Here is a 57,294-nt window from a genome sequence, read left to right on the forward strand (position 1 = left end):
CGGCAGGAAACAAAGTGGCCAGCCCACCATGAAAATAAGAAGGCGAAAAAATAAGACCATAAAAGGCGCTGTCTAGGATATTGCCAATGGCACCCGCCAGAATAAACCCAAAACTGGCCAACACGCCAAAGCGAATGCGCTCGCGGATGAGTTGACGGATGAAATACACCAAAAAGAAAACAGCAGTAATGCGAAACAGGCTCAGGGCCAATTTGCCATATTCGCCGCCCAAATCCCAGCCAAAGGCCATGCCATTGTTTTCGACAAAGTGCAAAAGCGCCCAATTGAGGCCAAGGATCTGGGTTTCAGCCCCGTACTCCATATGGGTTTTTACCCCGATCTTGAGTGCCTGATCGATGAGTAAAACCAGAAAAACGAGAATACTAACTTTAATGGATGGTTTCAAGGCAACAGTTTTAGTTTTCATCCTCTTCCTCGTAGGATTGATCGCCTTCCAATTCTTCGATTTCATCCTCCAGGTCATCCTCCAGGTCATCGTCCTCTTCGATTTCTTCTCCGATTTCGTTTTCAGACTTGATCTTACTGCGGCGCACCAGGGCATTGGCCCGATCTGCAAAGTATTCCTTGCGGTTCTTGGCTATTTCAATGGCCATAAACAGTGCTTCCCGGAAAGAATCGGGGTCTGCTTCATTCTTTCCCGCGATATCGTAGGCCGTGCCGTGATCTGGAGAGGTGCGTACCGCGCTCAATCCTGCCGTGTAATTTATCCCATTCCCGAAGGCCAAAAGTTTGAAAGGAATCAACCCTTGATCGTGGTAGATGGCCAAAATGCCGTCAAATTTTTTGTAGTACCCAGAGCCAAAAAATCCATCAGCCGGATAAGGCCCCATGGCCAACATGCCGCTTTTTTTGGACTCAATGATGGCCGGACGAATGATGCGATCGTCTTCATCCCCCAAAACGCCCCCGTCGCCAGCGTGTGGATTCATGCCCAAAACGGCAATCGTAGGGCGGTCGATTCCGAAATCTACGCGCAGGGTTTCTTCAAAAGTGCGCAGTTTGCGGGCAATCAGTTCTTTGGTTACTTTACCAGCTACCTCGCGCAAGGGAAGGTGGTTGGTGGCTATGCCGATGCGCAAACCTTCACTCACCATCAGCATCAGGCTTTCTTTGCCATTGCCCAGTTCCTGAGTGAGGTATTCGGTGTGGCCTGGGAAAGGGAAATTTGCCATTTGCATGGCTTCCTTGTTGATCGGAGCGGTCACTAGCGCATCGATGTATCCTGCTTTCAATTCTTTTACGGCACAATCCAGGGCCATGTAAGCATATTTGCCGCTGACATCGGTGGGTTTGCCCAAAAGAATGTTGACGTTTTCTTGCCAGCAGTTTACGACGTTGACCCGATCGGGGAAAACGCGTTCTGCATTGCGAATCTGTTGAAACAGAAAATCAATTCCAACGATGTTTTTGTGGTAAGAAACGATCTTGGAAGACCCGTACAACACGGGTACGCAAAAGTTGATTATTTTGGGATTGGCCAGGGTTTTAATGATTACCTCCAAACCAATGCCATTGATATCACCGATGCTGATGCCGATTTTTAGTTTGTCCAGTTTTTCCTGGCCTACTGCTTGTTCATTCATCACAGTTAAATCCTATGGGTTGTAAGCACTGAAAATTCATCTCAATACTTATTGCTGTAAAATTTGATAGTTTTGCAAAGTAATGGTAAAAAAATCAGAAAATTGTTTTGAAAGCTAAAAAATCCTTCGGGCAACATTTTCTCAACCGGGAAGATATTGCTGAAAGCATCGCCAGCAGTTTAAAGATAAACGACAATGTCGAGCATCCTGTTTTGGAAGTAGGGCCTGGAAAAGGCATGTTGACCAAATATTTGCTGGAAAAGCACACTAAGCTGAAAGTAGTTGAAGCCGATGAGGACATGGTAAGCTACTTGCAGAAACACTATCCGCAATTGCAAAACCAGATCATCTCGGGAGATTTTCTAAAGGTAGATCTCGGAGCGGTGTTTGAGGGGCGGGAATTCAGCCTGATTGGCAATTTTCCCTACAACATTTCCTCCCAAATTGTTTTTCACATGATCAAATTCCGGGCTTGCGTACCGGAGATGGTTGGGATGTTTCAAAAAGAAATGGCCGATCGCATCATTGCCAAACCTGGGGGCAAGGATTACGGGATCATCAGCGTACTTGCTCAAGCGTATTATGAGGGCAAAATGTTGATCAACGTGGATAGAACTTGCTTCACTCCACCACCCAAAGTACAATCGGCAGTGATTCGTTTGGAACGCAAGGAAAATCAGGATTTGGGCTGCGACGAAGGGCTTTTTCGGCAAGTGGTGAAAACTTCGTTTAACCAAAGGCGCAAGATGTTGCGGAATACCTTGAAACCGTTGTTTCCAGAAGGCAGTACTGAATTGGAGGATGTGTTCTTTCAAAAAAGGCCGGAGCAGTTGGGGTTGGTGGAGTTTATTGAAATAGCCAACACCTTGCAAAGACTTAAGAGTTATTGATATGTAAAAATTTATACATGTTTTAAAAAAAAACTGGTCTATTCTTTGTTGTTCTAAAAAAAAATTATTTTTTACGTTTTTTGGTTTATTTTTATGGGGTATTACAAACCCTTAAATAATGAATTTCTCCGCAACCCTCCTAACTTGTGTCATTTCACTTTCCCAGCTGCCCCTACAGTTGGGGGCTTTTTCTCCATATAATAACCATCCAATTATTATTGCCGACAATCACAAATATTTGGGTGGGAAAAAAGTGGATATTGCCTTTAAGCCCAGGGTGTTGCAAATACTCTTCCGTCCGGAAGCATCAAATGATAAACCTATTTACGAAATTCAGTTGATCGGATTAGGTGAGCCCTACACAACCACCGACCCTGAAGCTCGCTTCACTTTTTTGCCTGGAGGGAACCATCAATTTAAGTATCGCATCTTTCAGAACGGCATTTTTTCTCCCTGGCACACTCAGGAAATCAATATAAGGCGTACCATCAACGAGATGCCCTGGTTTTATCCAGCATTGTTGATTTACCTCATCCTAGTTTTGGGTGCAATTACTTATTTCTGGATCATCTACAACCTGCGGCAAAGACTCAAATTTCAAACCCTGCGGTCCAAAATTTCTGCAAACCTGCACGACGAAACGGGTTCTACCCTTTCCAGTATATCTCTTGATTTGGGGACGCTGGAAAGTTTGTTGCCGGGCGGTAACGAAAAGCTGCTCCACTTGGTCTCCGAAACCCGCAATACTGCCGAAGAAGCCATTCTCAAACTTCGGGATACCCTTTGGAGTATTCAACCTGAACATGATGATATGCTAAACTTAGGTGGACGGATTGGGCAATCAGCGGCCAAAATGTTTGCTTTCAAAAAAGTGCAACTTGAATTCAGCAATGAATTGAGTGAAGCTGATAATTTTCAAATCGCCATGGAGCGCCGGGGCGATATTTTACACATTGCCAAAGAAGCACTCAACAATTGTCTCAAACATGCTGGTGCATCCAAAGTTCAACTCCGGCTTGCGCCTATCAAAAACGGTATACAAATGTCGATTGTCGACGACGGCATCGGATTTAACGCGATGGAACTGCAATTTGCTGGAAATGGTTTACGCTATTTTCAGCAACGCGCCAAAAATAGTTTTTTAGAGGTAGAAGTAAACAGCAAACTTGGGGAAGGTACAACGGTAAATGTTGATATACCAAAATTGTGACCCCCCCATTTAAGGGATTGTAACCATAATGTAAATTTAAGATTTTTGACGCAAATCATTTTATATGCAAACACCAATCCGTGTAGTACTTTTTGAGGATAGCGATAGCTTCCGACGGAGTTTGACCAAAGCCCTGGAGGTGCGGGGCATTGCCGAGGTAGTCGGCGCCTATTCGAATGGCAAGGATGCCGCCAAAATGGTCACCAAACATGAACCCGATTTGGTGTTGATGGATATTGAAATGCCTGAAGTAAACGGTATCGACGCACTCAAAGCAATCCGAAGTACCAATGCCCAAACCAAGGTGTTGATGTTGACCAATATCGATGAAGATTACGCGGTCTTTTCCTCTCTTCAAGCAGGGGCAGAAGGCTACGCCCTTAAAGAGTGGAGGGGAGAGCAGGGCCTGGAATTTGCATTGGAACAGGTAATGGGCGACTCTGGGGCTTATATTTCTCCGGGTTTGGCACACCTGATCATTGAGTACTTCCGCCGCAGAAGCAACATGGAGTATAAAGAAGGGTTTGTGATGCTTAGCCCCCAGGAGAAAAAAGTGCTTCTTGCACTAAGCCAAGGCTCAAGCCGCAAAATGATCGCTGAACAACTGGGGATCAGCACATTTACGGTAGGAGACCACGCTAAAAAAATATTTCGTAAACTAGAAGTGAATTCCGCTCTAGAGGCTGTAGAGGCTGGGAGAAAGAGGGGGATTTTGCGGTGAAAAATAAATAGAATATGAAACGACTTTGGTTTGTATTGATTATAGTTTCATTAAGTCTGGAAGCTATCGGGCAAATACAGGAAATTGACAGTTTTCCAATGGTGAAGCAACGCAGATCACAATGGTGTTGGGCTGCATGTGCAGAAATGGTTGATTCGTTTTTTCCAAGTCAAACTAAACTTAACCAATGTGATTTCGCATTGATGTATTTAAATTCTCTATATAAATTCCGCCATAATTTGAAATGTCCTTTTGATACGGCTCAATGTAGTGAAATGCAAAACAACAGTACTGGAAATGTCGGTTTTTCATTTTCATCAAAATACTTCGGAATAAGATTTGAACAATTGTTATCTCGTGTAGGTTTTTATTCCAGCTTCGAAAAAAGACCAAGTATTGATGAAATAAAAAATGAAATAGATCACGATCGACCCTTAATCGCTTTTGTTTCTACAGCAATGGATACGAGTACTGCTAATCATGTGGTTGTGGTTAAAGGATATAGAGTTTCTGGTACAGATACTTATTTAATCCTTAATGACCCTTGGTTTCATTCCTCAAATAATGCCTGTAGTTTTTCAAGTACATTAGAGTTTAACTATACAGGAACTAATCAAACGGGGTCCATTAAATCAATCATTGCTTTCCAAATGAATATCCACCCCAAATACATGTTGCTTTCTGAACCTCCTTCCTTTCGAAGGACAAGCAACATTTTATCTCCTCGCGAAATATATTCAGCAAAAATTGACCTAGAGGATGACACAATTAGGATACCTGTAAAAATATTGTCAATAGAAAAAATTAAGAGCATTATCCCTCGTGCATACGCCAATAAATTTTATCAAAATGAATCCTATGAGCTTTATTCCCCCTCAGCAAAGCGCAGTTATGTTTATGAGAATACCAATAAAGGTTGGACTTTAACCGAGATAAAAAGTGCCCATTATCCAGTTAATTGGTTTGTCAGTAAAGGTAAGGATACTTTGTTGATTAAAGGGTTTAAAGAAGCGAATGTCACCATTTGGCAATACCCCTTGGCTCCTTTTCACTATTTTTATGAATTTCAAATTAACGGAAAAACTAAAGTGGCACCCTTATCTGATGTGAATCAAAAAAATGGGACTAAGCTTGAATCGGGGGTTTACTATCGACCAAAAGTTGTTATGAACAGACTGCGTAAACACAATCGATTTTTCTTTGGCATAAAACACTTTCCCTTTTTTGGTAAAAAGAAAGTGGCTCAACAATAATCAACAATAATCTCAACAAAAAAAAAGCTATGTTACAAAAGGTTTTTGTTCTTGAAAACTTTGAGAGCTCAAATATTGCCCTGAATAGCCCTTTAATTGCAAATTATTGGGGCAGTAACTTTGGGTCTATAAAATTTTTGGGTCACACATCCTATTTAAATAGGCTTGCTGCGAAAACTGGGTATTTTGCCCTTAAAGTCACCAGAATATACGACCAAGATGGGGTGGATGGTCACTGGGTCTCATTTGATTTAGCTGATATTGAAAAAATCAATGCATCCAAATCCAAAACCAGATACTTTGTCATAAAAAAGACTGCACTCGATGCGATTATAGCATTGGACCCTAATGCCAATAGTATTGGGGCAGAGATTGGGATAGAACATATAGGTATCAAAAAGGTGTATACATTGATAATAGGCGCAGCAACCTTTGAATATATTAGTGGCGGCGGCACAGGCAGTCCTTCCGCAGGAGCAAAAATTCCACCGAATCAATGACACTCAACGATATTCTGATATTTTTTGGCCAATTAGTCAGTGCGGTTATGATCATTCCGATTGTAATGGCACTGACAAAATGGCAATATTTAGACAAAAGTCTAAAGATCTTTTTTTGCTTTTGCGTTGCAAGCTTTACTTTTGCCTTTTTAGAGCAACTACTTTTATGGCACACTGGGAAATATTGGAATGAATTATGGGAGCCAATTTTTACTTATTGGCAAATTGGCGATACCAATTTTTTGCAAATTCTTTTTTATCTTAGAGATTTCCTGTTTCTAGGGTGGTTTTACAGCGCCGTACTCTATCCGCGAACTATAGCAAAATGGATTAGATTCATTGCAATTTTTCTATCAATAGCCAATATAATCAATTACATATTCATTGAGGGGTATATCGAACCAGGCGTGTTTAACCCTACCTCAGACGCTATGTTTTCATTTCTAGTTCCAATGATAGGTTTGTGGTACATCTATCATGACTCAGCAAAAATCGACTTGTACAAGAACCCAGTATTCTGGATCAGTATTGGCCTTATTTTACCAAATCTCCTCGGATTGTTTATGTTCTTTACTGCGGATTATATTCAAAAAGCGGATTTCGCGCTTTACGTTAAACTTATGCTATTTACCAATTTTTTCCAGATCATCGGCATCATCCTCCTCACCATCGGCTTCGCCCACGCCTATTACATGCGCTTCTTTTATCCAGAGTCCAGCAAATAATAAACTTTGTACCTGTTAAAAAGTTAGCCCCATCCCCTGAATAAGGGATTGGGGCTAACTTTTTATCCCCCTATCTTTATGTTGTAATCAAAAAGCCAACAACACTGAAATACTTGTACACATTTAGTCAATTTTTGTGCCCTAAGTAAAACACCCATTGAACCCCCAGGGTATTCTTGACCCTATACAAAGCCAGTAAGCGTGCTTCCAAAGCCCCTTACTGGTATTTTTTTTTGTGGATTCGCTCCAAATTTGCAAGATTCAAATCCCCTTCCTATCTTGTTCAGCAGTCCTAAAACAATTCAACTCACACCTTAAAACCCTTTCTTCACATGACCACTTTTCCTTTCTTGGGCGAACTCATCGGCACCCTAGTACTTGTTTTACTCGGCAACGGCGTAGTTGCCAACGTGGTACTCAACAAAACCAAAGGCAATAACGGTGGTTTGATTGCCATCACCACTGGCTGGGCTTTTGCGGTTACCATCGGTATTTTTGTTGCCCAAAAATTTGGCAGTGCTGCTGCGCATCTCAACCCTGCTGTAACTATTGCAATGGCGGTAAAAGACAATGATTATTCCAACGTGCTTCCTTTTATCCTTGCTCAAATGCTGGGTGCAATAATCGGCGCAACCCTGGTTTGGTTGCATTACCTGCCACATTGGGGTGCAACGGAAGATCAAGGAACGAAATTGGCTGCCTTCAGTACCAGTCCTGCGATTGCCAATACCACGGCAAATCTAATTAGTGAAATCATTGGCACGCTCATCCTCCTGATTGGGGTCATTGCGCTTTATTCCGAATCCGGCTCGGGGATGTCTCCGATCTTGGTGGGCTTTTTGGTGTGGGGCATTGGTTTGAGCCTGGGGGGCCCAACCGGCTATGCCATCAATCCTGCCCGCGACCTGGGCCCACGCATTGCTCACGCTATTTTGCCCATTGGAGGCAAGGGAAGCAGTGATTGGGGCTATGCCTGGATCCCGGTAGTTGGCCCAATTGTGGCTGCTGTGATTGCCGGAGCAATCATGCAAGGGTTTGGATTCTGATTCAATGTCCAATATCCAATAATCAATGTCCAATTTCCAACGCGGAGCAAATTTTTGGTAAGCATAATTTTAATGATCGCGCAGGAATGTTGTACATACAGCCAGAACCATATGGTACAAGTGCTGAAAGCTTAGTTTACGCGAGCATCCTCCTTGATTTACCTTTTATTTTACCTCGCGTTGGATATTGGATATTGGATATTGATTATTGGATATTGAATTAAGCGTATTGATTCAGGATATTCTCGTACAATTCCTGTTTTCCGCTGGTCAATCCGGGTTCTGGATTGGCGTGTGCCAGGGTGTGCAAGTCTTGCAAGCTCAATTTTCCTTCTTCAAAATCTTTTCCTTTGCCGCTGTCGTAGCTGGCATAACGCTCTTGGCGCATGGCCAAAAACTTCGATTTGGTCAAAATGGCATCTGCTGCGATCAACGCGCGTGCAAACACATCCATTCCCCCAATGTGGGCATAGAAAATATCGGCCAGATCGGTAGAGTTGCGTCGCGTTTTAGCGTCAAAGTTAACGCCTCCTCCCTGGAAACCACCCGCTTGCAGGATCACCAGCATTGATTCGGTCAATTCCATGACGTTGTTGGGAAACTGGTCGGTATCCCAGCCATTTTGATAATCGCCCCGGTTGGCATCAATGCTGCCCAACATGCCTGCATCAGCAGCTACCTGAAGCTCGTGCTGGAAAGTATGGAGTGCCAAAGTAGCGTGGTTTACCTCGATGTTGATTTTGAAATCATCGGCCAAACCAAAACGATTGAGGAAACCTACCACAGTAGCGCAATCAAAATCATACTGGTGCTTGCTGGGCTCCATCGGTTTGGGTTCGATGAAAAATACGCCCTTAAAGCCCTGGCTGCGGGCATAATCGCGCGACATGCTGAGTACACGTGCCAGGTGTTCCTGTTCGCGTTTCATGTCGGTATTCAGCAAAGACATGTAGCCTTCCCGACCACCCCAGAACACATAATTTTCGCCATTGAGTGCAATGGTGGCATCGATGGCATTTTTGAGTTGTGCGCCAGCATAGGCCAAAACATTGAATTCAGGGTTGGTTGCCGCGCCATTCATGTAGCGTGGGTTGGAAAACAAGTTGGCCGTTCCCCACAGTACTTTCACCCCTGAAGCGGCGATTTTTTCTTTGGCATAATCGACAATGGCTTGCAGGCGACGCTCGCTTTCCGCCAGGGTTGGCCCTTCGTCTACCAGATCCACATCGTGGAAGCAGAAATAAGGCGTACCGATTTTGGTGAAAAACTCAAAAGCTGCGTCCATCTTGTCCTTGGCCGATTGAACCGCATCACTGGCTTCCAACCATGGAAATTTTTTGGTACCTGGACCAAATGGGTCTCCACCGGTACCGCAGAAGGTATGCCAATAAGCCGTAGCAAAACGGAAATGCTCCTTCATGGTTTTGCCAGCAACCATTCTGTTTTCATCATAATATTTAAAGGCCAGCGGATTATCAGATCCAGCGCCTTCGAATTGGATTTTCCCAATGCCAGGAAAATATTCGCGGTTTCCTAAAACAACAGAATTACTCATGATTTTTATTTGTTATACAGTTTATGCAATTGATTTAGCCAACGTTGGTAAGCCTCGGTATGTGCCTCCGCGTTGGGCAAGGGCTCATATCCGCCAACTTTTGGCGTATTTCCGAGGGCTTCGCGCAAAGAAGAATAAATGCCAGCCCCAAAGCCTGCACCTTTTGCTGCCCCAACTGCGCCTGTGGTATCCAGCATTTCGATGTGGCTGTTGCACAGGGTGGCAACGGTTTCGGCAAAGATACGCGATTGAAACAAGTTATCGTTTCCAACCCGCATCACCTTTAGATCGAGTCCCATCTCTTGCAGAATGCTCATGCCGTACACAAAGGCAAAGGCAATGCCCTCAAGCCCTGCACGGATCAAATGGCCCTGGCTATGGCGGTTGAAATTCAAACCTTGAATCTGGGCGCCCAAATCGACATTGCTCAAAATCCGCTCTGCGCCATTGCCAAAAGGCAGGATCGAAACCCCGTCGGCGCCGATGGGTATTTGGCTTGCCAATTGTTCCAACGCTGGATAACTTGTTTCCGACGCGCCAGTATTTTGGCGCAACCAACTGTAGGTGATACCTGCGCCATTGATGCACATCAGCACGCCGACATTGGGTTGATCCAGGGTATAATTGACGTGGGCAAATCCATTGACTCTGGAAAGTGGGTCGTACGCGGCCTGATTGGTCACCGCGTATACTACTCCAGAAGTCCCACCCGTAGCTGCAACTTCTCCAGGATCGAGCACATTGAGGGAAAGGGCATTGTTGGGTTGATCACCTGCACGGTAGGCAACGGGAATTCCTGCACTCAATCCCAATTCTGCCGCGGCTTCTGGCCGCAATGCACCTTGAATACCAAACGTAGGTTGGAGTGGTGGCATCAGCGCTGGGTCGATGTTATAGTCCTGAAAGACTAGATCGGCAGGTTTTTTCTCCAGAAAGTCCCAGAAAATGCCCTCGGAAAGGCCAGAAATGGTAGAACAGGCCTCCCCGGTCATCTTCAGGGCGATGTAGTCTCCAGGCAGCATAAAGTACTTGACCCTTTGGTAAAGCTCTGGTTCATTTTCCTGTACCCATCGGAGCTTGGATGCGGTAAAATTCCCTGGAGAATTCAAGAGGTGGGATAGTGCTTTTTGCTGACCAATGCGCTCGAAAGCTGCTGCTCCGATATCCACTGCGCGGCCGTCACACCATATAATAGAAGGCCGTAGTACTTGATGTGCTGCATCGACCAACACCAGTCCGTGCATTTGGTAAGAAATCCCGATGGCTTTCACTGAATCTGCAGGAATGGGGTGGGCTTTTAGCAAGCGCTGAGTAGCCTGTACGATGCCTTCCCACCATTGGTCAGGACGCTGTTCTGCCCAACCCGCTCGAACCGCTTGAATGTCCATCTCGCGATCAGGGTATTGGGTGCGTACCAGGGTGTTTCCATTTTCTGCATCCACCAAGGCCGCTTTTACAGAAGAGCTGCCAATGTCGTATCCGATGAGGTACATAAATTTCTTGTTTATTTGCTTGTTGCATAGTTGGAAACAAAGAAAGGGATTTTAAGTCTATTCAGAAACGATTTTGGGATAAAATGAGGTTTCTTTGAATGAAAATTGTAATTATTTTTACTTAGAAAAAATATTAACTATTTGAAAATTAAATTATTAAAAAGTATTTAATGATTTTTTTACTGATTCTGTGTAGTATTTTTTTTAAGTTAAACGCAACTTATTTTTTCTTATTTGTACCCTACATTTGTCTAAGAGATGGAGGAAGACTCTCGATTATAAACTCCCAAAGGGTTTCATAGGGAATGATTTCCAGTTCATAGTCCTGCTTGGCTTTGCTGAGCGGAACCTCGAGTAACTTTTTGTAAAAAGGCTCTGCTTTGCGCTTCACAGCGCTAGGGTGGAAATCACCTTTGACCAGTTGGAGCAACATTTTGATAAAGCAATTGCTGCGATAGGTTTCGTCTCGCCTCAAGTGGCGGTGGGTGTAAGCACTAAGAGCGTCAACCTTATCAACAATGGCCGAAAAGTCTTTGTCTAAAAGCAAGAAAAGGATTTGGATGGTGATCAGGTTGATGTTGTTGCCTGCTTTATCGTGATTGGACAACTGGAATTCATTGACAAATTTTTTGGGTTTAAACTTGATTTCAATGTCTTTGGGTTTCCGGACTTTGCCTGTTCGGATGAGGTAATAAATCAGGGCTTCATTGATGCGCCAACCTTCTTGAATGATAGAAGGCTGTTTTGACAATGCGGGATTGTTTTTTACTTCTACAAAAATGGCCAAAGCTTTTTCAAGGTTTTTGGAATGTAAATGCAATCGAAAAAGGCCTTCGCTGGTAACAAACCAGCTTAGGTTATTGGTTGGTAGCATACTACGTGACCTTTCGCCAGCTTCTTGACCTCTTTTGTATTCGCCAAGCATAGTCAAGCTTACCATCATCCGATTCAAAAAGATGGTCAATGCGGATCTGGAGGTTTCTTGTTTTTGGTTTTCGTAAAATCGAAGCGCGTCTTCACATGCCTCTACCGTTTTTGTATAATCGGCAAGCATTTCGTAACGAAAAACAAAAATATTGTGGGCAAATAAGTTCAAGCGGAGGGAAGAAAGTCGAGAAGTGTATTGTTTTAATTCATCGGCATAAGTGGCAATTTTTTTTGCGAGGATTACATCTGCTGATCGATTTTGCCCATAATGCCACAGAATTTCTGAGTAATACTTTTCCGCAAGAATTTCAGCCATTACCAACTCGCGCATCTCATCAACCAGATTCTTGAAGTAGGTGTATTTTTTTTTGTTTTTCTCAATGCTGCTGTAGTGTAAAGCCAAATGCCTGGCCAATGGAAGCGTAATATCAGAAAATTCATTTTTTAAAGAAATTTTGATCGTTTCTTCGGCTAGCCTGATGGCTGGTGCCCTCATGAATCTAACCAAGAGTGAGTTGACCGCCGCATAATTCCGATAACAAATCAAAGCTTCTTTTTGAATTTGATTCGAAGCTGTTTGGTGAAAATCTATTAAAAAGAGAAGATTGAGCAGTCGTTCTTCCAATTGATTCGATAACCTGTAGTAATATAGTTTGGCGTTTTTATTTTGCCCAAAAAAAAACTCCTGCGCTTCTTGTTCCGTCTTTAACGATCCGTCAGCGAGTTTTTCATAAAAAAATTTCAACTTGGAGTTGTGAGCAAAAACCTCCAAGTGCTTGAACTTATTTTTGGTGAGCAATTGAGCTAATTCGATCAAATGCGTCATTTGGTCAAATAATTTTATTTTTGTAAACTGTGATTATTTTTCTAAAAGTACCAAGATTAACTCATTATTTAATAAGATCTTAATTATTTTTTTTACCTAAAAATGATAAATCTCTCCTGTAGAGATCAACAGTGAAATGAAATTGAGCCTGATAGTCGGCCTCCCTAATTTTGTATCAACAAAATCAATGACTTATGGAGGCTTTTATCATCAGCTTGTTGCTGTTTCTCAGCAACGCAAACTTCTCTTTTGAGAACTTAAATCAAAACGGCTCACAGAGCCAAGACACTTCAGCAATTTACGAAGAGACACCTGCTGTCGACGAGAACGCACAGGTAGAATGCTCAGCTGGAGGAAAAACGATAATCATGGAATTTGATGGATTGTAGTTTCCTCGCGCATTCAAAAGATTATACGGTTTATTAGTACTGCTTACTTTTTTTCAGCGCTTACACTTGTTTATTTGCATTAAATGCATTAATCTTGTAATATTATTGGTTAGAACGCTGTAATTAAAGCGCTACGGGGTATCGAGCGATCCGGGCAATTTGAGCTTGATACCCCTTTTTCTTTTCCAGAAAAACAAGATGGTAAAGACCCAAATGGGCAACCACCCTTTCGTCATGAAAGGGTATTGTTGTTTGTAATGGCTTGTGGCGTATTTTGGTACTTTAGAAATGGAAAGAAAAAAAGACAACCTCGGACTGGTAAAAGATTTTGCTTGAATGCAACTAGTGAGTGTAAGCCGAGGTTGTCTAGCGAATTGTAACCTTAACTGATGCTTATACGCACAAGGTCATTCCTTCGCTGCCTGAAAAAATTATTTTTTTTCGTAGGATTCGACTAATTCTCGCAATTCTGTCAAATAAGCCACCTTTTTCAAGGTTCTACGCTCAATGCTGGTTGAGGTAAAGAAAGTATGCTTTTCCAAAAATGATACCTGCAGGCGGTTCCAAGCTTCTTCATTTTGGAGTACGTTGTAAGCCTTTAACTCTTCGTAGAGGGTTGCGCCAATGGAATAAAAATCATCTCGTCCTAAGTAATCCAAATCTGCATCACAAAGGATGGCTTCTAAATGATTTTGAGGATTTTGTGGAATTTTAGTAGCCATGATCATGCCACAAATTTGTTCGATGGCCTCGTCTGTATATCCAAATTTAGGAAGTTCCAAACGAGCAATCTGACAACCCAGCAATTCGTGCTCTTTGTTGTTTATGGTAAAACCTGAGTCATGAAATAGAGCTGCAGTTTCAAGCAAGATAGAATCTTTTGGAGTTACAGCTTCAATGTTGCAAAGCTCTTTGGTAATGTCATACACATCTAGGGTATGGTGCAAACCATGATAAGTCAAATTAGCGGAAAGTTCGCGTTTGAGTTTATCCAGGATAAAAACCTTAGCTGCAATATGGTCCATTCCAGTAATTGAGGGTGAGTATTTTACGGGGTTTTGTTACAAATATAATCAAGAAAATTAAAATCAATCCAAAAGTGCAAGTCTTGTAGTCATAATCTTTTGCTCGGGTGTTTTTTTTCCCAGATCGTAGACATAATAATGCGCTGGCAGTTCCGACGGTATAAAATTTCTTTAAACCATCACCAGGGAGCAATATGAATAACAGATAACCGGTTAATTAAATTATTACATCTACAAGAAAAAATTATACTGTCTGGGTGAAGCGCTACACTTTTTTTCTTTGAAAATCACTTTGTTTGTAACAATTAACTCAGTTTCAGGTATGAAAATGCTTTGCTGCCTGTGGAGCCTATGTTGGATTCCCCTGCTTTTAAATGCCCAAAATTCGACTTTAAACTGCCTTAAAGGCAACTGTCAAGACGGATTTGGAAAATGTATCCTCCCCAATGGCTCTGTCTATGAGGGTAGCTTCAAGTCTGGGAAAATTCAAGGATTGGGTACTATGGATTTTCCAAATCGAGACCGCTACAGCGGTGAATGGATCAGCCAGATCAGGCAAGGCAAAGGACGTTACAAGTTTGCAACAGGAGATGAATACCTGGGTGAATTTTATGCCAATGTTTTTCAGGGAACAGGTACCATGACCTACGTGGATGGCTCCAAATACGAAGGACAATGGTACAACAACCAACCTCAAGGCAAAGGTATGCTGATTCAGGCGAATAAAGACCGCTATGAAGGGGATTTTCAACAAGGCAAATTTGGGGGCAAAGGTAGCATGCTGTATGCCAACGGCGAAAAATATACGGGCGAATGGAAAGATGGAAAACCCCATGGCAATGGCACCTTGTTCAAAACCGGAGGGAATCAGGTAAGTGGTGTTTGGGATCAAGGGCGCTACCTGGCCGCTAGTCGTTTGGAAATCCTTCAAACAGAAGTTGCAATTCCCAACGATACACTGCAATACCGCAATTGCAACGTAGCCTATTGTGCCAGTGGACTGGGGCAATTTGTTTACCGGAATGGAACCCGCTACGTTGGGTATTTTGCCAATGGCAATCCAGAAGGTTTGGGGAAAACTTTTTACAACAATGGGGATCGTTATGAAGGCGGCTGGAAGAACAACAACCCCCAAGGGCGGGGCATCATGTATTACCGGGACGGACGGATTCTCACCGCAGTTTGGGAAAAAGGCCTTCCCATACAGAAATTATTTGAAGAGCAGGAAAAACCCAAACCCACACCCAAACCCAGTACGAACCCCGCTTCAGATGTGAAAATTTGGGCAGTTATTGTTGGTGCTGCACAATACAACCACTTGGTGTCTTTGCGTTTTACAGATGATGATGCGTATCTGGTTTATGCATTTTTGCGCAGCCCCGAAGGTGGAGCCGTTCCGGAAAATCAAATCCGACTATTAATCGATGAAGATGCCACCCGAAGTGGAATTTTGGCCGCTATGAATACACTTTTTCAAAAAGCTGATGATAATGATGAGATTTTTTTCTATTTTTCCGGCCACGGCATAGAGGGTTCGTTTTTACCCATCGATTACGATGGCTACAACAATAATCTTCAGCACGAAGAATTAAAGAACATCATTGAGAAAAGCCGCGCTAAGCACAAAATCATAATTGCAGATGCTTGCCATGCAGGCAGCATTGGGAACCCTCGGAATCCTATTCACCTCGAGCTCGAAAAATTCTATCGGGCATTTGTAAGCACCAAAGGAGGTACTGCGTTGTTTATGTCTTCAAAAAGTGAAGAATATTCACTGGAAGACAATGGACTTCGATCGGGGGTATTCAGTCATTTTTTAATTAAGGGATTAAAAGGCCCAGCCGATCAAGATCACAATAACATCGTCACCGTAAAAGAAGCATTCGACTATGTACAGCGCAATGTGCGTACCTACACTGCGAATGTTCAAACTCCTTTGTTGCTTGGAACCTTTGACCAAGCGATGCCCTTCGCATTGATTAGAGAGTAAAGGCTTGTTGCTGTTGGGGCAACGAGTAATTTTTAAATTAAGCAAATTTTGGCAACTGAACTTAGTCCCCACAAATTATTTCCACCATGAAAAAATTCATTTTTTGCTTATCAACAATCGTAACCTTAAGTGTTCAAATTTGCACGGCCCAATGCATTACTGGCAACTGTATTGAGGGTAGTGGCGTCATGTATTATCCCAGCAGTAGCTCCCGCTACGTAGGGGAATTCAAAGGCGGAAAACGCGAAGGTTTCGGCTACTTGTATTTGCCCGATGATGGCAATTACACTGGATACTGGAAGAACAACCGTTACGAGGGCGAAGGGATACGCCTGCTCGGAGACGGTAAAGTAGAACAGGGCATTTGGAAAGAAGGCCAATTGCTCAAACCCATGGCGAATCTCAACCTGCGTTTGGATGGAAATGCCACCAAATTCAAACCTGGCTGTATTTCAGGCAATTGTTTTGAAGGCAATGGGGTTAAGCTCTATCCTGATGGTATGATTTTTTTGGGCGACTTTAAAAATGGAGTCAGAAATGGGTATGGGAAGGTATACAACCCTGATAAAACCATTTATGAAGGCCGCTGGGTCAATGACAAAATGGATGGCTCGGGCGTTTTCGTCGATGAGCAAGGCCTGAAGAAATCTGGTGTTTGGAAGGAAAATGCCTATGTAACCACCGGAGGCAACCAAGGTACCGTTCCTCCCGGACAAACCACCAAAACGCCACAACGCCAGACCGGTTGTATTTCCGGCGATTGCATCAATGGATATGGCACCTATGTTTATTCTGATGGAAGCAGATACATGGGGCCATTTAAAGACAGCCTTTCACACGGCCAAGGTGTCGCCATTTATCAGGCCAAAGATGGCACCACCAGTCGCTATGAAGGCATGTTTGAGCGAGGCAGTGTACAAGGTAGAGGTACTTATACTTTTGCAGATGGACGCAAAAAAGTAGGCTTTTGGAAAGATGGGAAATTGATGCAAACGCTCGAATCCGAAATTGCCAACCCCACCAGCCAGCCCAACCAGCCATTGGGTTCGGGTATAAAAATCTGGTCGGTCATTATTGGTGTGGCTTCTTATAAAGACATGCCCACTTTGCGCTTTACCGATGACGATGCCTACCGCATTTACGCCTTTCTAAAAAGCCCTGAAGGCGGTGCTGTAGCCGACGAACAAATCAAACTCCTGATTGACGAGGCGGCTACCCGCAATAATATCTTGAATGCCATGCGGGAAGTTTTCTACAAAGCAGGACCAAATGATTTCGTATTGCTGTATTTTTCAGGACACGGTTTGCCTGGCGCCTTTTTGCCGATTGATTACAATGGCACAGACAACAAAATTTTCCACCAGGAAATCAACGACATGCTCAAAAAGAGTCCAGCTAAATACAAGCTTTGTATTGCCGATGCTTGTCATTCTGGCAGTATGTTGGCGACGCGCTCTGGAGTATCTACTCAAAACGCCATCGCTGGGTTTTACAACCAATTGGCACAAGCTCAGGCTGGTACCGCTTTGATCATGTCTTCCAAATCAGAAGAAACATCTCTGGAAGCAAGTGGTTTGCGTCAGGGCGTATTCAGCCATTTTTTGATCCGTGGCCTCAAAGGAGAAGCGGATGCCAATCGCGATAAAAAAGTAACTATTCAGGAACTTTTTGATTTCGTGTACAGCAACGTTCGGTCGTTTACCGGGAATTTGCAATCCCCGATTATTCGGGGAGATTATGACCATTCCATGATTATTTCGGCAATCGAACGCCCGTAGGGTCGCCCCTAAGTGGTCGACCCGATCGACAACGAAGTTGTCGAGATCGAAAAAAGCAAAGGGGGAGGGCGACCACGCAGGGTCGCCCCAACCGTCGCCCCAACAAATATTTTTTTCGCCCTCCTTGTTTTTCGAAAAACAATTTCTACCTTTGCAGCCCAAATTTTTGGTAAACAAATATGTCTGAATCCGATGAGAAATTACGAAGTAACATTCATCGTTGACCCCGTGCTGGCGTCTGAAGAAATCAAGGCGACTGCTCAGACATATGTCGATCTCCTCAAAAGCAAAGGCTGCGAGATCGTGCATATACATGAGATGGGCTTGCGTCAATTGGCTTTCGCCATTGGCAAGCGTCATTCCGGGGCCTACTATTGCGTTGAATTCCAAGCTGTCGATGGAGCTATGATCAACGATTTTGAACTTGCGTTCCGCCGCGATGAGCGCATCATCCGCTTCTTGACCGTATCACTTGACAAGTACGGCGTAAAGTACAATGAAGACAAGCGCAAAGGCTTGATCGGTACGATTAAGAAGAAGAAAGTAGAAGAAAAGCGTGACGAAAGACAGGAGCGTCAGGATCGTAGAGGAAACAACAACAATCAGGGCCCTCGCCGTCCGCCTGCTCCCGCTGCTGAACAGGATGTAGCTGCTGAAACACCTGTTGTAGAGTAATCATTGCTAATCTTTTAAAAGACAACAACCAATGGCAAATAAGGACGATATTAAGTTCCTAAGCAATCCAAAGATTGGTCAGAAGCGCAAAAAATATTGCCGCTTCCGCAAGTTTGGCATTAAGTACATCGATTACAAAGATGGTGACTTCCTGCTCCAATTCATCAACGAGCAAGGCAAAATTTTGCCACGCCGCATCACTGGAAACTCATTGAAGTACCAGCGTAAAGTGGCTACCGCTGTGAAGCGTGCTCGTCACCTGGCATTACTGCCTTATGTAGCCGATTTGCTGAAATAATTTTAGCTCGGTCTACGAACGATTTGATTTAAGAGCGCCTTCTGGCGTTCCACAACTCAAAATCATCAATCATGCAAGTTATTTTGCTTAAGGATATTGATAAACTGGGGGATCGTTTTGAGGTAGTTTCCGTAAAGAATGGATACGGCCGCAACTACTTGATTCCACAGGGATTGGCCCGTGTAGCCAACAAAACCAACGTAGCTTCTATCGAAGACATCAAGCGTGTTGAAGAAGAACAAGAAGCTGCCCGCCGCGCCGAGTTTGAAGCAATTGCAACTCAACTGGCCAGCCAAACCATCAAGATTGGCGCTAAAGCTGGTCAAAGTGGTAAAATTTTCGGTAGCGTTACCAACGTACAGATCATTGCGGCCATCAAGGAGCAATTGGATCTGGAAATTGAGCGCCGCAAAGTGACCATTCCTGAAGAAATTAAAGAACTGGGTACCTACAAGGCTCATGTTCAACTTTCTCGCGAAGTGGTTGGCTATGTAACCTTCGAAGTGGTTGCCGAATAGCGATTATCTCCTCTCAAAAAAGGACATAAAAAAAGAGCGGTATCGAATTGTTTCGGTATCGCTCTTTTCATTTTTTTCATCCGCTTGATCGTGAAACGGATGGTACCTGTCTGGATTCTTTTCAGTTTACCAAATTTATTGCTTGCTGATCTTTTTGGTGGTCAGAACTTTGTTCTTGTCACCCAAGATTCGCACCAGGTAAATCCCTCGTGGTAAGTCACCAACGTAAAACTTCTTGTCAGGGGCAATGTCGTCGAAAGATTTCATTTGGCGACCTGCCAAATTGAAAACCACCACTTTTTGCACGCCTTGAACCTCAGTTAAACTGATGTAAGAAGTAGTGGGGTTCGGAAAAACTTCAATTATCGTTCCTCTGTCTGCCTCTGCTACTGTATACCAGTTGCCAGTTTTAGCGCTTGTTTGTCCTATCGCTTTAGGGATTATGAAAAGCACCAAAGTCAAAAAAAGTAAAGTGTGCTTCATGCATTAGTATTTTAGGACAAAATTTTAACACTTTAAAAATACGTTCTCTTCAAGTCTTATGCAAACCTAAAGTTGATATTTGCATTTTTTTAACTTTTGTATGATAAAAGGGCTTCAAGTTTGGGTTCACACAATCTTCCTGAAACAGGCAAAATTGTGTGAACTTTAACCTTGAAATCTACTCATCATCTTTGGTCAGTTGGGCCTGAAACAGGGCTACAAAAGCTTCCAGGCTTACACTTCCAAGGTCTCCCTCACCTTGACGGCGCACGGCAACGCCGTTGGCTTCCATTTCTTTTTCCCCTACGATGAGCATATAAGGTATGCGCTTCAGTTCGGTATCACGGATTTTCCGACCAATGGTTTCATTTCGGTCATCCACAAAACCCCGGATGTCGTGAATGGCCAATTGCTCTTCCACTTTCTTGCAATAATCAACAAATTTTTCACTGATGGGCAAAAGTGCATACTGCTCTGGCATCAACCACAAAGGGAACTTGCCTGCCGTGTTTTCGATCAGGATGCTGATAAAGCGCTCCATCGAACCAAAAGGAGCACGGTGAATCATCACCGGGCGGTGGGTTTTGTTGTCGGCGCCTACGTATTCCAGCTCAAAACGTTCGGGCAGGTTGTAATCTACCTGAATGGTACCGAGCTGCCATTGGCGTCCGATGGCATCGCGCACCATAAAGTCGAGTTTGGGGCCATAAAAAGCCGCTTCACCCAATTCCATCGTGGTACTGAGGCCAACTTCACGGGTTGCCTCAATGATGGCATTTTCAGCATTGCGCCAGTTTTCATCGCTGCCGATGTATTTCTCTGGGGTGTTGGGATCGCGCAAGGAGATTTGTGCGGTGAATTCCTTGAACCCCATTTTGTACAAAACAGTACGGGTCAAATCAAGTACGTTCAAAAACTCGCCTTTCACCTGATCTTCGGTACAGAAAATGTGGGCATCATCTTGGGTAAAGCCTCGAACGCGGGATAAACCGTGCAACTCTCCGGTTTGCTCATAGCGGTATACCGTACCAAACTCGGCAATCCGCAGCGGAAGATCGCGGTAGGAGTGGGGCCGATGCGCATAAATCTCGCAGTGGTGCGGACAGTTCATCGGTTTCAACAAAAATTCTTCGCCATCCTTAGGTGTGTGGATGGGTTGAAAGCTGTCTTTGCCGTATTTGGCGTAGTGACCAGAGGTGACATACAGCTCTTTGCGGGCGATGTGTGGCGTAGTTACCAACTTATAGCCCCGCTTTTCTTGCTCTACTTTCAGAAAGTTCATCAAACGGTCGCGGAGGGCATTCCCTTTGGGCAACCAAATGGGCAAGCCAGCCCCCACGCGTTCTGAAAACATAAAAAGTTCTAGTTCCTGCCCCAGCTTGCGGTGATCCCGCTTGCGGGCTTCTTCCAACATAACCAGGTGCTCTTGTAAATCTTTTTGCTTGGGGAAAGTTACGCCATAGATGCGCTGCAATTGCTGGCGGGTATCGTCGCCTTGCCAGTAAGCACCAGCAACGTTGGTCAGTTTTACTGCCTTGATGAATCCAGTATCGGGAAGGTGCGGCCCGCGGCAAAGGTCAACAAAGTTACCTTGCTGATACAGCGTCAGCGCTTCGTCCGCACCGCGTTTTTCAATCAATTCTATTTTGTACTCGTCGCCTTTTTCCTGGAAAAACTTCAGTGCATCATCGCGGGAAATGTCTTTGCGGACATAAGCGTTTTTTTGACGTGCCAGTTCGAGCATTTTTTCCTCGATTTTGGGCAGGTCATCCAGCGAAATTTGCTTGCTACCAGGATCAACATCGTAATAGAAACCATTTTCGGTAGCGGGGCCTGTACCAAACTTGATGCCCGGAAACAATGCTTCCATTGCCTCAGCCATCAAGTGCGCAGAAGAGTGCCAAAAGGTAAATTTTCCATCTTTATCATCCCAGGTGAGCAGCATCAGGGTCGCGTCGGAATGGATCGGGCGCGTGGCATCCCACACTTCGCCATTGACTTTTGCAGAAAGAACCCTTTGGGCCAAGCCCTCGCTGATGGAACGGGCAACTTCCAGTGCCGTTGTTCCTGGTTCGTACTGCCGAACCTTACCATCTGGGAAAGTAATGTTGATCATAGTAGCATCGTTTTTGTGCAATTGCGGCTGCAAAAATAGACAGGATTAACAGGTTTTTCCATGATTTATTAAAAAAATCGCAACAAGTTTGGCCTTTATATAGGTGATCAAAATTAATCTGCGCTATTTTTGGGTTCAAATTAAGGTCTGAAACCATGGCTAAAGGTAAAAAAAGTACTCCGCGCAAACCCCAAACTCCTCAAGCACCGGTGCGACAGACACCCGTGGTCAAAAGCAAGAACCCCCAAGTGGGCACTAACGTTCCTGCTGATCGCAAGAATGAGCATTGGATTCCAGGATTGGTCATTGCATTGGTGGCTTTTTTCCTTTATGCTCCTTCCTTGCGCTATGGGTATGTGCTGGACGATCAGATGATGTACACCAACAACCAGTTTGTACAAGAGGGATTCAGTGGCATTGGCAAGATTTTGAGTAAAGAATCTTTTGCCGGATTTTTTGGCGAGCAACAAAACTTGTTGGTTGGTGGTCGTTACCGCCCTTTGTCTTTGGTGACATTTGCCATTGAGAAAGGCCTGTTTGGGCAAAATGCGCCACTCAGCCATTTTATAAACCTGATCTTGTACGCACTATTGGGTTGGCTTGGTTACCATACCTTGCGGCGTATTTTCCCCGCTTCGGGTACAGGTTCCTGGCTGTTTAGCCTGGCGGGATTAAGTGCCCTGCTTTATGTATTGCATCCCGTTCACAGTGAAGCAGTAGCCAACGTGAAAGGCCGTGATGAAATTATGGCCGCCCTGGGGGCAATTGGGGCTTTGTACGCCAGTTGGCGTTATGCACAAGAGGGCAACATGCGTTGGAACATTATCGCTGCCCTGGTTTTCTTTTTGGGCTTGCTGTCCAAAGAAAATACCTTGACTTTCGTGGCAGTAATCCCTTTGGCCTTGTTTTATTTTGGGAAAACCAGCCTGCAACGCATTGGCATCAATACCGGAACCTTATTGCTGACTGCGGTATTATATCTGATCCTGCGTTATGCGGTGGTTGGACAATTGCTGGGCGACATCGAAACAGACCCCAACCCGATGAACGATCCTTTTGTCAACCTTTCTGCCGCAAATAAGTACGCTACCATTTTTCTTACTTTGGGTTGGTACCTCAAGCTGTTGGTATTTCCACACCCTTTGACCCACGATTATTATCCTTACCATGTTCCGGTGGTGGGTTTTGACGATTGGCGGGCATTGCTTGGACTGGCTTTGCAGGTGGCTCTTGTAGGGATAGCAGCCTGGGGTTTGGTCAAAAAAAACGTACCTACTTTTGCAGCAGCATTTTACCTGATCACTTTGTCGATTGTATCCAACCTCCCGTTTACCGTAGGTGCTTTTATGAACGAGCGTTTTGTGTTTTTGCCTTCGCTGGGCTTTAGCCTGTTTTCTGCCTGGCTGATTGCAGATGTACTGCCCAAACGCATGGGACTGACTGCCGGACAAAGCTATCCACTGGGACTGGGATTGATCGCCGTTTTATCACTGGGATATGCGGTGAAAACCTGGACCAGACTGCCCGATTGGAAAGATGAAACCACGCTTAATGCAGCGGCTTACCGGGTTTCTACAGGAAGTGCCCGAGCAAAATTGTTCCACGCAGTAGCGATATTCGAAAAGGAATACAAAGCGCTGCCTACCAATCCGGAAAAATTGACCAAGCTGGCCGAAATCATGCCTTTTGTAGAAGAGGCGACCCAAATTTTGCCAGCGTACAAATCTGCCTGGGGCTTTCTGGCCGGGCTGGCCGGCGAGCGATACGTCATTGATCGGCAACTGAAACCCATGTTGGATGTCTTTGCCCGTGCCGCGGTGCATGATCCTAATGACAAGTACATCCACCAATTTTTGGCCTATGCCAAGCCAAGCGCAGGCCCTGTTCCCGCAGAAATGGTTGATTTCGCTTACCAGGTAGGGTATTTGTATTTTGCGCAGCAAAAAAGAGACCTCGAACACGCAAAAAAATACCTGGAATACGGTAAGGGTGGGCAGCCCATTGATCCAAAAATTGAGGAAGCATTGCAAAATTTGAGGTAAAATTCTAAGTTGTAGGCAAAAAAAATGCCGACCGCAATAGGCGGTCGGCATTGGCATTGGGTACTCTAACTCTTAAAATCTTATGCTTAAGCGTTTGGCCAGGGCCAGGATTCGCTGATGCTTTTTCCAATCGTGGGTTTCCATGTTTTCTTTGGATTGGCCTTGATTTGATTGGCCAGTCCGATTTGGCGTGGCGACAATACCTCTTCGGGTGATTTGCCATTGGCCATCAGGCTATTTGCCCGCGCTGCCTGCAATTCCGTCATCGGCACGAACCGATAATGACTTTGGTACAAGTAGTATTTACTTTCCGGATCGCGGCGGTAAGCTGCGGGTTGCTTGACTTTGCCTTTGCCCAATACTTTTTCTACTTTGGTTTGTTCTTGCTCATTATCGGTAAAAACACCATCCGCGCATTTGACTTTGCTGCTGGAGGCAACTAGGCTTTCGAAAGACAATAAGCGGGGATTGTATTCCACACTCACCACTTCATGCCCGGCCATGTAGCCTGCTTCCGTGGCGACTACTCCAGGAATCTTACCTAGCTCTTTCTCGCCAGTCCAAAAACAATACATGGAAAGTGTGGCAGTTTTGGTACCCAGGGCTTTGCTTTGCAATTCTTCGCGCAGCAGTGCCAGGTAGGAGGGAACTACGGTATTGCTTTTTTCCAGTGCGCTCAACATAGAATTCAAAACGCCCAGTGGGCTGTAGTTTCCAGCAACTCTTTCGGCCAGGTTTTGCTTATTGGCGTCCACGATGCGCACCACTGGATTGTTCCAGGCAGGTTCGTTGTAAAATTTCAGTACATCGGCGTCTTTGCCGCCTTTGTTGTTGAATATGGCAACGGGTATGAATAGGGATTCGATCGCTTCGGCAATTAGTGGATGGCTCAATACCTCAGCACCGTAACGTTGGCAAGTGCTGCATCCAGGAACTTCCTGAAAAAGCAAAAAGATCGGCTTTTGCTCTTTTTTGGCGCGGGCCAAGCCCTGTTCAAAATCACGCCCCCAATTGACTTTACCCAACTCTGGAAGGGTGGAAGTACCCTGCGCAAAAGCGCTAAAGGACAAGCCCAAAAGCAAAGTCAACATTTTGATGGCGTGTGATAGCATAGTTCTGTTCGATTTACGGTTGCAAAATGATGCATTTATCCCAATTGAAATGTAGCGGTGGAGACAGTTTGGAATAGTGTTTTGACACCGCGGTAATTATCTTTGTAACCATAGCGTATAAAAATGGAAATATACCAACCCAATATTTACACCAATCCAAAAGCATAAACTCATGCTTATTCCGACACTGCAACCCCCACAAAAGAATCCGCTGTGCCGTAGTACAAAAACCATTTCTTTTTGAAATAAACCAACCCTTCGGAAAAAGTGGTGCCCGCCTGGTATTGGCCAGTAACCTCATGGGGCAGGCTCGGTTTCAGGAAGGGTTGATCCAGGCGACGCAAGACTTTCTCCGGATTGTCGGCAGCAAAGGTTACGCGTCCTACCGAGTACATGCCTTTGGGCAGTTTGGGGTCCGCGTTATCTTCGGTGCTGTTGCGGCCATTGTAGAAGAGGTTGATTTCGTTGTTGATGATGATGGCTGGTGGCCCACATTCGGTAAGGCTGCTGTCGAACATTCCCGGGCGAGTACGGATCACCGCCTTCAGTTCCCCTTTTTCATCCAGGGTCGGATTCCAGTCGTAGAGGTTGTCTGACCAGGCCAGGTTCACGAAATGTTCGCCCCAGTACATCCAGTATTTGCCATTGATTTTGGCCAATACGGGTTTGCCGTGGACGATTTTGGTGATCATAGATCCGGATTTGCAGGCAATGTCCAAAAATTTCCCGTTGTAGGCTTTGGCAAAGGCGGGGCCTTTTTTCTCCCAGTGCTCCAGGTCTTTTGAAAACGCGATACACAAACGCGGCGTTTTGTAATTCCATGACGTGTAGGCCACTACAAAACGGCCATCTTCACTTTGCACGAGGCGGGGATCTTCACACCCACCAGGGAAATCGTATCCAACTTGATCGTCGTTGTCTGGGTACAACGCAGGCGTGGGGTGTTTCGTAAAATGGATGCCATCCGTGCTTTCGGCCAGACCAAGCCGTGAGGTACGACCTCCCAAGATTGCGGCGGGATTGTCTTCGCAGCGGTACAGCAAAAAGACCTTTCCATCTTTGACAATAGCTCCGGGATTGAATACATCCGCGCGTTGCCAGCGGACAGTTTGCTTTTTGACGGGACAAAAGAAGGTGAGACTCGAATCCGCTTTAAGGATAGGATTTTCAACTGGCTTGTAAAAAGACAACTTTTCGATGCTCGTTTGCATCTTTTGTACAGCACAAGTAGACAGCAAAAACGAGGCGACGAGTAAAAGAAATAGATTCCGCATGCAGAGTTGGTTTTATTTTGCTACGAATTTATCCTTAACCAAGTCAGTAACCTATTTTTATTTTCAAAATCAACCCATTAGACCATGACACTTGAACATGTAGCCATTTGGACCAACCAATTAGAAGCACTAAAGGAATACTACATCCAATATTTTGGTGCACAACCCAACGAGAAATACACCAACGTGCAAAAGCAATTCCAGAGCTATTTTCTGAGCTTTGAATCGGGGGCGCGGCTTGAATTGATGACTAGGCCCGATATTCCCGCCAATGCCAACGATCCCATCACGGCGCAGTATCTGGGCATCATTCACCTAGCTTTTGGGGTAGAAACCATGGCGGAAGTGGATCAAAAAGCAGAAGAATTGCGTGCAGCTGGCTTCCCCATTCTTAGCAGCCCCCGCAAAACCGGAGATGGGTATTACGAGTTTGAAACCCTTGATCCCGACAACAATCGGCTGGAGGTAACCGCATTGTATCAGGAAACGGAGTAAAACATTTTTCGTAACCGTGGTTACCGTAACCGTGGTTACGAAAAATGTTTTAAAATGTTTGAAGAACCTTGAAAAATAACCTACCGCACAAACTGATAAAACACTACCGCCTTACCCGCCGAACGCACCACCACCAGGTACCGACCGGGGTTCAATTGATTCAGAAAGAGTTTTTTCTGGTACTTGCCTGCGGGCATGGGGGGGAAGTCCTGTTTGACCATTTCTTTTTTGAGGGTATTGTATACGCAAATCTGTGTATCTCCGGCTAAAGTCAAACTAAAAGGAACAATGACTTCATTGCTGTTGGGATCAATGGCACAAGGGCCCAGCTTGGCCCACTCCTTATCGTTCAGGGCAGATTCGGCGGCTTCGGCAGGGGTAAGTACTGGGGCTGCTGGTCGGGTTGACGCTGTTGTTCCGGTGGAGGGCGCACCCTTTCTTTTGGGGATGATCACCACATTGCCATTGCTGGGTTCCCAAAGTTTGAGGCCAACGGGAAGTACAAAAGGGCTTTTGGATTCAATAACACCCTGAAATTGATCGGTAATCACGGTGCGTACTTCAACTTTTTCTGCATCGACATAAATGAGGTTAAAATGGTTGAAACTGCCGCTGTTGCGGGTCCATTTTTTGTTGTCGTCACTTGCCCTCAGTGGTGCACCCCAACAACCCTCGCCTACATAAACCGTGCCGCGTTCATCATCGCGGATGAAACCTTCATCGCTGCCCGATTCTTTGGAAACGCGGATGGGGTAAGTCCATTTGGCTACATGGGTATCTGATTCAAGCGCCAGTTGTACTTGGTGAATCAAAAACAAGGGCGCCCAGTTTTGTACCAAATCATCGCGCTCGGACTTGCTGGTGGTATGGGGGCGCATGGCGTGGTGGTATTGGGCAAAACGCCAGGTAAATCCTTTGGCCGCTAGCAATTCGCGTTCCAACCACGCCTTTTGGTCACCGCCTGTTGCAGCCAGGGTGTTGAGGGTAAGTAGACGAAGTAAATTACCGCCAAAACTGAAGGCGTAATAAGCCTCCGGACTAGGGATGTCAAAAATCTCCTGCAAGCTGCGGTTGTCCAGTTCGTGATTGCCGCGGGCAACCACCACCGGAAAAATACGCCCGTCGCTCCCGATAGTAGCTTGCCAATCATCAAGCCACAGCGCCCAATCGGGGCCAGTATCTGTAGCGGTCATGTCCCCGTTGAACAAAACAAAGGTAGGTCGGATTTTTGCCACCAAGGTGTTGGCACTGAAGCGCGCTTCGCGGTTGTTGCGCGAATCACCACCGGAAATGATGGCCAGGCGCTCGGTGGGTACATTGGGAGCTGTGCGAAACGAATACCTCCGGCTGATGCCTTCGCTGTCTTTGACCACAAAGAAATAAACCGTGTTGGGTTTGAGGCCGGTGAGGCGCACAAAATTATTGTTGAGTCCCCGCGAAACCACTACTTGATCGGGCTTGCGTTTGAGTTTGTATACGTCAGCTTTGGTGCCGTTGTCCACTTCATCGTAACAAAACAGTGGGGTCGTACCACTCACCTGATCCCAGCCAATCACCATGGTTGTAGCGGGATCTTCTCGCCACATGGCACGAAAACGTATGGATCTGGCCTCGAGGACAACAGCATTCAACAGCATCAAAAAACAAAAAACCAATCGGGTCATAGACAATTATTTAAACAGCACTACATTTGATCGCAATCAAAAGCGAAGATATTGTACTTTTGCGCCTGAATATTCAAAGCGACAATTTATTGTATTAGACCATGAAGGATACGATAATTTTTGATTTGATCCATGAGGAATTGGATCGTCAGCGGGAGGGAATTGAATTGATTGCCTCTGAGAACTTCACCAGCCAGGCAGTTCTGGATGCAATGGGCACTTGCCTCACCAACAAATATGCTGAAGGCTATCCCGGCAAGCGGTATTATGGCGGCTGTGAAGTAGTAGACAAAATTGAACAAATTGCCATTGACCGTCTTTGTCAATTGTTTGGTGCAGAATATGCCAACGTGCAGCCACACTCTGGCGCACAAGCCAATGCAGCGGTATTTTTAGCCTGCTTGATGCCAAAAGATCGCATACTAGGCTTCAACTTGGCGCATGGCGGTCACCTTTCGCATGGTTCTCCAGTCAACTATTCCGGTAAGGTTTACGAAGCTCATTTTTACGGAGTGGAGGAAGCAACTGGCCTGATTGACATGGACAAGGTAGAAGCTACTGCCTTGGATGTCAAGCCAAAATTGATTATTTGTGGTGCTTCGGCGTATGCCCGCGATTGGGATTATGCCCGTTTCCGCGCCATTGCAGACAAAGTTGGTGCGCTTTTGCTGGCCGACATCGCACACCCTTCTGGTTTGATTGCCGCCGGATTGCTCAACAATCCGATGTATCATTGCCACATTGTGACGTCTACAACCCACAAAACCTTGCGTGGGCCACGAGGAGGCATCATCATGATGGGTAAAAACTTTGACAACCCATGGGGTCGCGCCACCAAAAATGGCGAAAAAATCAAAATGTCGGCCATCCTTAACAGCGGGGTATTCCCAGGCATGCAGGGCGGTCCTCTGGAGCACGTGATTGCCGCCAAAGCGGTTGCTTTTCAGGAAGCGCTGCAACCGGAATTCAAGGATTACGCCGTACAGGTCATGAAAAATGCCAAAGTCATGGCCGATGCTTTTGTACAAAAAGGCTACAAAGTCATTTCTGGCGGTACCGACAACCACTTGATGTTGCTCGATCTTCGCTCAAAGAAAGTAACCGGTAAAGACGCTGAAAACGCGCTGGTTCGTGCCGACATCACCGTCAACAAAAACATGGTGCCTTTTGATACCCAATCACCGATGGTTACTTCCGGGATTCGGGTGGGTACTGCCGCCATCACCACGCGTGGGTTCAAAGAAGCTGATTGCTTGAAAGTGATCGACTGGATAGACACCATTCTGAGCGACGTCAAAAACGAAAAACTCATCGTTGACACCCGCTATGAAATCAATGCGTATATGGAAAACTTCCCATTGTACGCTGATCAGAGTGTAACTGTTTAAAGTTTTGGGTTTTAGGTGGCGGTCGTTGAGCACAGCGCCGGTCGCTGAGCGTAGCCGAAGTACCGGTCGCTGAGCGTAGCCGAAGCGCCGGCGCTTCGGCTACGCTCAGCGACCTAAAACCCCCAAAGCCTAAAATAACATGCTAAAAATAGCCATCCTCACTGGCGGAAACGTAGCCGAGCGCAGTGTGTCCCTCAAGAGTGCTGAAACAGTGCGCAAGCACCTCGATGATCAAAAGTACGAGAAGTACGTGATCGAACTGAATGGTACGCAGTTTACCGATCAGGCGACTGGCGCTGTGGTCAACCTCAATGATTTCAGTTTGCCTACACCTGAGGGCGTCATCAAGTTCGATCTGGTGTACCAAATGCTGCATGGCCACCCGGCGGAAGATGGTTGCTTGCAAGGCTATTTTGAAGTATTAGGTATTGCGTATACGGGTTGCGATGTCATGTCCAGCGCCATTACCTTCAACAAGCAGGCGTGTAAAGATTTTTTGCGCAGCCACAACGTACCCATGGCGCCATCGTTAGTATTGCGCAAAGGGGAAACCATCAACTGGGCTACCCTGGAAAACATGGGCGTTCCGGTATTCGTCAAACCCAACAAGAATGGCAGCAGCTACGGCGCTTCCAAAGTAAACGAATCCCAGCAATTGGCGGGTGCCATTGAGCACGCGTTTGTATACGATGACGAAGTAGTGGTAGAAGGTTTTTTGAAAGGAACCGAATTCTCCAACGGCGTATTGCGCCGCGACGGCGAGGTGGTGGTTCTACCCATTACCGAAATCGTGCCCCACAACGAGTTTTTTGACTTCAAAGCCAAATACGAAAACCAAAGCCAGGAAATCACCCCTGCACGTCTTTCTGATGCACAAACCGCAGAAGTGCAGGCGCAAACCAAATTGATCTACGAAGTACTAGGCTGTAAAGGCATCTGCCGCTTTGATTACATCCTGGTTGGTGAGACTTTCTTTTTTCTGGAAGCGAATACCATTCCTGGCATGTCCGAGCAAAGCATCGTACCACAGCAAGCCCGCGCGCATGGTTGGTCGATTACGGAGTTGTTGGATGCTGCGGTGAATGAGGCATTGAAAATGCAAGGAGCAAATTAAAATAATGTATATTGCAAGTTAAACATCTGAAGAAATGCATATTTCTGAATTCCATATTGTCAACTTTAAGCTCTTTAAAGATGTAAGAGTGACTTTCGATTCACAGTTATGCATTTTTACAGGCGTAAATAATTCAGGTAAAACAACAATGCTTGAGGCTCTTGCGCTCTGGCATGAATGTTTCTCTAAATTAATTAGACAAGCCCAAGGAAGTACGCCAAATTATCAAAAAGGACAATTTGTTTTAGGTAATACGCAAATAAAATATTTCCCATTTGAACAAATCAAGAGTGTTAGATGCCCAAATTTTGAAGATATTTTTTATCAAAAAAATAGAAGAAATCGAATAGAGCTAGCTGCAACCTTTAAAAAAGGAAAAGAAGAGTCAATTGAGATTCGCTTCACAATTAGCGAGTCGGGGATGAATTACAAAATCGAATTAGCTGAATTCACAAAGTATGATTTTAATCGGTTTAATGACTTTTTTGAGCGCCTTCCTAGCGCCATTGGTTTTTTTTACGCTTCTCCAATTGCAGTAATTCAGCAAATTGAATCCTTTTCAACTCCGCCACAAGTGAGTGAAGCAATCATCAATCGATCTTCGGCAAGTGTTCTTCGGAATCGGCTATATTCCTTGTATCGAAGCCCAGATAGTGATATTTTTCAAAGATTCTTAGTGGATCTTTCTTTTATCTTATACAATAGTACTCAAAAAATAGAAATATTTACTTTAAGCGACATACAGAGAGATACCAGAGTCATTATTGATGTTAAAACAAATTCGAGAGATACAGAAAAAGATATTGCTCTACTTGGAAGTGGAACAATACAAGTTTTAGAAATATTACTTAATTTATATCATTCTGACGGTGTCTCTCGTGACATGAATATGGTTTTACTTGACGAACCAGACAGCCATATTCACAGGGATATTCAATCCAGATTGATGCAGGTGTTTCTGAAATTTTCAAAAGATAATCAAATATTCATTACGACACATAGCGAAGCTCTTATTAGAAGTGCGAACATTTCAAATCTATTTCATTTAGAGTCAAAATCTATCGGAAAATATGAAAGCCTGGCAAAAATTCATCTCCAAAAAATTCAACCCAGGTTCAAAGGAATTTATCCAACCTCTTTGAAACCCATCATTAGTGAGCTGGGGGCCACGAATGGATTGGATTTTATCAATGCCATAGAAGCCGATGTTTTGATTTTTGTGGAAGGAGAAGATGATGCACGAGTATATGATGCGCTACTGCGGATACAAATACGCCCCAAGAAATACGCGTATTGGATTCTGGGGGGCATTGACCAAGCATTCAAAAATTTGTCGCACTACAAAACCGTTTTTACCGAAATAAAAAACCAAAAAACGCTTTGGGAAAAATCAGTTTTAATCATTGATCGGGATTATTTGACTGATGCGCATGCAGCAGCCTTACCTGCTTTTCTGCAATCAGAACTTGACATTACTACATTCATGACCGACGCGTACACCCTGGAATCAACATTGTTGACCAATTTGTATCTACTTGCGCGTTTGTTGTCAAAATGGTTAGACTTTAATGGCGTCGAGATAAGTCCTGAAGATTTATTATCCAAACTCGAAAAAGGGTACACTGAATATTCGAAAAATAAATCTCTGGATTGGAATCAAGATGAGTTCATCGAAAATACGGCTCATGCCTACAAGGCGACCAGAGAAAAACTGAATGAGTTGGGCAAGAAAAAAAATAGCCCCGGTCTTATTCGAGAAAACGACATTCAGATTCAAACCCTGGTTCGCAACCACATCAAAAAAGTTCAGTTGGAAGGTACTTATTACAAACTTTTGCGCAAAGACGACGTTGAGGCTATCATTGGCATGGCAATTGAATCAACTGGTGTGGAATTCAGTATCGAGACCAATTTCATAGAGTTGATCCATTTAGTCGATAAATCAACATGGTTCGATGCCTGGGACTATTTATTGACCATCTAATCAATTACTACTCAAACGTCGATCATATTTTTTGTACTTTTGCCCTCCGAAAAATCGTTGTGCATGAGTTTTATCGAAGAGTTAAAGAGACGCCGTACGTTTGGCATTGTCAGTCACCCGGATGCTGGTAAAACTACGCTGACCGAAAAATTGCTGCTGTTTGGAGGCGCCATTCAGGTGGCCGGAGCAGTGAAATCCAATAAAATCAAGAAGGCCGCAACTTCCGACTTTATGGAAATTGAGCGGCAGCGGGGTATCTCGGTAGCCACCTCCGTGATGGCCTTCGATTACCGCGACCTCAAAATCAACATCCTCGATACACCTGGTCACGAAGATTTTGCGGAAGACACTTATCGCACTCTCACCGCGGTCGACAGCGTAATTGTGGTAATCGACGTTGCCAAAGGCGTCGAGCCACAAACCGAAAAACTCGTGAAGGTTTGCCGCATGCGCAACACCCCCATCATCGTTTTTATCAACAAACTCGACCGCGAGGGCAAGGATGCCTTCGACCTCCTGGACGAGGTAGAATCCAAGCTCGGCCTGAGCGTGACCCCCCTCAGTTGGCCCATCGGGATGGGTAGCCGCTTCAAAGGGGTATACAGCATTTACGAAAAAAACCTGCTCCTCTTTCAGCCCCACGGCAAACAGGAAGAAGAGGAAGTGATCAGCATCCGCGACATTCAGGACGAGCGCCTGGACAAGGAAGTGGGTGCAGACATGGCCAAAACCTTGCGAGACGAATTGGACTTAATCAAAGACCTTTACCCCGAGTTTGATCAGGAATATTACCTGGCGGGCGAGCTTTCACCCGTGTTTTTTGGCTCAGCCGTCAACAACTTTGGGGTACGTGAACTCCTGGACTGCTTTGTGGAAATTGCTCCCGAGCCGCTGCCCCGCGAAACCGAAGAACGCCACGTCACCCCCAGCGAAGACCAATTCAGTGGATTTATTTTCAAAATCCACGCCAATATGGACCCCAACCACCGCGACCGCATTGCGTTTTTGCGCATTTGCTCCGGTAAGTTTGAACGCAACACGAATTACCTGCACGTACGCCAGGGCAAGAAAATGAAATTTGCCAACCCGACTTCCTTCATGGCCGCTAAAAAAACCGTGATTGACGAGGCTTATCCCGGCGACGTAATCGGTTTGTACGATTCCGGCAACTTCAAAATCGGCGATGCCCTCACCGGCGGCGAATCCCTGCACTTCAAAGGCATTCCCAGTTTTTCTCCCGAACAATTTCGCTATGTCAACAACGCCGATCCGCTCAAAACCAAACAATTGGCCAAAGGCCTGGATCAGTTGATGGACGAGGGGGTAGCCCAAATGTTTACTCGCGAAATGGATGGCCGGCGCATCATCGGTACGGTAGGTGCACTACAGTTTGAGGTGATTCAATACCGCCTCGAACACGAATACGGTGCCAAAGTAACCTACGAACCGGCCTCGCTGCGCAAAGCCTGCTGGGTATCGTGTACGGACGATGCGGCACTGAAAGAATTCACGGCACGCCGCAAAAAAGACCTCTCCCGCGATACCGAAGGCAAACTGGTCTTCATGGCCGAATCGGAATGGTCATTAAAAATGGTACAGGAAAACCACCCAAAGGTGCAGTTTCACTTTACGAGTGAGTTTTAGTGTGGGGCAAAATGAACACTTATTTACTTATCGACCCTTAAAAAATTTATTGCTCGCGAAATGTGGTCAAAAAAGATAGATTTCGCGAGCAATAAATTGTGATTGCTCGCGAAATGTGGCTGAGGTCGAGTAGGAAAAGCTTTTTTCGCCAAATCCGTTTATCAAAAAAACGCTGGACTTCGAAATCACAGGCATAACTTTATTGTGAAATCATCAATTTTGTACTCAATACATGTGCATCTTTCCTCAAGGTAATGAAGTACATTCCTACTGGGAGTTCAAATCCTTGAGGAAAGTTGAATACCCCTTTTGCTTGTAACAAGTGATTTTGTCGCGCCAGTACCTTTCCACTGAAATCTGAAATTTGCGCCTCCCATTGTCCTGGTTGTACATTTTCATAATGAATACTGATTTTTTGGCCTTTATTTTGGGGGTTGGGCACGCAATAAACACGTTCACGCACTTTATCCAGTTCGTTGATGGAGGTAGTAAATGGTACTGTGTACGTGTAAATTTTAAAACAGCCCATTTTATCGGTAATGGTGAGGGTATATTGCCCGGCAGACAATGCGCTTCGAACGCGAAGGGAATCTCCATTTTCCCAACGCAATCGGTAGGGTGGAAATCCGCCACTGATCTGTTGGATACCAATCTCACCCAATTTCATGTTGATGGGCGTACTCCGAATTTGCGTTTTGATGTACAGCGTATCATCAGAGGATAGTACGCTGGGGCTTTCATAAGCGCCAAGGTCAACTTTACAGTCTTGTACTCGAGGCTGACCAAGTAAATCCCGTTGGGTTAGATCGGGATGCCAACGCCCGGCATTGATGGCCACTGAGCCTGGAGCAAGTTTTAATCCTGCCACGGATGTGCTGTCCACAAATTTGGGATACTGCCCAAAGATGTTGCCGATACCACAGCCTGTAGTATCTCCGGTAGAGGTACAAGTTGGGGTGCTAAATACGCAGTGATTGAAAGAGAAATTTTGAAGATTTGCCGCTGTGGTATTTTGAAGTATAGCTGAAAGAGATGTTTGATTGCTCTGGAAAATAGTATTTTGAATATATACACTGATTTGAGATGCAGCTTCTCTAGCATTCCTCACAATTTCTCCTTGTTTGTTGCCGAAAAAAGTAGAATTTAAAATTTTGAGATCAATTTTACCACCACTGTATTGACTAGTATAAATGACCGGTCCCGTATTTTTGTAAAAAAGGCTATTGTTGATGGTTCCTTTTATTGGGTTCCCTTCTCCGGAGTAATTGATGAAATTAATGATTCCGAATAATTTTCTACTTATACTGTTTTTATAAAAGACACATCGATTTATGTTACATTCAACCGTACTTAGTCTAGTATTTTTTACTATTTTTATTCCATTAGCTCCCAGACTACTAACTGTTTCGTCAATTTTGCAATCCTCTATGGTTAATTTAATATACGCATCCAAACCATTTACCTCTACAGAAATAGCTCCTCCATCAGAAGGACTCAAAATATTTGAAAATTTATTTTTATAAATATTTATAGTGTGTGGTGCCATTAATTCAGATGTAGGATCGCCAAGGGCTAAGATATCGATAACCCCTCCAACAACTAATGATTCGGATTTAAATTCACAACCTTCAATTTGGATTGGATCATTTATACTTTCGACTCTTATACTGGCAGTACCTCTTGATTCGTTTCTATCAAAAGTGCTATTTGTGATTTTTACATTCCCTGCAAAACTATGAAATATTGTTGCCCCCAAATTTACAGCGCTGTTCAGTACAAATTGACATTCATTTATTGTGATGTTTGAAGAATGGCTGTATGTTTGAACATAGATTGCTCCTCCAAATGATTGGCCATAATTCTGTTGAAACATACAGGATTCAATGATTGATTCAGTGCTTACATTTAACTGCGTTTCAAGTAAAGCAATACCTCCCCCAAGTGATCCGATATTATTTCTAAAGATAGCGTTGCGAATGGTTATTTTTCCTTTTTTTGCTTTATTGTTGAGTACCAATATCCCTCCTCCTTTTGATTGAAAATCAGATGAATTGGAGGTATTTTTAGTCGCATTTCCATTTTCAATGATTACCCCATCAATTAAATTCAGAGAGTCTGGATCAATTAAAGAAAGAACATGCAATGAGTTGGCTTTAATCGTTTCTAGTGTACCAATTTTACCAGAAAGTATAGTAGGATAAATCGTCCAATTTCTGGTGTCTATGTATCGTTCACTACCTTTGAACCCTCCGAAAATCTTTACACCAATAGGCACGACAAATGAAACAGTCTCATCGATACTGAAAGTGGGAGAATAAGTGCCTTGTGCTATCCAAACAGAGTCTCCATATTTGGCAATCTTTAATGCTTGTTGAAAATCAGGAAAAGCAGTTTCCCAACTTTGTCCATTGGCCTTTGAACCAGCCGTAGATGCAGTGGCGACATAGATGCGTTTACCATTAGATGGTTGTTGAGCAAATCCTGATGAACTGCATATTCCAAACAATAGGAAAATTACTAACGAAATATAGTTGTTCATGGGAAAATGTTTTAACCCGTCTGGAAGGGAAATACCAGACGGGCTATATTATTAGATTAGGATTAAAGTTTGAAGAAAGTTCCAGAGTAAGGTTTGCTTCCCAAGGACAAAGAATAGTAAATAATGCCGGAATGTAAATTACTTAATTCTTGATTCAGACTTACTTTGCTTATACCTGGATTAATAGTTTTATTGACTGTTATGGTTTTGCCATAACTGTCGCGCAGCATAATATCAACTTTAGTTTTGACCTGTAGATTCAATTCAAAATTAATTTCTCCGTTAGTAGGATTAGGGTAAACATTGACTAGTAAATCGTTCGTTTCATCTCCTTTTTTGATTTCCTCAGCAGATAATATCAATTCTAGATCAATTGGACGGCCATTTTCGTCGTAAAAGAGGTTTTCGAGGGTTTGGTCTTTCAATTGAAAGACTTGACTTAAATCACAAACTTTGGTTTGCGGTACAGCTATGATACGGAATATATTCTTTTTTTCATTTACGTTAATTTTTTCATTTTTATAAAAATCTAACCAAACAGTTCTTAATTCTCCTTCATTCAAATTACTAAGGTTGAAGTTATCTAAACTGAAGAATTTAGAATCGCCACGGTCTACGCCAGAAATATTGATGACCTTGTGATCAAATTTCATTCCCATTTGATAGGCATATACATTTACATTGCCTCTTGCCCCAATTCCAATTGAATAAGATTTGCCTGGTTCAAGGCAATTGAAGTCGGCTGATTGTAACCGGTATTTCCCGTCAGTACGAAGTTCTGAAACATTACCTTCTGGTCTAAATGTGCTGGCAGAGTTTACAATAGCTGAAAAATTAAGATCGCCAGATTTAATGGCCTGAAATGAAAATGTGCTGGATTGGTTAATACTGGGATTGGTAAGATTGATTTGGAGGTCATCAAAATAAGTTTTAGTTCCTCCAGTTACAGCTAAATTGTAACCTAAATACTCTCCTGTACTGGTTGTCCAAATAGCTGAAAATGGATCATTATTGAATTCAGTTGAAAAAACTGTATTTTGTAGTGCAAATGTGGGTACCATTCGCCAAGAAGGTACATCTGGAAAAGAAGTGATTTGATTTAAAATCAATTGTTGAATCTTTATTTGATCGGTATTTGAAATCACTCCATTGTTGTTAACATCCGCGGCAATCCAAGCATAGGGTTTTGGCAATAGACTTGTTCCAAGTATATGCTGTTGTAATTTTATCAAATCGAAAGTAGATACACCATTGTTAGCCGCAAGGTTACCTGTTCCGTTTCGAGCTGGAGAAATTTTAGCAGTAATATTTTGGGGTAAAAAAATACCTTTGTCTACATCAAACGGCCCACCAATTGAAGGGGTAGTGCTGGTTGTTGGTGCAACTCCTGTTTTAGAAAGTTGTACACCAATATCTCCAAATTGAGAGATGTTGGTAATACTTCCTGTTGAAGATAAGACAGTACGATAAACATAAGCATTTTCTACTGGAATTGGTACAGAGGGAGGATTAGGACCTTGAATAAGAAATGATTGAAATGTATTCGTTAATAATGTGTTGCGAATTTGACTCAACTGCATTGGCGAGAAATGATCAACTAAGCATTGATCATAATAGGACATAATATTTTTTTTATCGGGCGAAAAAACTCGAATGATTGTCGCAGGATTTGTTCTTTTATCTCTTACCGTACACGAACTATTGCAATCTGTACATCCAGAACAATCATAAGTCGTATTTGGGCATCCATCTGATAAAGCATCCTGGGGAGTATCACAGATTTTATCTCCTCTTTCATTACAATTGTCTTCAGGAGATGTTAAGTATGTTGTTCCGTCATGAGTATGCATTAAGTTAAAATAATGCCCTAGTTCATGTGCTAGTATATGATCAAAGTTGGTACTGTTAAAAGCTTTTATTGAAATGGCATTATTTGTTGGAGTTCCAGCATAAGGAAGATAAGTCAATCCCACAGTATTATCCTGGTTACCCGATGAATTTGTATACGCGTTAACTAAATAAACATTAATTGCATCATTATCATGAACTAAATTATAGAGTCCTTGTAAATCATGACCTTTATTATACAACGAATTTGTTTCAAAATAAGTAATAGCTGAAGGGTAAAAATTTATATTTCCACCTAAATATGTACTGTTTGCAAAATTGATCGCGCTTCGAATTTGTTTAACAATATTGTAACCAGTAGGTTGTCCTGAATTGTAATCATAAATTCCAGGAAGAGTTCCGTTTGAAGTGATAATATGAAAATGGATAGGTAAACTGTAATTGGTTTGTGTAGAAGTGGCTGATGAGGGAGGTGTAGTGAATACGTGGTTACTCGGAGAAATAGTACCACATATTCCTTGTGCTTGTGATCTATTTGAATATAAAAAAATAAGTAAAATTAAAGAAACTTGAAAACTTGAAAACTTGAAATTTCATGACTAAAGATTTAGTGTTTTAAGGAGGAATTTTGTTGTTAAACAAATATTCAATCATTTTTTCTTGAAAGTCAAATTTATATTGTTAAATAAATGTAACCTTTTTTGAATTGACAATTATTTGACAAAGGCTATTGCACACAAAAAGTTATTCCAATCTTTGACACGAAACTTGAATGTGGATACCAGAAGGAAAACCAAAAATGACTGCAAATGAAATTTACCTACGATAATGAAGCGGATGCGCTCTACATCCAACTTAGCAATCAGTCAATTGTAGACAGTGAGGAAGTTGAGCCACATGTCGTTGTCGATTACGATAAAAGCGACCAAATTGTTGGCATTGAAATCCTGTATTTTGTACAAAAGCACAAGAATGAGTTATTCCCTGCTTTTAAGGCAATGGAACAAGCTGTTTGGCAAGAGGAATATAAAAAAGTGGGATGAGAATAAGTAAGGATTTTGGTAAGTTCTAATCAAAATTCCTTAAACTAGCGCTCAAACCATATAACCATGTTGCATAGATCGCTTTGCTGCTTACTCTTCATTAGTTGTACAACTTTATTTGCCCAAAACCTGCCCAAGCCCAGTCCGGCTCAGGTTGCCTGGCAACAATTGGAAACCACTGCTTTCCTGCACTTCACCGTAAACACCTATACCGATAAGGAGTGGGGCGATGGCACGGAGAGTCCGAGCATATTCAACCCCGTCAAGCTGGACGCCCGCCAATGGGTGGCTGCCCTCAAGGCTGGTGGCTTCAAGATGTGCATCATCACGGCCAAGCACCACGATGGGTTTTGCCTCTGGCCCTCCAAATACACCGACCATTCGGTCAAAAGCAGCCCCTGGAAAAACGGCCAGGGCGATGTGGTCAAAGAAGTAGCCGACGCCTGTCGGGAATATGGCCTCAAGTTTGGATTCTACCTCTCTCCCTGGGATCAGCACGAAAAAAGCTATGGCACCGACCAATACAACGACTTCTACAAAAGTCAGTTGAAAGAATTGCTGACCAATTACGGCGAGGTGCACGAGGTCTGGTTTGATGGCGCCCGTGGGCCAAATGCCAGAGACATGCAATACGATTTCAAGGGTTTTTGGGCGCTGGTCAAACAACTGCAACCCAAAGCAGTGTGCTTTTCTGACGCGGGCCCTGGCGTGCGCTGGGTGGGCAACGAATCGGGCAATGCCGGCGAAACCTGCTGGTCGACGATCATCACGCTGGGCATGGCACCCGGGGTAGCCGATTCCAAATACCTGAATACCGGCGATGAAAAAGGTACTGAATGGATTCCTGCCGAAACCGATGTATCGATCCGTCCAGGCTGGTTTTACCACCCTAGCGAAGACGACAAAGTACGCTCGCCCAAAAATCTGGTCAACCTCTATTATCAATCCACGGGCCGCAACAGCCTCTTGCTGCTCAACGTGCCACCAAATCGCGAGGGCTTGCTGTGCCCGCAAGACGTGGCCGCCATCAAGGAATACCGCAGTATTTTGGACGAAACGTTCAAGACCAACCTGGCCAAATCCGGGAAAATCAAAAGCCTGGTCGACAACAAGCTGAGTACCTGGGTCGCTTTGCCTGAAAACACGCCGATGGACATCAACCTGCCCAAAACGGCCACCTTCGACCGCTTCCTGCTCAAGGAAAACATCGCCGAAGGCCAACGCATTGCCGAAGCCAAACTGGAATACTGGAACGGCCAGGAATGGCAATTGATCAAGCAATTCACCACCGTAGGTTACAAGCGTTTGCTGCGTTTTGAGCCAGTTACCACCGCCAAATTGCGGCTTACTGTGCTGCGGGCCTTGGCTCCAGCCCAGATCGCTGAGGTTGGGGTGTACAAGGGATCTGCCAGAGAGTAATGACGAATTTTTCGATTGACGAATGACGAATTGGGAGCGCTCCCAATTCGTCATTCGAAAAATTCGTCAATCGTCATTTGAAAAATTCGTCATTCGTCATTCGAAAAATTCGTCATTTTTTTAAGCCCCTCGCCCACCATTTCCCTTCCCACCTGCATCTAGGTATTTGAAAGTTTTTTACATTATCTTTTTCCACAACAAAGCCAATTAGCCACTCAGGTAATTGCTTCGGCGGCGCCCCGAAGCAAGCCTGGGAGGATTTTTGCTAAAATCAAAAAAACATGGCCAATTTTCATGCAACTGATCCCGTGCAGGGAACTCAGGGTGGGAAAAAATTGGGCGCATCCCAGCCCACACAAGGTTTGCCAGTGGGCAGTCCTTTGTTTCAGGCGCCCTGGATACAGGAAATCTTCCGTTACCGCAATCAAAACTATGGCGCGTATGTGCTTCGCCAACAATATTCACGCCGGATGTTGCAAGGCGGTTTGATCGCAATTGGATTTGCAGGCATTTTGTGTGGCGCTTCCTTGTTGGCATCGGCACTTCCCAAAGACAATGCCGCGGCATACAATGGTACTTTGGACATGATTGACGTGCCACCGCCCGATGAACCCATCGCTCCACCGCCACCGCCGCCTGTAACGCCGCCACCACCAGTGGCACCTTCGATTGCGTTTTTAGCCCCCAAGGCCGTTGAAGACAACGAGGTAAAAGTAGAGGTGGAACCACCAACCCAACAAGAATTGACCACCAGCAACCCCGGAACGGTCACGACCAAAGGTGATCCAGATGCGATCAATTTTGAAGACGATCCCATTCTGGTAGAAGGGCCACCAGCGGTGGTAATGAATGATGATCGTGGAGAGAAGCCCAAAGAACCAGTAATCTTTACCATTGTACAGCAAATGCCTGCTTTCCGAGGCAACCTCAATCAGTACCTGGCGCAGGAAATGCGCTACCCCGACATTGCCAAAGAAAATGGCATTGAGGGTACGGTGGTGATCCGGTTTATCGTCAATGAAAAGGGCGAAATTTCCAACCCCGTCATTGTCAAGGATATTGGCGGAGGCTGCGGAGAAGAGGCGTTGCGGGTGGTACGCGCCATGCCCGCGTGGTTGCCAGGTGCCAACCGGGGCATTCCGGTGAAAGTGCAGATGAACCTGCCTGTGAAGTTTAAACTGGAATAGTTTTATTAACTCACATTACGCAGACAGCTTCGCTGCTGTGATTTTCCACCACCTTAGGCACTTCAGATACCTAAGTTGCACCTTAGAATCCAAACTATATTGCCTAAGGTTATTCTGTGGTTAAAATGCGTAATGTGAGTTATTTAGAATTATGTGCCACCGAAATCTACTTTTCAAAAACCTTCCGATCCAGCCCCGGGATAATCCTCAAAGCGTTTTCGTAGTATACTTTTTTCAGGATCTTGTCTGGCAAAGCCATGCCGTACATCCGCCAAAAAGCGTGGTAACGTTTGTGGTATGGGAAGTACTCGTCGGCAGTTTCCAGCACGCGAAAGTAGGTGGGGTATTCTTCGGGGTGGTAAGCGTCTTTGCCAAACAGAATGCGGTTTTGGTACTTATCGAAGAAGGCCGCCGCCGCCCGTGGTTGGCGACCCAACTCGGCAATCACCGCGCCAAATTCGATGTTCATGTTGGGATACAAATCCAGCAACTGCCCCAGTTTCTTCAAGTCACTGGCGTACCAGCCAAAGTGCGCATTGATGAAGGTGGTTTTGGGGTGTTTTTGAAAAATATGGTGCTGCTGTTTGATCAGGGTATCAAAAGGAGCGGGGTCGGTATCGGAGCGTTTGCGCCCAGGATTGAGTTTGAGCTCCAGCCATCGCTCGTTTTTTTCATCCAGGGGATCCCAGAATTGTTTGGGATCGGCGGTGTGGATGATGACGGGAATGCCCAATTCACCGCATTTGGCCCACACGGGATCGATCCGCGGGTCGTCAACGCGAATCAGGTTACCCTTGCTGTCGCGCTCAGACAAGCCCAGGCTTTTGAAAATCTTCAAGCCTCGCGCACCATTTTTTACATCGTATTCGATTTGTTTTATGGCGTTGCTTGTCCAATCTGCATCATCGATGCCTTTGAAGCTCAGGTTGGTGAACACGGCGATTCGGGTCTCCAGATTGTACTTTTTGATGTTGTCCGTAATGGCCTTGAGGGCAGCTCCGCCCCGGCCGCTAAGGTTCATACACACGCCCATGTTGAGGGAGTCCATTTCTTTAATCAACCCCGTCAGGTCTTGGGTAGCCATGTTCCAGTGGTGACTGTGTACATCCAGAAATGGGAACTTGGAGCGGGTCAGTACATGTTCGGGTACAACCAGGGAGGAGGGTGGATCGTATTTTTCAAAATCCATGGTTTGTGCTCTAACGCAGAGGGGCAAAACCGTCAACAACAAGAATAGGTAGATTAATCGCTTCATGGATAGGTTATTACTTCAAAGATTAATAAATGCTAAGCACTTGTCCAAGACTAAAACAATGATCCTGGCTTTTTTGCCACAATTTTACCCATAAATTAGTAAATTACTGAACTTTTTACACCCAAACAGATCAATGGCATTTTTAAACAAAGTCATCGGCAGAGCCCGTAAATGGCATTCGTGGAAAACCCGCCAGCTTCCCGGTTCCATGCTCAGCATGAAATTGGCCATTGCCATCTTCATCATTGATGTATTGGTGGGCATTACGGGATTGATGTGGTTGGAAGATTTTGAGCTGATCGATGCCTTTTACCAAACCGTCATTACGATCTCTACCGTTGGATTTACAGAAGTCAAAAGACTGGATGATCCAGGAAAAATATTTGTATCTTTTTACATTCTTTTCAACATAGGGGTTTTTGCCTACGTTCTATCCGTGTTTTCCTATTACATCATCCAGGGTGAAATATTTAAATCGATGTACACCAACCGCGTAAAAAGCGCCATTGAAGGACTCTCCAACCATGTGATCGTGTGTGGTTTTGGGAAATATGGCCGCGAGATTACCCAAAATTTTTTGAAGCACAAAATTCCTTTTGTGGTCATCGACATCAATCCCGAGCGCATTGCTTCCATTCAAGGATCTGAGCATGACATATTGTACATTGAAGAAGATGCGACGCATGATGAAGCCCTGGTTGCTGCGGGCGTTGGTCGGGCTCGCTCATTGATTGCTGCTTTGCCTGATGATTCCGACAATGTGTTTATCGTGCTTACTGCGCGACAATTGAATCCCCAATTGGACATTATCAGCAGGGCAAAAGACCCAAAATCGCAAAAAAAGTTGATCTTAGCCGGTGCTAACCACGTGGTGATGCCCGAGCAGATTGGCGGTTTTTACATGGCTACCCTGGTTTCCAAACCTGGCGCAGTAGAATTCTTTTCTTTTATGACCAATGAGCACAGTTCGGATATTGGTTTTGAAGAACTGAATTATGCGATTGCGCCGCCCAATTGCCAGGACCGAAAATTGAGTGAATTGATGATCCGGCAAAATACAGGGGCCAACGTCATTGGCTTTCGAGATGCCCAGGGGTATTACAATATCAACCCTTCTTCAGATACGCTGTTGTCGCCTGGAACCAGTTTTATCATTTTGGGCGACAAGCAACAATTGAAAGATCTCAAGGATTATTTGGAAGCATTTCCACAAACGTAGTACTCTTTTTGCTCAATTTTTCAATTCTTAACCAATGAGAAACGCTGCAATTTTGGCCTTTTTTTTATGCGCAGTTTTGCCTTGTTTCAGTCAAAACGGGCAAGAAATATCCCCCAATCGCCATAAAATCAAAGTTACCCCAGACCAAATCCAAAGCACCAACGCAGAGACACCGTTGCAAAAATCTGCAGGGACAATCTCAATCCTGAAGCCCATCAAAATTAAATTTGCCGACGAGGTGGAAAATTTTTTCACCTTGGCACTCAACTGGCTGAAAACGCCAATTGAGACTAAAGCGGTGAATTTTGAATACCGCGAGAAAAGACGCGGCAAATGGGGCGCCTGGCAAAAACTACCCATCGACCAGCACGCAGAGGAAGAATCAATCATGGAGGTGAGCGAATTGCGACAGATTGATGCCAGGGTACGGTTTATTCAGCTAAAAATAATCCTGCCTGCGGGAGTTGAAATCCCAGCGGATCTCAACATCAATTTGTTCAATCCGGTAATCGCTCCCCAAAAATCGGGCGCTATGCTGATCAAGCCTATCGAGCCAGAACTGCGCGGATGCCCTTGCCCCTTGCCAGGCATGGTATCGCGCCAAACCTGGGGTGCCCCTCGCCCCTGTGCCTCACCCGGATATGCCACGGTGACGCACCTCATCGTACACCATTCGGCGGGGGTCAATACCTCCAACAATTGGGCGCAAGTCGTACTCGGTATCTGGGATTTTCATGTCAATACCCGTGCGTATTGTGATATCGCCTACAATTACCTGATCGATCCCAATGGCGTTTTGTACGAAGGCCGGAGTGGGGGCAACAACGTCATCGGTGCACATTTTTGCAACACGAATACGGGTACCATGGGGGTGTGCCTGCTCGGCAACTTTCAGGAAGTAGAACCAACTACGGTTATGTTGAATAAACTGGCGGATTTGCTGGCCTGGAAAAGCTGCAATTCCAGCATCGATCCGGTGAAAAATTCAGTTTTTGCCCGCAGCAATACCGTGCTGAACCACATCAGCGGCCACCGCGACGGCTGTGCCACCGAATGCCCAGGAAACAACGTCTTCGTTAAGCTTGCGGAGATGCGCAGCAAAGTGGCCAGCAACATTGTGGCCTGTGCCCTAACGGTTGCGACCCAAAACCCCACTATTGTTGATTATACAATTGATATTGTACCCAACCCTGCGCAACATTCCTTTCGCTTGCGCCTAAGCAGCGGAGCAAACATCTCTCGCCTGGAATTGTACAACCTGATGGGGCAATCGATCAATGTGCCATACAACCTGCAAACCCTGGAGGTGCAGTGTGGACATCTTCCAAGAGGAACATATGTGCTGAAAATCACGGATACTGCACAAAGATCCATCGCCAAGCAAGTTGTTTTGCAGTTCTGAAAACTTTCGCTCATCTTGAGCATTTCCCAATTGATTCTGTAACCCAAAAACGGGAAGTTAATTTTTCTGCGTTACTAAGCGAATGGCATGACCACTGACGACTTTAAAAAAATTGCTGACACCATCCCCAAATATCCTGGCGTGTACCGCTTCATCGATGAAGGCGATACCATCCTGTATGTAGGCAAGGCCAAAAACCTCAAGAATCGGGTGTCGAGTTATTTTGGAGAGCGCAAAGACCGCCTGTTTCGTACCCGCATGATGGTCAAAAACTCGTTCCGCATTGAGATCACTATTGTGGAAAGCGAAACCGATGCCCTGCTGCTAGAAAGTGCCCTGATCAAAGAAAACCAGCCGCGCTACAACGTGATGCTCAAAGATGACCGGTCTTATTCCTACATCTGCATCAAAAAAGAACCCTTTCCCAGGGTGTTTTTTACACGGCGGGTCATTCGCGATGGTTCTATTTATTTTGGCCCCTACACCTCCAAATTCCGTACCCAGGTCATTTGGGAATTGCTGCGTCAATTGTTTCCATTGCGCACTTGCCAGCTCAATTTGGCACCCGAAAATATTGCCGCTGGCAAGTACAAGGTCTGCCTGGAATACCACATCAAAAACTGCCAGGGCCCTTGTCAGGGGCTGGAAGACGAAGCCAGCTACAAGGCCAAAATCGAGCAAATCAAAAACATTCTGCGTGGCAATTTCAACCCGGTTATCCAGCATTTCAAAGGTTTGATGAACAGTTACGCCGAAAAAATGGAGTTTGAAAAAGCTCAGGACATCAAAGAAAAACTGACCGCTTTTGAAGATTACCAGGCCAAAAGTACCGTGGTGAGTTCCAGCATCCGGGACGTGGACGTATTCTCGATTGCGAGCGATGAAACCGAAGCTTATGTCAATTACCTGCGGGTCGTCAATGGGGTCATCATCCATACCCATATCCAGGAGATCCAGGTCAATTTGGAGGAAGAAGAAAGCGATCTGCTGGCCTACGCCATTCCACTGATCCGGGATCGGTTCAACAGCATTGCGCCAGAGTTGATCTTGCCTTTTGAAGTCACCCTGGCCGATAAAAACCTAAGCATCACGGTGCCAAAAATTGGGGAAAAACGCAAACTACTGGAGCTTTCCCTCAAAAATGTACAGTACTACCGCGCCCAGAAAAAACGGGATGAAGTGAGCAAAACCAAGCGGCAAACGCCTGCCGAGCGGATTTTGCGCACCCTACAGGCCGATTTGCAAATGCAAAACCTGCCCATGCACATCGAGTGCTTCGACAACTCCAATATTCAGGGTACCAATCCGGTTTCTTCCTGTGTGGTGTTCAAAAATGCCAAACCTTCCAAGCAGGATTACCGCCATTTTAAAGTCAAAACCGTGGTTGGCCCCAACGACTTTGACACCATGAAAGAAGTTGTGCACCGCCGTTACCGCCGTTTGCTGGACGAAAATCAACCCCTGCCCCAACTGGTGATCATCGATGGGGGCAAAGGCCAATTGAGTGCAGCCATGGAAAGCATCATCGGATTGGGATTGACAGGAAAAATGACGGTGATCGGAGTGGCCAAACGCCTGGAGGAGATTTTTTTTCCGGGAGATTCTGTCCCTTTGTACATCAACAAAAAATCGGAATCGCTCAAACTCATTCAGCAAGCCCGCAACGAGGCGCACCGCTTTGCGATTACGTTTCACCGCGATCAGCGTTCCAAGAATTTTATTGAAACTGAATTGAACAACATTCCGGGCATTGGTGAAAAAACCGCACAAAAACTGCTCATCCACTTTGGTTCGGTCAGAAAGGTGCGAGAGGCCCTGGCCTCAGAGTTGATTGAGGTCTTGGGCATGGCCAAAGCCAAGGTGGTCAAGGCGTATTTTGACAAGGAGATAGAATAAATTTTACCCAATCCAATATAGAAACCCACCCAAAATCAACAGCATTAAGCAACCCAACATGGCAATGGCACCTACCGGGCGTTTGAGGGAAAATGTACTCAGAATATAAACCACCAAAATGCTGATGCCGAAACCCCAGGAAAGATTCACCAATAAAAAAGCTTCTCTTGAGGTGGCTGGAAAATGAGGATTTGACCCCGCCAATTTAACGGCAAGGGAAGAAGCTGCCAAAATCGCCGCCGTATACATCAGGCGATTGATCCATAATTTGCTGTTGTTCATTCGAGTTTTATTTTTCGAAAACGACGTTTCCTTGCTTGATCACCAGGCGAATTTTGCGCAAGTCCTGAATGTTTTGATCAGGGCGGCCATCTACCACCAGAATATCCGCCAACAGGCCAGGGCGGATTGCGCCAAGCTGGTCTTGCAGACCAAAAACTTTGGCGTTGATGGAGGTTGCAGACTTGAGCACATCCAATGGTTTCATGCCATAATCCACCATCATTTCCAACTCGCGGGCATTGTCTCCGTGGGCAAAAACGCCCACATCTCCACCTGCCAAGATGGTTACGCCGGCTGCCAGGGCCTGAGCAAAAGTTTTGCGTTTTTGCACGATGCGCTCTGGATCGGGATCGATGCCTTTTTTCCACCCTCGATATTGCAAGATGGCATCGCCAGCGGCCAAGGTAGGGCAGAGGGCTACGCCTTTTTCGGCCATCAATTTGAAAATTTCCGGGGTGCCTTCGTCGCCGTGTTCGATGCTGACAACTCCTGCCAAAATCGCCCTACGCATGCCTTCAACCGTTCCGGCATGAGCCACCACGCCGCGCCCACTGCTGGCCGCGGTTTTGACCATCAATTGCAATTCTTCCAATGAAAAAGTGGCCCGCGCTTCATTGCGCAGTCCCCAGCGGTAATCGGCATATACTTTGACCACGTCAGCGCCTTTGCCCATTTGGTTGCGTACTACTTTGATCAGGTTGTCAACCCCATCAGCTTCTTCTGCGCCCAATGGCACCTCAACGTGGGCTGCAAAACCCTTTGGTCCATAGCTGCCCGTGGCAACAATGGCCGGCCCTGCCACCAACATACGTGGGCCAGGAATGATCCCTTTTTCAATGGCTTGTTTGAGTCCTACATCGGCATAGCCCGCGCCTTCTGATCCCAAATCGCGAACGGTGGTAAAACCTGCTTCCAAGGTTTTGCGGGCATGTACGGTAGCCCGAACTACCCTTTCCGCTTCAGATTCGACAAGTACCTGATCATTCCAGCTTGTTTCATTGTAAGGGTGCAACAAGAGGTGAGAATGCCCTTCGATAAGACCGGGTAACAAGGTCGTACCCGGAAGTTCAATCCGTTTTGCGTTGCTGGGGATTGACAATTGACCAATGGGGCCTACAGCTTTGATCTTGCCGTTTTCGATCAGGACTACCCAGGATTCGTGCATTTCCTGTCCATCAAAAACACGGGCAGGGATGATCAGGCTGGGAAAGGCAACTTGTGCTTGCATTCCTGAAAATCCAGGTTGCAAGCCAATCAGGACTCCAAAAAGAAAGGTTTTCCAATTCATATCAACTATTCAGCCACAGCGCGATTGCAAAAGCAAAGACGACTGCAATTAGGCCATACATGAAAATACTGTAACAAATGCGCAAGTAACGGTACTTTTGGGCCAATACTTTGCCTAAATAATAAATGTCCCGTGTCATTGAGCTGTATAAAAAATCCCGGTCTTTGATCATTTCCGTCATGCCCCAATCAAAATCATCGAGGGTCATGTTGTAGAAGTTTCCAAAGAACAGCAGATTGGTTCTTTTGTTTTCAATCTCTTCACGTGAAAACTCTCCCTTGGTGATTTTGGGGCGCGTAGAAAGAATGGCAAAAATTAACGCGGCCAAACAAACTGCCAAAAGTAGAAAAGTAGGGATGATGTATTCGGGATGTTGTTCAAAACTTGGAATCAGGCTTGAAATGACAATCGAAATGATGATCGCGTTGATACTGAGCATGATGTTGGCCTTGTTGTCGGCCATAACGCTCAGATTCAAGTGGGTGCGGTGCGTATTTCGGTACATGGTCTCGACCCCCCTGCCAAGGTTCATTTCTTTGAATTCTTTCTCCGTTTTTTTCTTTTGCTTTTTCAACTTGCGGTCTTCATTGCTGTCCTCAGATGGGGCAATGCGCTGTTGGTATTTTTTGAGTTGCTTGATGTTTTTGAACTTCCCGTTGTCAAAATATTGACGTGCCAGTTCGGTATGGTAATGGTGATTGGTGATAAAGTCCAGCTCAAATTGTACCCATTCTTCCTCCGTCAAAAAACTTTGCCGAGTCATCAGTAATTCCTGGCGCACCCGACTGCAACGATCCCAGTACAACTCAGAGCCCAGGTGGCTGTAATCGGAGTCCCGGATAACTTCCTCAAGCAAGTTGCGGGGTTGAAAACTGATCTGTGTGGCTTCAATCAAATGCTCCACTTTCTGAATTCCGGCCTCCGGGTAAGCGTGTTTTTCCAAAAAACGCCGGACATTGACTTGCCCACGGGCTTCATGGCCTGCTGCTCCCTGGTCGTAGCCGGTGTCGTGAAACCAGGCAGCCACAATGAGTGCTTCGGTATCGTTGACTGAGAGGGCATACCCTGCACCCAAACGTCGGGCAGTTTCAATCACATCACAGGTATGCTGGAAATTATGGTAAAAGTACTTTTCGTCAATGTGGTCGCGAAAATACTGTTTAACGTATTTTTCAGCAGCTGTGGCAAGATTTTGAGGCGGAGATTGTATGGTTTCCATATTGAAGCGCTTGCTCCGCCAAAGTATTAATATTTTGGGAAAAAAGAAAGCATGGGGAATTGCTTGTTGTTTTGTTAATATTGAGCAGGCATATTTTTTTGCTTTTTTCAGACACATCTATAAAAATTGAATAGGCTAAACTGCGTTACTAAAAAAAATCCTTAGTTTGGCAGCTAATAAGCAGGCTATTCAAGGTGTGGTACAATTATGAACAAATACACGCGGACACTGCTCTTGGGATTCATCATGTGGTTGGGAAGTACCAGTGGTATCCTTGTGGCTCAATCCGCGCAGTATCAGTTCAAAGTATACGACCTTGAAGATGGCCTCAGCCACCGAGATGTATTTAAAATTGCCCAAGACAACAGTGGTTTTATTTGGGTAGCGACAATGGATGGCTTGAACCGCTTTGACGGATACGAATTTGAGCGTTACCACAGCCGAACCGACCACCAGAAAGCGACACTGGATGTTATTTCCGACATGAGCATTGGCCGCAACAATGAGTTGTGGTTGGCTGGCCAAAACCACGTCAGCACCTTTATCACGGAAACGCACCAAATTCAAACGCGCCACCTCCATGCTGCGCCGCTTAATCCCAGGACTCCGATCCCAAAAATACAAGAAGAGCTTACGCCGCACAATCTCTTTCAGGATACCCAAGGTGCGCTGTGGATGGCGGCCTTGAGCGGTCAAACCGGCAAAGTTTCCTTGCAACGCTTGGAGGAAAATGGAAAATTGGTCAAAGTTGCCAGTCTAAAAGGGAAGGCCCCTCATCGCCCGATCGTTCAATTCAATGGGTACATTTTTGTAGGGGCACAAAACAATGAGCTGTGGTTGATTTCGCCGCAATTTGGTCGACTGGAATCCAAAATAATTTTACCCGGAGCGGCCAATGAAAGCAACCAGATCGTTCACCTGCATGCGACTGGAGGAAAACTGTGGATATTGACCTCATCCGGTCAAGTCTACACCCTGAATGACCCGCAAAGCCAGGTCGAACTTCACCCCGTCAATCGGTACTTACCTAAAGGCGGCTTGTACAATTCAATGCTGATTGATCCTTTGGGCAATATCTGGTTGGCTGGCCAGGGCAAATTGTGGCATTTCATCACCGCAACCAATGTGCTGGAAAACTACGACGAGCGGGTGCGCTTCCTCCTTAAATCCATGCCCAATTACCGACAGGTTTTTCGCGACCGATCGGGGGTGATCTGGGTTGCCAGCGATTACGGGGTGATCAAAATTGTAGAATCAGAAAAACTGTTCAGCCAATACCTGACCGGGGGAAATGAAAACTGCCGGGATATTCAATGCAGCATTCGGGGCATGGCCGAGGATGAGCAAGGGCGAGTTTACCTCTCGTACTACAATTCAATTCACGTACTCGATCCGGCATCCAACTCCTTGCGCTTGCTTTTTCCCTATTACAGTTTTTCCAACCTGCCTTTCGGTTTGTACTACTTCAAGGGCTACTTGTACACGGGCAATGGCTGGCAAATTGACACCAAAAAACTGACCCAGAAAAAGCTTTTCCCCGATGCCGATCGTGAAATTGGAGGGGTTGTAACCGTGGATGCCAAGGGGATAGTTTGGTTTGGTTACGGCCACAATCTGTACCAGTTTGATCCCAAACGCAAGAAATTGCAACGTTATCGAGGCACCAATGCAACCTGGTCGGTAGAATCCGGTGAAATCAGTTTTTTGCAAGCAGGTCGAAATCCCGATATCTTATGGATAGGAACCATTGATCAGGGTCTGTATCAGTTGAATACCAAAACGGGCAAACGCAAACATTTTTTTGGCAGTAAAAACAGCCAGGCGGAAACCTATCCGCGCCGAATCAACTGCATTTTCGAAGACCGCCGTGGAATTTTGTGGCTTGGAACAGACATGGGTTTGCAAAAAATCAATTTGCAAAACCGCCAAAATACCCTTTACAACCAAAGTTCGGGTTTGTCCAATGACATCGTTACGGCCATACTGCCGGAAGGTGATTCCTGTTTGTGGGTGAGTACCTATCTGGGCTTAAACCGCATGAGTATCAGGCAGGAACGCTTTATTCCTTTTATGGAACAAGATGGCTTATCCAACAACGAATTCAATCGAATTTCGGCGCTGCGCACCCGCAATGGTCGACTGTATTTTGGAGGCTTGGATGGCGTAAATGCATTTTTTCCTGGCCCTCAATTCTGGAAAAAAGAAACCAAAGCCTACGAAGCACCGCTGCTTTTTACCAAATTCACGCACTACAGCGGTGAGCTGGATACCATTTTTTCGCGTACAGCCGCCATCAACAAGCAACGTTCTGTTTTTTTACGCCACAATGACCGCTACTTCACGATCAGTTTTGCGGCAGCAAACTATCGGGAGCCCAACCAAAACCATTTTGCGTACATGCTGGAGAATTACGATCGAAAGTGGTCGCCGTTCGACAATGAGCACACCGTCATGTACAGCAATATTCCCGCAGGCAATTATGTGTTTCGGGTAAAAGCGATCACCGCAGGCAGTTTGAACAAATCCAGCGAAATGTCCATCGATATGACCATCGAGCAGGCATTTTACAAATCCTGGCCTTTTATCATCACTTGCTTGCTCTTCATTATCGGGTGCATTTATGCCTTTTTGCGTTACCGCATTTACACCATCCGCAAACGGGAAAAAGCCCTGGAACGCCTCGTGCGGATACGCACCAGCGAACTGGAAGAAGAAAAACACAAATCGGATCAGCTCCTGCTCAATATCTTGCCCGCTCAAACCGCCGAAGAACTCAAGACCACTGGCAAAGCGAGCGCCAGGAGATACGAACACGTGACGGTAATGTTTACCGATTTCAAAGGCTTTTCGAGCATTGCCGAGCAAATGGAACCAGAGGAACTGGTGCGAGAGATTGATCACTGTTTTGGCGCTTTTGATGCCATCATTGACCGATATGGCCTGGAAAAAATCAAAACCATTGGCGATGCCTACATGTGCATGGAAGAAGGCATCGATTATTCGCCTGCGGAAAGTGCGCGGAGAGTGGTCATGGCTGCGCAGGACATTCAGGTGTTTTTAAAGGAAACTGCAGCAATCCGCCGTGCTTCAGGCCAGCCCGCATTTGAAGCCCGCATCGGCATCCATTCCGGTCCAGTGGTGGCTGGAGTAGTTGGAACCAAAAAGTTTGCCTACGATATTTGGGGCGATACGGTTAATATCGCCTCGCGTATGGAATCCGAAGGCGAAGCTGGGAAGGTCAATGTATCAGAAACGACCTACCAGCTCCTGAATGGTGATTTCACTTGCGAAAACCATGGCCAGTTTACCGATCGCGACAAAGACATCATTGAGATGTATTTTGTAAGTAAAAAAGTTGAAGAGTTGAAAGGTTAAAAAGTTTTGGGCAGTGCGGTTGGATCGATTTCTCTTCAACTTTTCAACCCTTCAACTCTATTGGTATCTCACCATATGAAGGCGCTGATCAATGGCCAAGCTGGGTTTGTCAAAAAGATAAAAGACGCAAATGATGCCTTGGTCGTGCTTGTGCAAAACCAAAAAACGGCAATACTGCTGCATCGAAAAAGCCGCCTTGGGCTTGAGGATGTACACCCTGCCCCAATCTGCGTTGAACACTTCTTTGAGCTCCCGTTCTGTCAGTTCCCTTGCAGTAAAACTCGTACTCGTTTGATTGTCGCCAATGTGCAGCGCCATGCGGTAGCTGTTGACCTGCGCATGCGGTTCATTGCCCATTTTGGGCAAAAAAAGAAAGCGAATTTCTACCCCTTCTTTGCCCGAACGAATGGCATAATCATAAGGCTGGAATAAATCCTCCGGGATGTACAAAGGCTTGTAATCTGCATCTACAGGATACAACAACTCCGCTCCAACCTGAAGCAGGTGCTCCTGGAGTGGAACAGGCAGTTCCTGAGCTTTACTCATTAAGGACACCAATGAAAATCCAAGACACAAGAAGAATGATTTCATCGGAAGAATATTTAATTTGGTAAACCCTTAATTGAGTTTACTGTGTCGCATCCCATAAAAGAAATAAATCAGCAAACCCACTCCCATCCAACCAAAAAACACCATCCAGCTTTTGGCGGGAATTTCGATCATCAGGTAAGCACAGCACAGCATGCCCAGCACCGGAATCAAGGAGTAATTGCGCAGAAAACTCATCACTGCAATACAAACGGCAAGCAGGATAAAAAGAAGGAAAAGAATTTCCTGATAATTTTCATGTCCAAGGTTACTAAATGCAGTCCCTAAACGCTCCCGAAAACCAACCATGGCGAGGACAACCAAAATTGGTACTATAAATTTGCCATTGACGTAAGGCATGTTGAATTTGCCCGGTTCTTTAGGTCTTCTTGGCAAAATCAATACGCCGCCACATACCAATACAAATGCAAATAGCGTACCGATACTGGTGAGGTCGGTCACCAAACCATCATCAATGACCAATACCGGAATGCCTACCAGAAGGCCGGTGATAAAAGTAGCGAAGCTGGGCGTGCGGTAACGCGGGTGGATGTTGGAAAAACGTTTGGGCAACAAACCATCACGGCTCATGCTCATCCAGATGCGGGGCTGGCCAAGCTGGAAAACCAGCAAAACGCTGGTAGCTGCTACTACTGCACTGACCGAGACGATAAATCCAACCGCTTTCATGTTGATTTTTTCAAAAACATAAGCCAGCGGATCGGTCACGTTTTCAAACTCGGAGTAGTTGACCATTCCCGTAATGACCAGGGTGGTCACTACATAAATCACTGTACACAAAATCAGCGAATAAATCATCCCCAACGGCAGATCCCGCTGCGGGTCTTTGCATTCTTCCGCCGTAGTAGATATGGCATCAAATCCAATGTAAGCAAAGAAAACACCGGATACACCCGCCAATACGCCGTTCATTCCATTGGGTAAAAAAGGAGTCCAGTTGGACGTTGTACCTTCTGAAAAAATATACCAAAATCCAATCATTGCGACCAAAACCAGGATGGCTATTTTGAGCAAAACCATGCCGTTGGCGATGCGCTTGCTCTCTTTGATGCCAATCAGTACCAGCCAGGTCACCAAGATGACAATCACGAAGGCGGGTAGGTTGATGATAAACTTGAAGCCCATGAAATCAGGTGCCAGGGTGTAAGCCAAATCTTCTACAGCTTTCCCTGTTTCCAACGCCTCTCGATAATCCATGGCCGCCGATTGGTAGCCGATGGTGAGCCATTGGGGCAATTGAATGCCGATGGCCTGGAGGATATTGTTGAAATAAGCACTCCAGGATATGGCCACCACAATGTTGCCAATGGCGTATTCCAGGATCAAAGCCCAGCCAATGATCCAGGCAACCATTTCTCCAAAAGTGACATAAGAGTAAGTATACGCACTCCCTGAAACGGGTACGCGTGCAGCAAATTCTGCATAACACATGGCGGTAAACCCGCAAGTCACGGCAGTGATCAAAAAGAGTAAACTTACGCCTGGTCCGCCTTTGAATGCAGCCCCTCCAATGGTTGAAAAAATCCCTGCCCCAATCACTGCTGCGACGCCCATAAAGGTGAGGTCACGTACAGTAAGGGTACGATTCATGGAGCCATGTGGGCTGCCTTCGGGATCATGGAGAACGGACTGAATAGGCTTTTGGCGAAACAATGACTTGAAATCCATGTGATTAGGTTTTCTGTGAATGCGCGCAAAAAAGGCACGGGTTAGGTATTTTGCGAAAATTACCTAAAAACTTGAAGAGTTGCTACTTGAAGCGTTGAAAAGTTGGGACTTTGCCTGTTTACAGATTGATTTGGGAGGTTACATAAGCTAAAATAAAAATCTTCGATTTTTTTTATTTTTTTTCACCACCTAAGACACTTCAGAAGCACCTGGATATAAAAACGAATTGACTTAGGTGACTTCTGAGGTATCTTAGGTCTGTCAATTACCCACAAATCCGAACAATCGAGTTAGTTGTTGATATTG

General features: G+C 45.1%; 45 protein-coding genes. 26 read left to right on the forward strand and 19 right to left on the reverse strand.

Annotated features, from left to right (window positions below; translation table 11 throughout):
- On the reverse strand, positions 1 to 406 hold a 406-nt coding region (locus ABW391_RS04750; protein WP_353480685.1), incomplete at its 3' end, for a signal peptidase II.
- A 10-nt stretch (positions 407 to 416) separates the two neighbouring features.
- Complete coding sequence (pdxA, locus tag ABW391_RS04755; RefSeq protein WP_353480686.1) at positions 417 to 1,604, reverse strand: 4-hydroxythreonine-4-phosphate dehydrogenase PdxA; 1,188 nt, start codon at positions 1,602 to 1,604, stop codon at positions 417 to 419.
- Between the two features lie 107 nt (positions 1,605 to 1,711).
- Between pdxA and rsmA the strand changes: the two genes are divergently transcribed.
- From rsmA to ABW391_RS04790, 7 genes are all read left to right on the forward strand, one after another.
- The gene (gene rsmA, locus ABW391_RS04760; protein ID WP_353480687.1) at positions 1,712 to 2,494 is read left to right on the forward strand and encodes a 16S rRNA (adenine(1518)-N(6)/adenine(1519)-N(6))-dimethyltransferase RsmA; all 783 of its coding nucleotides are present in this window, start codon (positions 1,712 to 1,714) and stop codon (positions 2,492 to 2,494) included.
- 118 nt (positions 2,495 to 2,612) lie between these two features.
- A complete protein-coding gene (locus ABW391_RS04765) occupies positions 2,613 to 3,704 on the forward strand; it encodes a sensor histidine kinase (protein ID WP_353480688.1) in 1,092 nt (363 codons plus the stop codon).
- A gap of 64 nt (positions 3,705 to 3,768) precedes the next feature.
- Positions 3,769 to 4,425, forward strand: a complete 657-nt coding sequence (locus ABW391_RS04770) for a response regulator (protein ID WP_353480689.1) — start codon at positions 3,769 to 3,771, stop codon at positions 4,423 to 4,425.
- A gap of 14 nt (positions 4,426 to 4,439) precedes the next feature.
- Positions 4,440 to 5,678: a C39 family peptidase gene (locus tag ABW391_RS04775; protein ID WP_353480690.1), complete on the forward strand. Its 1,239-nt coding sequence runs from the start codon at positions 4,440 to 4,442 to the stop codon at positions 5,676 to 5,678.
- Positions 5,679 to 5,707: 29 nt separating this feature from the next.
- Positions 5,708 to 6,178 (forward strand): hypothetical protein, encoded by a 471-nt coding sequence (locus ABW391_RS04780; RefSeq protein WP_353480691.1) that lies wholly within the window; start codon positions 5,708 to 5,710, stop codon positions 6,176 to 6,178.
- Complete coding sequence (locus ABW391_RS04785; protein ID WP_353480692.1) at positions 6,175 to 6,903, forward strand: hypothetical protein; 729 nt, start codon at positions 6,175 to 6,177, stop codon at positions 6,901 to 6,903. The genes ABW391_RS04780 and ABW391_RS04785 overlap by 4 nt, the downstream gene beginning before the upstream one ends.
- Positions 6,904 to 7,235: 332 nt before the next feature.
- Complete coding sequence (locus ABW391_RS04790; RefSeq protein WP_353480693.1) at positions 7,236 to 7,949, forward strand: MIP/aquaporin family protein; 714 nt, start codon at positions 7,236 to 7,238, stop codon at positions 7,947 to 7,949.
- Positions 7,950 to 8,169: 220 nt separating this feature from the next.
- Here ABW391_RS04790 and xylA read toward each other — a convergent pair whose 3' ends face one another.
- The 3 genes from xylA to ABW391_RS04805 form a co-directional block, all read right to left on the reverse strand.
- The gene (gene xylA / locus ABW391_RS04795; protein WP_353480694.1) at positions 8,170 to 9,504 is read right to left on the reverse strand and encodes a xylose isomerase; all 1,335 of its coding nucleotides are present in this window, start codon (positions 9,502 to 9,504) and stop codon (positions 8,170 to 8,172) included.
- Positions 9,505 to 9,509: 5 nt separating this feature from the next.
- A complete protein-coding gene (locus ABW391_RS04800) occupies positions 9,510 to 10,997 on the reverse strand; it encodes a xylulokinase (RefSeq protein WP_353480695.1) in 1,488 nt (495 codons plus the stop codon).
- Between the two features lie 241 nt (positions 10,998 to 11,238).
- Positions 11,239 to 12,750 (reverse strand): hypothetical protein, encoded by a 1,512-nt coding sequence (locus ABW391_RS04805; protein WP_353480696.1) that lies wholly within the window; start codon positions 12,748 to 12,750, stop codon positions 11,239 to 11,241.
- Between the two features lie 194 nt (positions 12,751 to 12,944).
- On the opposite strand from ABW391_RS04805, the gene ABW391_RS04810 reads away from it, so the two are divergent.
- On the forward strand, positions 12,945 to 13,139 hold the full coding sequence (locus ABW391_RS04810) for a hypothetical protein (protein WP_353480697.1): 195 nt from the start codon (positions 12,945 to 12,947) through the stop codon (positions 13,137 to 13,139).
- A gap of 431 nt (positions 13,140 to 13,570) precedes the next feature.
- Here the strand turns inward: ABW391_RS04810 and ABW391_RS04815 are convergent, their stop codons facing one another.
- Complete coding sequence (locus tag ABW391_RS04815; RefSeq protein ID WP_353480698.1) at positions 13,571 to 14,164, reverse strand: HD domain-containing protein; 594 nt, start codon at positions 14,162 to 14,164, stop codon at positions 13,571 to 13,573.
- Positions 14,165 to 14,492: 328 nt separating this feature from the next.
- Here ABW391_RS04815 and ABW391_RS04820 point away from each other — a divergent pair, with 328 nt between their 5' ends.
- The 5 genes from ABW391_RS04820 (at position 14,493) to rplI (ending at position 19,423) form a co-directional block, all read left to right on the forward strand.
- Complete coding sequence (locus ABW391_RS04820) at positions 14,493 to 16,154, forward strand: caspase family protein (protein WP_353480728.1); 1,662 nt, start codon at positions 14,493 to 14,495, stop codon at positions 16,152 to 16,154.
- Positions 16,155 to 16,240: 86 nt separating this feature from the next.
- Entirely contained in the window at positions 16,241 to 17,932 is a 1,692-nt protein-coding gene (locus ABW391_RS04825) for a caspase family protein (protein ID WP_353480699.1), read from the forward strand.
- A gap of 192 nt (positions 17,933 to 18,124) precedes the next feature.
- Complete coding sequence (gene rpsF / locus ABW391_RS04830) at positions 18,125 to 18,607, forward strand: 30S ribosomal protein S6 (protein WP_353480700.1); 483 nt, start codon at positions 18,125 to 18,127, stop codon at positions 18,605 to 18,607.
- 31 nt (positions 18,608 to 18,638) lie between these two features.
- On the forward strand, positions 18,639 to 18,905 hold the full coding sequence (gene rpsR, locus ABW391_RS04835; protein ID WP_320027567.1) for a 30S ribosomal protein S18: 267 nt from the start codon (positions 18,639 to 18,641) through the stop codon (positions 18,903 to 18,905).
- A gap of 71 nt (positions 18,906 to 18,976) precedes the next feature.
- Positions 18,977 to 19,423: a 50S ribosomal protein L9 gene (gene rplI, locus ABW391_RS04840; protein ID WP_353480701.1), complete on the forward strand. Its 447-nt coding sequence runs from the start codon at positions 18,977 to 18,979 to the stop codon at positions 19,421 to 19,423.
- A gap of 135 nt (positions 19,424 to 19,558) precedes the next feature.
- Here rplI and ABW391_RS04845 read toward each other — a convergent pair whose 3' ends face one another.
- Together ABW391_RS04845 and thrS are read right to left on the reverse strand one after the other, a co-directional pair.
- A complete protein-coding gene (locus ABW391_RS04845; RefSeq protein ID WP_353480702.1) occupies positions 19,559 to 19,906 on the reverse strand; it encodes a T9SS type A sorting domain-containing protein in 348 nt (115 codons plus the stop codon).
- Positions 19,907 to 20,084: 178 nt separating this feature from the next.
- Positions 20,085 to 22,022 carry a threonine--tRNA ligase gene (gene thrS / locus ABW391_RS04850; RefSeq protein WP_353480703.1) on the reverse strand — a complete coding sequence of 646 codons (1,938 nt, stop codon included), beginning with the start codon at positions 22,020 to 22,022 and terminating at the stop codon, positions 20,085 to 20,087.
- A 155-nt stretch (positions 22,023 to 22,177) separates the two neighbouring features.
- On the opposite strand from thrS, the gene ABW391_RS04855 reads away from it, so the two are divergent.
- Positions 22,178 to 24,064: a glycosyltransferase family protein gene (locus ABW391_RS04855; protein WP_353480704.1), complete on the forward strand. Its 1,887-nt coding sequence runs from the start codon at positions 22,178 to 22,180 to the stop codon at positions 24,062 to 24,064.
- A gap of 86 nt (positions 24,065 to 24,150) precedes the next feature.
- Here ABW391_RS04855 and ABW391_RS04860 read toward each other — a convergent pair whose 3' ends face one another.
- On the reverse strand, positions 24,151 to 25,176 hold the full coding sequence (locus ABW391_RS04860; protein WP_353480705.1) for a VPGUxxT family thioredoxin-like (seleno)protein, type 2: 1,026 nt from the start codon (positions 25,174 to 25,176) through the stop codon (positions 24,151 to 24,153).
- 176 nt (positions 25,177 to 25,352) lie between these two features.
- Positions 25,353 to 26,450 carry a glycoside hydrolase family 130 protein gene (locus tag ABW391_RS04865; RefSeq protein WP_353480706.1) on the reverse strand — a complete coding sequence of 366 codons (1,098 nt, stop codon included), beginning with the start codon at positions 26,448 to 26,450 and terminating at the stop codon, positions 25,353 to 25,355.
- 84 nt (positions 26,451 to 26,534) lie between these two features.
- Between ABW391_RS04865 and ABW391_RS04870 the strand changes: the two genes are divergently transcribed.
- Positions 26,535 to 26,945, forward strand: coding sequence for a VOC family protein (locus ABW391_RS04870; protein WP_353480707.1), 411 nt, complete (start codon positions 26,535 to 26,537; stop codon positions 26,943 to 26,945).
- Positions 26,946 to 27,025: 80 nt separating this feature from the next.
- On the opposite strand, the gene ABW391_RS04875 is transcribed toward ABW391_RS04870, so the two are convergent.
- Positions 27,026 to 28,609, reverse strand: a complete 1,584-nt coding sequence (locus ABW391_RS04875) for a purple acid phosphatase family protein (protein ID WP_353480708.1) — start codon at positions 28,607 to 28,609, stop codon at positions 27,026 to 27,028.
- Between the two features lie 101 nt (positions 28,610 to 28,710).
- Between ABW391_RS04875 and glyA the strand changes: the two genes are divergently transcribed.
- The 4 genes from glyA (at position 28,711) to ABW391_RS04895 (ending at position 34,739) form a co-directional block, all read left to right on the forward strand.
- The gene (glyA, locus tag ABW391_RS04880) at positions 28,711 to 29,997 is read left to right on the forward strand and encodes a serine hydroxymethyltransferase (RefSeq protein WP_353480709.1); all 1,287 of its coding nucleotides are present in this window, start codon (positions 28,711 to 28,713) and stop codon (positions 29,995 to 29,997) included.
- 139 nt (positions 29,998 to 30,136) lie between these two features.
- On the forward strand, positions 30,137 to 31,111 hold the full coding sequence (locus ABW391_RS04885; protein WP_353480710.1) for a D-alanine--D-alanine ligase: 975 nt from the start codon (positions 30,137 to 30,139) through the stop codon (positions 31,109 to 31,111).
- A gap of 34 nt (positions 31,112 to 31,145) precedes the next feature.
- Positions 31,146 to 33,095, forward strand: coding sequence for an ATP-dependent nuclease (locus tag ABW391_RS04890; RefSeq protein WP_353480711.1), 1,950 nt, complete (start codon positions 31,146 to 31,148; stop codon positions 33,093 to 33,095).
- A gap of 63 nt (positions 33,096 to 33,158) precedes the next feature.
- Positions 33,159 to 34,739 carry a peptide chain release factor 3 gene (locus ABW391_RS04895; RefSeq protein WP_353480712.1) on the forward strand — a complete coding sequence of 527 codons (1,581 nt, stop codon included), beginning with the start codon at positions 33,159 to 33,161 and terminating at the stop codon, positions 34,737 to 34,739.
- Positions 34,740 to 34,938: 199 nt separating this feature from the next.
- Here the strand turns inward: ABW391_RS04895 and ABW391_RS04900 are convergent, their stop codons facing one another.
- Positions 34,939 to 37,278, reverse strand: coding sequence for a T9SS type A sorting domain-containing protein (locus tag ABW391_RS04900; protein ID WP_353480713.1), 2,340 nt, complete (start codon positions 37,276 to 37,278; stop codon positions 34,939 to 34,941).
- 62 nt (positions 37,279 to 37,340) lie between these two features.
- Entirely contained in the window at positions 37,341 to 39,686 is a 2,346-nt protein-coding gene (locus ABW391_RS04905) for a M43 family zinc metalloprotease (protein ID WP_353480729.1), read from the reverse strand.
- 249 nt (positions 39,687 to 39,935) lie between these two features.
- On the opposite strand from ABW391_RS04905, the gene ABW391_RS04910 reads away from it, so the two are divergent.
- The 3 genes from ABW391_RS04910 (at position 39,936) to ABW391_RS04920 (ending at position 42,775) form a co-directional block, all read left to right on the forward strand.
- The gene (locus ABW391_RS04910; protein WP_353480714.1) at positions 39,936 to 40,169 is read left to right on the forward strand and encodes a DUF2283 domain-containing protein; all 234 of its coding nucleotides are present in this window, start codon (positions 39,936 to 39,938) and stop codon (positions 40,167 to 40,169) included.
- A gap of 66 nt (positions 40,170 to 40,235) precedes the next feature.
- Positions 40,236 to 41,588, forward strand: a complete 1,353-nt coding sequence (locus ABW391_RS04915) for an alpha-L-fucosidase (protein WP_353480715.1) — start codon at positions 40,236 to 40,238, stop codon at positions 41,586 to 41,588.
- 281 nt (positions 41,589 to 41,869) lie between these two features.
- Complete coding sequence (locus ABW391_RS04920) at positions 41,870 to 42,775, forward strand: energy transducer TonB (protein ID WP_353480716.1); 906 nt, start codon at positions 41,870 to 41,872, stop codon at positions 42,773 to 42,775.
- A 166-nt stretch (positions 42,776 to 42,941) separates the two neighbouring features.
- On the opposite strand, the gene ABW391_RS04925 is transcribed toward ABW391_RS04920, so the two are convergent.
- Complete coding sequence (locus tag ABW391_RS04925) at positions 42,942 to 44,030, reverse strand: amidohydrolase family protein (RefSeq protein ID WP_353480717.1); 1,089 nt, start codon at positions 44,028 to 44,030, stop codon at positions 42,942 to 42,944.
- Positions 44,031 to 44,163: 133 nt separating this feature from the next.
- Here ABW391_RS04925 and ABW391_RS04930 point away from each other — a divergent pair, with 133 nt between their 5' ends.
- From ABW391_RS04930 to uvrC, 3 genes are all read left to right on the forward strand, one after another.
- Complete coding sequence (locus tag ABW391_RS04930; RefSeq protein ID WP_353480718.1) at positions 44,164 to 45,249, forward strand: potassium channel family protein; 1,086 nt, start codon at positions 44,164 to 44,166, stop codon at positions 45,247 to 45,249.
- 34 nt (positions 45,250 to 45,283) lie between these two features.
- The gene (locus tag ABW391_RS04935) at positions 45,284 to 46,651 is read left to right on the forward strand and encodes an N-acetylmuramoyl-L-alanine amidase (protein ID WP_353480719.1); all 1,368 of its coding nucleotides are present in this window, start codon (positions 45,284 to 45,286) and stop codon (positions 46,649 to 46,651) included.
- Between the two features lie 87 nt (positions 46,652 to 46,738).
- On the forward strand, positions 46,739 to 48,547 hold the full coding sequence (uvrC, locus tag ABW391_RS04940; RefSeq protein WP_353480720.1) for an excinuclease ABC subunit UvrC: 1,809 nt from the start codon (positions 46,739 to 46,741) through the stop codon (positions 48,545 to 48,547).
- 3 nt (positions 48,548 to 48,550) lie between these two features.
- Here the strand turns inward: uvrC and ABW391_RS04945 are convergent, their stop codons facing one another.
- The 3 genes from ABW391_RS04945 to ABW391_RS04955 all read right to left on the reverse strand — a co-directional run bounded on the left by ABW391_RS04945 (position 48,551) and on the right by ABW391_RS04955 (position 51,336).
- Positions 48,551 to 48,829 (reverse strand): hypothetical protein, encoded by a 279-nt coding sequence (locus tag ABW391_RS04945; protein ID WP_353480721.1) that lies wholly within the window; start codon positions 48,827 to 48,829, stop codon positions 48,551 to 48,553.
- Between the two features lie 7 nt (positions 48,830 to 48,836).
- Positions 48,837 to 50,057, reverse strand: coding sequence for a metal-dependent hydrolase family protein (locus ABW391_RS04950; protein WP_353480730.1), 1,221 nt, complete (start codon positions 50,055 to 50,057; stop codon positions 48,837 to 48,839).
- A gap of 61 nt (positions 50,058 to 50,118) precedes the next feature.
- On the reverse strand, positions 50,119 to 51,336 hold the full coding sequence (locus ABW391_RS04955; protein WP_353480722.1) for a Pycsar system effector family protein: 1,218 nt from the start codon (positions 51,334 to 51,336) through the stop codon (positions 50,119 to 50,121).
- Between the two features lie 207 nt (positions 51,337 to 51,543).
- Here ABW391_RS04955 and ABW391_RS04960 point away from each other — a divergent pair, with 207 nt between their 5' ends.
- The gene (locus tag ABW391_RS04960) at positions 51,544 to 54,711 is read left to right on the forward strand and encodes a ligand-binding sensor domain-containing protein (RefSeq protein ID WP_353480723.1); all 3,168 of its coding nucleotides are present in this window, start codon (positions 51,544 to 51,546) and stop codon (positions 54,709 to 54,711) included.
- 57 nt (positions 54,712 to 54,768) lie between these two features.
- Here ABW391_RS04960 and ABW391_RS04965 read toward each other — a convergent pair whose 3' ends face one another.
- Together ABW391_RS04965 and ABW391_RS04970 are read right to left on the reverse strand one after the other, a co-directional pair.
- Positions 54,769 to 55,302 (reverse strand): hypothetical protein, encoded by a 534-nt coding sequence (locus ABW391_RS04965; protein ID WP_353480724.1) that lies wholly within the window; start codon positions 55,300 to 55,302, stop codon positions 54,769 to 54,771.
- A gap of 27 nt (positions 55,303 to 55,329) precedes the next feature.
- Complete coding sequence (locus ABW391_RS04970; RefSeq protein WP_353480725.1) at positions 55,330 to 56,988, reverse strand: amino acid permease; 1,659 nt, start codon at positions 56,986 to 56,988, stop codon at positions 55,330 to 55,332.
- Positions 56,989 to 57,294: the final 306 nt, after the last annotated feature.

This window comes from Haliscomenobacter sp., from assembly GCF_040403615.1.
Lineage (GTDB): Bacteria > Bacteroidota > Bacteroidia > Chitinophagales > Saprospiraceae > Haliscomenobacter.

Excerpts from the sequence above, each read along its gene's own strand:
- rpsF (WP_353480700.1), top strand. The coding sequence starts at position 18,125 with ATGAGAAATTACGAAGTAACATTCATCGTTGACCCCGTGCTGGCGTCT.
- ABW391_RS04875 (WP_353480708.1), bottom strand. The coding sequence starts at position 28,609 with ATGACCCGATTGGTTTTTTGTTTTTTGATGCTGTTGAATGCTGTTGTC.
- ABW391_RS04780 (WP_353480691.1), top strand. The coding sequence starts at position 5,708 with ATGTTACAAAAGGTTTTTGTTCTTGAAAACTTTGAGAGCTCAAATATT.
- ABW391_RS04915 (WP_353480715.1), top strand. The coding sequence starts at position 40,236 with ATGTTGCATAGATCGCTTTGCTGCTTACTCTTCATTAGTTGTACAACT.
- ABW391_RS04885 (WP_353480710.1), top strand. The coding sequence starts at position 30,137 with ATGCTAAAAATAGCCATCCTCACTGGCGGAAACGTAGCCGAGCGCAGT.
- ABW391_RS04815 (WP_353480698.1), bottom strand. The coding sequence starts at position 14,164 with ATGGACCATATTGCAGCTAAGGTTTTTATCCTGGATAAACTCAAACGC.
- ABW391_RS04965 (WP_353480724.1), bottom strand. The coding sequence starts at position 55,302 with ATGAAATCATTCTTCTTGTGTCTTGGATTTTCATTGGTGTCCTTAATG.
- ABW391_RS04925 (WP_353480717.1), bottom strand. The coding sequence starts at position 44,030 with ATGAAGCGATTAATCTACCTATTCTTGTTGTTGACGGTTTTGCCCCTC.
- ABW391_RS04910 (WP_353480714.1), top strand. The coding sequence starts at position 39,936 with ATGAAATTTACCTACGATAATGAAGCGGATGCGCTCTACATCCAACTT.
- ABW391_RS04845 (WP_353480702.1), bottom strand. The coding sequence starts at position 19,906 with ATGAAGCACACTTTACTTTTTTTGACTTTGGTGCTTTTCATAATCCCT.
- ABW391_RS04890 (WP_353480711.1), top strand. The coding sequence starts at position 31,146 with ATGCATATTTCTGAATTCCATATTGTCAACTTTAAGCTCTTTAAAGAT.
- ABW391_RS04970 (WP_353480725.1), bottom strand. The coding sequence starts at position 56,988 with ATGGATTTCAAGTCATTGTTTCGCCAAAAGCCTATTCAGTCCGTTCTC.
- ABW391_RS04785 (WP_353480692.1), top strand. The coding sequence starts at position 6,175 with ATGACACTCAACGATATTCTGATATTTTTTGGCCAATTAGTCAGTGCG.
- ABW391_RS04955 (WP_353480722.1), bottom strand. The coding sequence starts at position 51,336 with ATGGAAACCATACAATCTCCGCCTCAAAATCTTGCCACAGCTGCTGAA.
- uvrC (WP_353480720.1), top strand. The coding sequence starts at position 46,739 with ATGACCACTGACGACTTTAAAAAAATTGCTGACACCATCCCCAAATAT.
- ABW391_RS04820 (WP_353480728.1), top strand. The coding sequence starts at position 14,493 with ATGCTTTGCTGCCTGTGGAGCCTATGTTGGATTCCCCTGCTTTTAAAT.
- ABW391_RS04945 (WP_353480721.1), bottom strand. The coding sequence starts at position 48,829 with ATGAACAACAGCAAATTATGGATCAATCGCCTGATGTATACGGCGGCG.
- pdxA (WP_353480686.1), bottom strand. The coding sequence starts at position 1,604 with ATGAATGAACAAGCAGTAGGCCAGGAAAAACTGGACAAACTAAAAATC.
- ABW391_RS04950 (WP_353480730.1), bottom strand. The coding sequence starts at position 50,057 with ATGCAAGCACAAGTTGCCTTTCCCAGCCTGATCATCCCTGCCCGTGTT.
- ABW391_RS04895 (WP_353480712.1), top strand. The coding sequence starts at position 33,159 with ATGAGTTTTATCGAAGAGTTAAAGAGACGCCGTACGTTTGGCATTGTC.
- ABW391_RS04775 (WP_353480690.1), top strand. The coding sequence starts at position 4,440 with ATGAAACGACTTTGGTTTGTATTGATTATAGTTTCATTAAGTCTGGAA.
- ABW391_RS04865 (WP_353480706.1), bottom strand. The coding sequence starts at position 26,450 with ATGCGGAATCTATTTCTTTTACTCGTCGCCTCGTTTTTGCTGTCTACT.
- ABW391_RS04900 (WP_353480713.1), bottom strand. The coding sequence starts at position 37,278 with ATGAACAACTATATTTCGTTAGTAATTTTCCTATTGTTTGGAATATGC.
- ABW391_RS04770 (WP_353480689.1), top strand. The coding sequence starts at position 3,769 with ATGCAAACACCAATCCGTGTAGTACTTTTTGAGGATAGCGATAGCTTC.
- ABW391_RS04805 (WP_353480696.1), bottom strand. The coding sequence starts at position 12,750 with ATGACGCATTTGATCGAATTAGCTCAATTGCTCACCAAAAATAAGTTC.
- ABW391_RS04935 (WP_353480719.1), top strand. The coding sequence starts at position 45,284 with ATGAGAAACGCTGCAATTTTGGCCTTTTTTTTATGCGCAGTTTTGCCT.
- rplI (WP_353480701.1), top strand. The coding sequence starts at position 18,977 with ATGCAAGTTATTTTGCTTAAGGATATTGATAAACTGGGGGATCGTTTT.
- ABW391_RS04765 (WP_353480688.1), top strand. The coding sequence starts at position 2,613 with ATGAATTTCTCCGCAACCCTCCTAACTTGTGTCATTTCACTTTCCCAG.
- ABW391_RS04800 (WP_353480695.1), bottom strand. The coding sequence starts at position 10,997 with ATGTACCTCATCGGATACGACATTGGCAGCTCTTCTGTAAAAGCGGCC.
- ABW391_RS04855 (WP_353480704.1), top strand. The coding sequence starts at position 22,178 with ATGGCTAAAGGTAAAAAAAGTACTCCGCGCAAACCCCAAACTCCTCAA.
- ABW391_RS04930 (WP_353480718.1), top strand. The coding sequence starts at position 44,164 with ATGGCATTTTTAAACAAAGTCATCGGCAGAGCCCGTAAATGGCATTCG.
- ABW391_RS04790 (WP_353480693.1), top strand. The coding sequence starts at position 7,236 with ATGACCACTTTTCCTTTCTTGGGCGAACTCATCGGCACCCTAGTACTT.
- ABW391_RS04870 (WP_353480707.1), top strand. The coding sequence starts at position 26,535 with ATGACACTTGAACATGTAGCCATTTGGACCAACCAATTAGAAGCACTA.
- ABW391_RS04960 (WP_353480723.1), top strand. The coding sequence starts at position 51,544 with ATGAACAAATACACGCGGACACTGCTCTTGGGATTCATCATGTGGTTG.
- ABW391_RS04860 (WP_353480705.1), bottom strand. The coding sequence starts at position 25,176 with ATGCTATCACACGCCATCAAAATGTTGACTTTGCTTTTGGGCTTGTCC.
- ABW391_RS04810 (WP_353480697.1), top strand. The coding sequence starts at position 12,945 with ATGGAGGCTTTTATCATCAGCTTGTTGCTGTTTCTCAGCAACGCAAAC.
- rpsR (WP_320027567.1), top strand. The coding sequence starts at position 18,639 with ATGGCAAATAAGGACGATATTAAGTTCCTAAGCAATCCAAAGATTGGT.
- xylA (WP_353480694.1), bottom strand. The coding sequence starts at position 9,504 with ATGAGTAATTCTGTTGTTTTAGGAAACCGCGAATATTTTCCTGGCATT.
- ABW391_RS04920 (WP_353480716.1), top strand. The coding sequence starts at position 41,870 with ATGGCCAATTTTCATGCAACTGATCCCGTGCAGGGAACTCAGGGTGGG.
- glyA (WP_353480709.1), top strand. The coding sequence starts at position 28,711 with ATGAAGGATACGATAATTTTTGATTTGATCCATGAGGAATTGGATCGT.
- ABW391_RS04825 (WP_353480699.1), top strand. The coding sequence starts at position 16,241 with ATGAAAAAATTCATTTTTTGCTTATCAACAATCGTAACCTTAAGTGTT.
- thrS (WP_353480703.1), bottom strand. The coding sequence starts at position 22,022 with ATGATCAACATTACTTTCCCAGATGGTAAGGTTCGGCAGTACGAACCA.